The 54,055-nt window shown below is 63.5% G+C and carries 47 protein-coding genes, 2 tRNA genes and 1 pseudogene; 19 read left to right on the top strand and 31 right to left on the bottom strand.

Features of this window, described 5'->3' with window-relative positions; all coding sequences use genetic code 11:
- The coding region (locus AACP59_RS09235; RefSeq protein WP_370466011.1) for an RCC1 domain-containing protein at positions 1 to 836 on the top strand (836 nt) is incomplete at its 5' end.
- Positions 837 to 1,447: 611 nt separating this feature from the next.
- Here the strand turns inward: AACP59_RS09235 and AACP59_RS09230 are convergent.
- Positions 1,448 to 2,848, bottom strand: coding sequence for an NCS2 family permease (locus tag AACP59_RS09230; protein WP_297316627.1), 1,401 nt, complete (start codon positions 2,846 to 2,848; stop codon positions 1,448 to 1,450).
- A 204-nt stretch (positions 2,849 to 3,052) separates the two neighbouring features.
- Here AACP59_RS09230 and AACP59_RS09225 point away from each other — a divergent pair, with 204 nt between their 5' ends.
- Entirely contained in the window at positions 3,053 to 3,235 is a 183-nt protein-coding gene (locus tag AACP59_RS09225) for a hypothetical protein (RefSeq protein ID WP_297316626.1), read from the top strand.
- Positions 3,236 to 3,242: 7 nt separating this feature from the next.
- On the opposite strand, the gene AACP59_RS09220 is transcribed toward AACP59_RS09225, so the two are convergent.
- The 6 genes from AACP59_RS09220 to AACP59_RS09195 form a co-directional block, all read right to left on the bottom strand.
- Positions 3,243 to 4,268 (bottom strand): AEC family transporter, encoded by a 1,026-nt coding sequence (locus tag AACP59_RS09220; RefSeq protein WP_297316625.1) that lies wholly within the window; start codon positions 4,266 to 4,268, stop codon positions 3,243 to 3,245.
- Positions 4,269 to 4,456: 188 nt separating this feature from the next.
- On the bottom strand, positions 4,457 to 5,236 hold the full coding sequence (pstB, locus tag AACP59_RS09215) for a phosphate ABC transporter ATP-binding protein PstB (RefSeq protein WP_297316624.1): 780 nt from the start codon (positions 5,234 to 5,236) through the stop codon (positions 4,457 to 4,459).
- Positions 5,221 to 5,343: a hypothetical protein gene (locus AACP59_RS09210; protein WP_339350641.1), complete on the bottom strand. Its 123-nt coding sequence runs from the start codon at positions 5,341 to 5,343 to the stop codon at positions 5,221 to 5,223. Before AACP59_RS09210 ends, pstB begins: the two co-directional genes overlap by 16 nt.
- Entirely contained in the window at positions 5,340 to 6,545 is a 1,206-nt protein-coding gene (gene pstA / locus AACP59_RS09205) for a phosphate ABC transporter permease PstA (protein WP_339351241.1), read from the bottom strand. Before pstA ends, AACP59_RS09210 begins: the two co-directional genes overlap by 4 nt.
- Positions 6,542 to 7,534, bottom strand: a complete 993-nt coding sequence (gene pstC, locus AACP59_RS09200; RefSeq protein WP_339350637.1) for a phosphate ABC transporter permease subunit PstC — start codon at positions 7,532 to 7,534, stop codon at positions 6,542 to 6,544. Before pstC ends, pstA begins: the two co-directional genes overlap by 4 nt.
- Positions 7,535 to 7,569: 35 nt before the next feature.
- Positions 7,570 to 8,703, bottom strand: coding sequence for a phosphate ABC transporter substrate-binding protein PstS (locus AACP59_RS09195; RefSeq protein WP_339350635.1), 1,134 nt, complete (start codon positions 8,701 to 8,703; stop codon positions 7,570 to 7,572).
- A 386-nt stretch (positions 8,704 to 9,089) separates the two neighbouring features.
- On the opposite strand from AACP59_RS09195, the gene AACP59_RS09190 reads away from it, so the two are divergent.
- Positions 9,090 to 10,694 (top strand): MDR family MFS transporter, encoded by a 1,605-nt coding sequence (locus AACP59_RS09190; protein ID WP_339350633.1) that lies wholly within the window; start codon positions 9,090 to 9,092, stop codon positions 10,692 to 10,694.
- Positions 10,695 to 10,748: 54 nt separating this feature from the next.
- Here the strand turns inward: AACP59_RS09190 and AACP59_RS09185 are convergent, their stop codons facing one another.
- The 15 genes from AACP59_RS09185 to AACP59_RS09115 form a co-directional block, all read right to left on the bottom strand.
- Complete coding sequence (locus AACP59_RS09185; protein ID WP_297316618.1) at positions 10,749 to 11,522, bottom strand: HNH endonuclease family protein; 774 nt, start codon at positions 11,520 to 11,522, stop codon at positions 10,749 to 10,751.
- 39 nt (positions 11,523 to 11,561) lie between these two features.
- Positions 11,562 to 12,410: an aldo/keto reductase gene (locus tag AACP59_RS09180; RefSeq protein WP_339350631.1), complete on the bottom strand. Its 849-nt coding sequence runs from the start codon at positions 12,408 to 12,410 to the stop codon at positions 11,562 to 11,564.
- A gap of 145 nt (positions 12,411 to 12,555) precedes the next feature.
- Positions 12,556 to 12,834, bottom strand: coding sequence for a hypothetical protein (locus AACP59_RS09175; protein ID WP_339350629.1), 279 nt, complete (start codon positions 12,832 to 12,834; stop codon positions 12,556 to 12,558).
- On the bottom strand, positions 12,827 to 14,014 hold the full coding sequence (locus AACP59_RS09170; protein ID WP_339350627.1) for a class C sortase: 1,188 nt from the start codon (positions 14,012 to 14,014) through the stop codon (positions 12,827 to 12,829). The genes AACP59_RS09175 and AACP59_RS09170 overlap by 8 nt, the downstream gene beginning before the upstream one ends.
- A 77-nt stretch (positions 14,015 to 14,091) precedes the next feature.
- Positions 14,092 to 14,976: a sortase gene (locus AACP59_RS09165; RefSeq protein ID WP_339350626.1), complete on the bottom strand. Its 885-nt coding sequence runs from the start codon at positions 14,974 to 14,976 to the stop codon at positions 14,092 to 14,094.
- A gap of 161 nt (positions 14,977 to 15,137) precedes the next feature.
- Positions 15,138 to 15,965, bottom strand: a complete 828-nt coding sequence (locus tag AACP59_RS09160; protein WP_339350624.1) for a hypothetical protein — start codon at positions 15,963 to 15,965, stop codon at positions 15,138 to 15,140.
- 230 nt (positions 15,966 to 16,195) lie between these two features.
- Entirely contained in the window at positions 16,196 to 18,118 is a 1,923-nt protein-coding gene (locus AACP59_RS09155) for a SpaH/EbpB family LPXTG-anchored major pilin (RefSeq protein ID WP_339350622.1), read from the bottom strand.
- A 311-nt stretch (positions 18,119 to 18,429) separates the two neighbouring features.
- Complete coding sequence (araA, locus tag AACP59_RS09150; protein ID WP_339350621.1) at positions 18,430 to 19,944, bottom strand: L-arabinose isomerase; 1,515 nt, start codon at positions 19,942 to 19,944, stop codon at positions 18,430 to 18,432.
- Positions 19,945 to 20,008: 64 nt separating this feature from the next.
- Positions 20,009 to 21,622 carry a xylulokinase gene (locus AACP59_RS09145; RefSeq protein WP_339350619.1) on the bottom strand — a complete coding sequence of 538 codons (1,614 nt, stop codon included), beginning with the start codon at positions 21,620 to 21,622 and terminating at the stop codon, positions 20,009 to 20,011.
- A 140-nt stretch (positions 21,623 to 21,762) separates the two neighbouring features.
- Positions 21,763 to 22,839, bottom strand: a complete 1,077-nt coding sequence (locus AACP59_RS09140; RefSeq protein WP_339350716.1) for a LacI family DNA-binding transcriptional regulator — start codon at positions 22,837 to 22,839, stop codon at positions 21,763 to 21,765.
- 125 nt (positions 22,840 to 22,964) lie between these two features.
- A complete protein-coding gene (gene rnhB, locus AACP59_RS09135) occupies positions 22,965 to 23,651 on the bottom strand; it encodes a ribonuclease HII (protein WP_339350618.1) in 687 nt (228 codons plus the stop codon).
- A gap of 9 nt (positions 23,652 to 23,660) precedes the next feature.
- Positions 23,661 to 24,428 carry a signal peptidase I gene (gene lepB / locus AACP59_RS09130; RefSeq protein ID WP_339350616.1) on the bottom strand — a complete coding sequence of 256 codons (768 nt, stop codon included), beginning with the start codon at positions 24,426 to 24,428 and terminating at the stop codon, positions 23,661 to 23,663.
- A gap of 163 nt (positions 24,429 to 24,591) precedes the next feature.
- On the bottom strand, positions 24,592 to 24,960 hold the full coding sequence (gene rplS, locus AACP59_RS09125; protein ID WP_297316607.1) for a 50S ribosomal protein L19: 369 nt from the start codon (positions 24,958 to 24,960) through the stop codon (positions 24,592 to 24,594).
- A 222-nt stretch (positions 24,961 to 25,182) separates the two neighbouring features.
- Positions 25,183 to 26,877 carry a glucose-6-phosphate isomerase gene (gene pgi / locus AACP59_RS09120; RefSeq protein WP_297316606.1) on the bottom strand — a complete coding sequence of 565 codons (1,695 nt, stop codon included), beginning with the start codon at positions 26,875 to 26,877 and terminating at the stop codon, positions 25,183 to 25,185.
- 251 nt (positions 26,878 to 27,128) lie between these two features.
- Positions 27,129 to 28,253, bottom strand: coding sequence for a mannose-1-phosphate guanylyltransferase (locus tag AACP59_RS09115; RefSeq protein WP_339350615.1), 1,125 nt, complete (start codon positions 28,251 to 28,253; stop codon positions 27,129 to 27,131).
- A gap of 165 nt (positions 28,254 to 28,418) precedes the next feature.
- Between AACP59_RS09115 and AACP59_RS09110 the strand changes: the two genes are divergently transcribed.
- Together AACP59_RS09110 and AACP59_RS09105 are read left to right on the top strand one after the other, a co-directional pair.
- A tRNA-Thr gene (locus AACP59_RS09110) sits at positions 28,419 to 28,491 on the top strand.
- A 75-nt stretch (positions 28,492 to 28,566) separates the two neighbouring features.
- Positions 28,567 to 28,647 (top strand) — tRNA-Leu (locus tag AACP59_RS09105).
- 180 nt (positions 28,648 to 28,827) lie between these two features.
- Here AACP59_RS09105 and rdgB read toward each other — a convergent pair.
- The 3 genes from rdgB to AACP59_RS09090 all read right to left on the bottom strand — a co-directional run bounded on the left by rdgB (position 28,828) and on the right by AACP59_RS09090 (position 31,115).
- The gene (rdgB, locus tag AACP59_RS09100; RefSeq protein ID WP_297316604.1) at positions 28,828 to 29,514 is read right to left on the bottom strand and encodes an RdgB/HAM1 family non-canonical purine NTP pyrophosphatase; all 687 of its coding nucleotides are present in this window, start codon (positions 29,512 to 29,514) and stop codon (positions 28,828 to 28,830) included.
- 140 nt (positions 29,515 to 29,654) lie between these two features.
- Positions 29,655 to 30,419, bottom strand: coding sequence for a ribonuclease PH (rph, locus tag AACP59_RS09095; protein WP_339350614.1), 765 nt, complete (start codon positions 30,417 to 30,419; stop codon positions 29,655 to 29,657).
- Positions 30,420 to 30,479: 60 nt separating this feature from the next.
- Positions 30,480 to 31,115, bottom strand: a complete 636-nt coding sequence (locus AACP59_RS09090) for a Pr6Pr family membrane protein (RefSeq protein WP_297316602.1) — start codon at positions 31,113 to 31,115, stop codon at positions 30,480 to 30,482.
- Between the two features lie 136 nt (positions 31,116 to 31,251).
- Here AACP59_RS09090 and AACP59_RS09085 point away from each other — a divergent pair, with 136 nt between their 5' ends.
- Together AACP59_RS09085 and AACP59_RS09080 are read left to right on the top strand one after the other, a co-directional pair.
- Entirely contained in the window at positions 31,252 to 32,583 is a 1,332-nt protein-coding gene (locus AACP59_RS09085) for a nicotinate phosphoribosyltransferase (RefSeq protein WP_297316601.1), read from the top strand.
- A 2-nt stretch (positions 32,584 to 32,585) separates the two neighbouring features.
- Positions 32,586 to 33,604, top strand: a pseudogene (locus AACP59_RS09080) (aldo/keto reductase).
- A gap of 26 nt (positions 33,605 to 33,630) precedes the next feature.
- Here the strand turns inward: AACP59_RS09080 and AACP59_RS09075 are convergent.
- Positions 33,631 to 33,984, bottom strand: a complete 354-nt coding sequence (locus tag AACP59_RS09075) for a DUF3039 domain-containing protein (protein WP_297316599.1) — start codon at positions 33,982 to 33,984, stop codon at positions 33,631 to 33,633.
- A 127-nt stretch (positions 33,985 to 34,111) separates the two neighbouring features.
- On the opposite strand from AACP59_RS09075, the gene coaD reads away from it, so the two are divergent.
- The 8 genes from coaD to AACP59_RS09035 all read left to right on the top strand — a co-directional run bounded on the left by coaD (position 34,112) and on the right by AACP59_RS09035 (position 42,198).
- A complete protein-coding gene (gene coaD / locus AACP59_RS09070; RefSeq protein ID WP_297316598.1) occupies positions 34,112 to 34,612 on the top strand; it encodes a pantetheine-phosphate adenylyltransferase in 501 nt (166 codons plus the stop codon).
- A 136-nt stretch (positions 34,613 to 34,748) separates the two neighbouring features.
- Positions 34,749 to 35,357 carry a cell division protein gene (locus AACP59_RS09065; RefSeq protein ID WP_339350714.1) on the top strand — a complete coding sequence of 203 codons (609 nt, stop codon included), beginning with the start codon at positions 34,749 to 34,751 and terminating at the stop codon, positions 35,355 to 35,357.
- 63 nt (positions 35,358 to 35,420) lie between these two features.
- The gene (locus AACP59_RS09060) at positions 35,421 to 36,017 is read left to right on the top strand and encodes a YceD family protein (protein WP_297316597.1); all 597 of its coding nucleotides are present in this window, start codon (positions 35,421 to 35,423) and stop codon (positions 36,015 to 36,017) included.
- A 103-nt stretch (positions 36,018 to 36,120) separates the two neighbouring features.
- Positions 36,121 to 36,315: a 50S ribosomal protein L32 gene (gene rpmF, locus AACP59_RS09055; protein WP_297316596.1), complete on the top strand. Its 195-nt coding sequence runs from the start codon at positions 36,121 to 36,123 to the stop codon at positions 36,313 to 36,315.
- A 231-nt stretch (positions 36,316 to 36,546) separates the two neighbouring features.
- Positions 36,547 to 37,269, top strand: coding sequence for a ribonuclease III (rnc, locus tag AACP59_RS09050; protein ID WP_297316628.1), 723 nt, complete (start codon positions 36,547 to 36,549; stop codon positions 37,267 to 37,269).
- 214 nt (positions 37,270 to 37,483) lie between these two features.
- Positions 37,484 to 39,424, top strand: coding sequence for an acetolactate synthase large subunit (locus AACP59_RS09045; RefSeq protein WP_297316595.1), 1,941 nt, complete (start codon positions 37,484 to 37,486; stop codon positions 39,422 to 39,424).
- A gap of 16 nt (positions 39,425 to 39,440) precedes the next feature.
- Positions 39,441 to 39,995, top strand: a complete 555-nt coding sequence (gene ilvN, locus AACP59_RS09040; protein ID WP_297316594.1) for an acetolactate synthase small subunit — start codon at positions 39,441 to 39,443, stop codon at positions 39,993 to 39,995.
- A gap of 112 nt (positions 39,996 to 40,107) precedes the next feature.
- A complete protein-coding gene (locus AACP59_RS09035) occupies positions 40,108 to 42,198 on the top strand; it encodes an ABC-F family ATP-binding cassette domain-containing protein (protein WP_339350611.1) in 2,091 nt (696 codons plus the stop codon).
- A gap of 124 nt (positions 42,199 to 42,322) precedes the next feature.
- Here AACP59_RS09035 and AACP59_RS09030 read toward each other — a convergent pair whose 3' ends face one another.
- Entirely contained in the window at positions 42,323 to 43,048 is a 726-nt protein-coding gene (locus AACP59_RS09030) for a type 1 glutamine amidotransferase (protein ID WP_297316592.1), read from the bottom strand.
- A 159-nt stretch (positions 43,049 to 43,207) separates the two neighbouring features.
- Between AACP59_RS09030 and cysS the strand changes: the two genes are divergently transcribed.
- Together cysS and AACP59_RS09020 are read left to right on the top strand one after the other, a co-directional pair.
- Positions 43,208 to 44,818: a cysteine--tRNA ligase gene (gene cysS / locus AACP59_RS09025; RefSeq protein ID WP_339350610.1), complete on the top strand. Its 1,611-nt coding sequence runs from the start codon at positions 43,208 to 43,210 to the stop codon at positions 44,816 to 44,818.
- Positions 44,819 to 44,822: 4 nt separating this feature from the next.
- On the top strand, positions 44,823 to 45,866 hold the full coding sequence (locus AACP59_RS09020; RefSeq protein ID WP_339350608.1) for a LacI family DNA-binding transcriptional regulator: 1,044 nt from the start codon (positions 44,823 to 44,825) through the stop codon (positions 45,864 to 45,866).
- A gap of 92 nt (positions 45,867 to 45,958) precedes the next feature.
- Here AACP59_RS09020 and AACP59_RS09015 read toward each other — a convergent pair whose 3' ends face one another.
- The 4 genes from AACP59_RS09015 to AACP59_RS09000 all read right to left on the bottom strand — a co-directional run bounded on the left by AACP59_RS09015 (position 45,959) and on the right by AACP59_RS09000 (position 50,394).
- Positions 45,959 to 47,089 (bottom strand): glycoside hydrolase family 172 protein, encoded by a 1,131-nt coding sequence (locus AACP59_RS09015; protein ID WP_339350606.1) that lies wholly within the window; start codon positions 47,087 to 47,089, stop codon positions 45,959 to 45,961.
- An 89-nt stretch (positions 47,090 to 47,178) separates the two neighbouring features.
- Positions 47,179 to 48,060 carry a carbohydrate ABC transporter permease gene (locus tag AACP59_RS09010; RefSeq protein WP_297316588.1) on the bottom strand — a complete coding sequence of 294 codons (882 nt, stop codon included), beginning with the start codon at positions 48,058 to 48,060 and terminating at the stop codon, positions 47,179 to 47,181.
- A gap of 20 nt (positions 48,061 to 48,080) precedes the next feature.
- Complete coding sequence (locus tag AACP59_RS09005) at positions 48,081 to 49,019, bottom strand: carbohydrate ABC transporter permease (RefSeq protein ID WP_297316587.1); 939 nt, start codon at positions 49,017 to 49,019, stop codon at positions 48,081 to 48,083.
- A 67-nt stretch (positions 49,020 to 49,086) separates the two neighbouring features.
- Positions 49,087 to 50,394 carry an ABC transporter substrate-binding protein gene (locus tag AACP59_RS09000; RefSeq protein ID WP_297316586.1) on the bottom strand — a complete coding sequence of 436 codons (1,308 nt, stop codon included), beginning with the start codon at positions 50,392 to 50,394 and terminating at the stop codon, positions 49,087 to 49,089.
- Between the two features lie 416 nt (positions 50,395 to 50,810).
- Between AACP59_RS09000 and ffh the strand changes: the two genes are divergently transcribed.
- Together ffh and AACP59_RS08990 are read left to right on the top strand one after the other, a co-directional pair.
- The gene (gene ffh, locus AACP59_RS08995; protein ID WP_339350603.1) at positions 50,811 to 52,424 is read left to right on the top strand and encodes a signal recognition particle protein; all 1,614 of its coding nucleotides are present in this window, start codon (positions 50,811 to 50,813) and stop codon (positions 52,422 to 52,424) included.
- Positions 52,425 to 52,447: 23 nt separating this feature from the next.
- Positions 52,448 to 53,476 (top strand): endonuclease/exonuclease/phosphatase family protein, encoded by a 1,029-nt coding sequence (locus AACP59_RS08990; protein WP_339350601.1) that lies wholly within the window; start codon positions 52,448 to 52,450, stop codon positions 53,474 to 53,476.
- The last annotated feature ends 579 nt before the right edge of the window (positions 53,477 to 54,055 follow it).

Here is a 54,055-nt window from a genome sequence, read left to right as displayed (position 1 = left end):
CCGGATTCACCTGGACACAGGCCACCGCAGGATACATCCATTCCATGGCCATCGGATCCGACGGCAACCTCTACACATGGGGAAGCAACAGCAACGGGCAACTGGGACGCACCACCAACAACAACACCGCCGATCCCACGCCGGGCATGGTGGCCAAGCCCGCGGGCGCACCCACCGGATTCACCTGGACCCAGGCCACCGCAGGATACATCCATTCCATGGCCATCGGATCCGACGGCAACCTCTACACCTGGGGCAACAACCGCTACGGCCAACTGGGACGCGACACCAACAGCGGTACCACCAACCCCAACCCCACGCCGGGCCTGCCGGACAAACCCGCGGGCGCACCCACCGGATTCACCTGGACACAGGCCACCGCAGGATGGGGCCATTCCCTGGCGGTCGGCTCGGACGGCAACCTCTACACATGGGGATACAACCAGTACGGCCAACTGGGACGCACCACCACCAACACCACCAACAATCCCACGCCGGGCCCGGTGGCCTTCCCGGGGCCGGCCATACCCACCGGCGTCAGGTTCGGCACCACGCCGGGCACCGCGCCGGCCGCGAACACGGACGGCACCTGGAGGACGACCACCCCGGCCCACACGCCCGGCACGGTCACCGTCACCATCGACTGGACCCGCGACGGCGCCGTGCAGACCCCGGACACCGGCAACCGGTACGAGTTCCGCACCCTCGCCGTCCTGCCCCTGGCCGGCGGCGAAGGCATCCTGCCCCTCCTCCTCATGGGCCTGCTCGCCATGGCAGCCACCCTGGCGGGCCGACGCCACCGGCAGGACACCGCCACACAGACTTCACCCGAGTAAGCGGACCGGGGGCGCGGCACAATCCCCAACAGCCACACCCCGCCGACCGGACGGCCCCCCGGAGAGATCATCCCCGACCCGGGGGACCGCCCACCACACCCGTACACAGTACACGGACACCACGGATGGATACATGTCACCACCGGTCCGACAGCCGGTCAGCCACCTCCCGACCCCCGTATACGACACCACGACACCCTCAACCAGCCATCACATAAGACAAGGACCGCCTGAACACTGAAACAGCAATCAGCCCATGACGACGTTGACCGACCGGCCCGCCTGGACTCCTCGCCCACCCGAGGACACCCCTCGCCAGAGGCCGAGAAGGCCCCTCTTCGATCCCATAGCCACAAGCTACGACTAGACAAACTCAAAGGCACCATAGGGGGGGGGGGGCAGATCCCTGTACGGTTCCCGGCCCGGGTAGGTCAGCCGCGCATCTCCCGGGCACTGCCCGGAGTTGCCCGGAACACCGGTTCCACAGTCCTTGCCGTCCCGTGACGCTACGGAACCTGCCACCATCTCGGTGAAGGTCAAGCCACTCGGGGCCTTCACCCGTCAGCGACCGAGCTTTGCTCCGACCCCAGACCGCAGGATCTCGTACCCGACTAGAGTACGGCCTGGAGGACGAAGTCCAGGATGAAGAGGGCTGCCACTGCCCAGATGATGGGATGCACCTCCCTGGCCTTGCGTTTGCAGGTCATGGTCAGGCAGTAGGTGATGAAACCGGCCGCCACACCGTAGGAGATGGAGTAGGCGAACCCCATGAAGATGGCCGTGAAGAAGGCCGGAATGGCCTCGGAGAGGTCGCTCCACTCGATGTCGGCGAAGGAGCTCATCATCATGCAGCCCACAATCACCAGGACCGGGGCCGTGGCGGCCGAGGGCACGGCCGAGATCAGCGGGGCGAAAACTGCGCTCAGCGCGAAGCAGCCGGCGATGACCACCGAGGTCAGGCCGGTGCGCCCACCGGCCGCGATCCCTGCTGCGGACTCCACGTAGGTGGTCGTGTTGGAGGTGCCGAAGAGGGCACCGATCGAGGTGGCGGTGGCATCCGCGAAGAGGGCCTTGTCCATCTTGGAGCTGAAGCCCCTGCCCTCCTCCAGGGAGCGCTCATCATCGGCCGAGAAGATGCCGGAGCGGCGGCCGGTGCCCACGAAGGTCCCGATCGTGTCGAAGGTGTCGGACAGGGAGAAGGCGAAGATGGTCACCAGGACGATGGGAAGCTTGGCCGGGTCGGAGAAGAGGGCCGGGAAGCCCTGGGGGCCGAAGATGGCCAGGAAGGTCTCGGGCAGCTGGGAGCAGGCCTGGCCCAGGTTGACGGGGTTGGAGGTGGACGTGACCCCCATGGGGATGCCCAGCAGGGTGACCATGATGATGGCTATGACGAAGGACCCCTTGTTGATGAAGGAGAGCCTCCCCTTGAACTTGAAGACCATCAGGAAGATCGTCAGCAGAAGCCCGATGACGAAAAGGATGACCGAGGGCTCATTGAAGGTGGTCAGGCCCGGGTTGGCCTGGGCGGCCGAGGACTTGTCGGGTGTGAACTTGATGATGCCGACGTTGAGCAGACCCACGTAGGCGATGAAGACGCCGATCCCGCCGCCGATGGCGTGCTGGAGGAGGGGCGGAATGGCCCGGATGATCATCTTGCGCAGCTTGGTGGCCGTGACCAGGATGTTCAGGAGCCCGCAGATGAAGACCATGCTCAGGGTCTCCTGCCAGGTGAAGCCCAGCCCCTTGACCACCGTGAAGGTGAAGAAGGCGTTGAGTCCCACCCCGGGGGCCACCCCGTAGGGCACGTTCGCCACCAGGCCCATGATCAGGGTGCCGATGACCGCTGCGATCAGGGTGGCGATGAACACGGCCCCCCAGGGCATGCCGGCCGTCGACAGCACCGAGGGGTTGACCACGATGATGTAGGCCATGGCGAAGAAGGTGGTGATGCCAGCTACCACTTCAGTTGGCACTGTGGTATTATTGTCCGAAAGCCGGAATAGCTTGTGCATATTCTTCCTTATATGTCTTATTTGGCGATGAGACAATTGGAAGAATATCATGTGCGCTCGGCTTTTTTTGTTTCCTGTATTCCCCTCCCCCATGCAGCGTCTGCAAGAACCCGAGGAACCGCCTTGACCAACCTATAATCGGCACTACCCGGGCCGGCCGGACAAGGGGTCCTCAGCCTGGCTGACGGGCACCAAGGAGGAGCCATGGTCAGGGACAACCACTGGAGCAAGGACGATCAGAAGCAGTACCAGCACATTCTCGACACGGAACTCGAACGCGGCCAAGACCGGAAGACCGCAGAGCGGATCGCGGCCGCCACCGTCAACAAGCAGCGCACCCGGGAGGGACGCACCCTGGAGCAGGAGCACCCCACCGAACAGCACTGAGCCCCGCTCAGACAGGCCCCATGACAAGGTGGGCCAGGATCATCAGGATGGTCGAACAGAAAGCGGTCAGGGCCAGGGTGAAACCCGCCAGTCTGGCATTGCCCAGGACCTTGTCGGTGAACATGGTGGCGAAGATCGCCGTGGGTGCCAGGCAGCACAGGGCCACGGCCTGACGGACCAGGGGGCCGAAGGGAAGCAGGAACCAGGCCGTCAGGGCGAAGATGATGCCGAAGGGGATGCGCCAGGCCAGGACCTGGGCCACCTCCTTGACATCCCGCCCCGATGCGGGCAGGTCCATCAGCATCCCCACCATGAACATGGAGCAGAAGGCGTTGGCCGAGGCGAAGGGCTGGCTCACCTGGGCCACCCAATCGGGCAGGGCCACCTTGGCCAGCATCAGGACCAGCATGACCATGTAGGTGTCGAAGGAGACGGAGCCGAAGAACCCCTTGGCGATGTTGGTCAGGATGGCCCTGTACCGGAGGTTGCGGGCATCGTGGTCATCCACCCTGACCGGGGGCACGGACCGGACCCGGCCGTCCGTCCCCTCCTGGCCCGGTGCCTCATCCCGCTCCAGGGTCTCCCCCCGCTTGATGTGCAGGAGACCCTGGGTCATGACGTTGGTTCCGGCGGCCACCATGATGTTGTTGCCGATGTCGAACATGGCCGCGGGGACCAGGGCCGCAGGCCCCAGCAGGGACTGCAGCATGGGGAAGCAGAAGCAACCGATGTTGAAGCCGGACCCGTTCAGCATCAGGAAGGCCCGGTGCCCCACCGATCTGCCCCTGCTGGTCAGGTAGATCGCCAGGGGCGGCACCAGGGAGGCGACCAGGGCGAACCCGGAGACCAGGAGGAGACCGGGGTCGTGCGGGTTGGTCGCGAAGGAGAAGATGATGGCCCCTGGCAGGATCAGGTTGAACTCGGCCGTCTGCAGAACCCGGTAGTCCAGGGGTTTGAAAAGCCCGAACCGCTTGAACAGGTACCCCAGGAGGATGATGGCCAGGAGGGTGGCCGGTTCGAGAACAACCGCCATGCCGTCTCTCCTCTCGCCACTGGTCTTCCGCCCCGCGGACTTCCTATCATGGTACCCGGCTGCCCGGGATATGACACAGATGATGTCAGATCTTGCACAGTCGGGGAATCAACCGGAATGGCGGCACGGAGCCGGGTGGCCCATGAGGGAGTGGCCGGACGTGCCAGGCGGCCATCAGGAAGGATGACTCAGCCGAACCGTCCGGATATGTACCGCTCGGTATCCTCCTCCTGGGGGTTGGAGAAGATCGTGGTCGTATCGTTCATCTCGACCAGGTGGCCCGGCTGGCCCACGGCCTTGAGGTTGAAGAAGGCGGTGTAGTCGGAGACCCTGGCGGCCTGCTGCATGTTGTGGGTGACGATGACGATCGTGTAATCCTGCTTCAGCTCGTTGATCAGGTCCTCCACGGCCAGGGTGGAGATGGGGTCCAGGGCAGAGCAGGGCTCGTCCATGAGGAGGACCTGGGGATGGACCGCCACGGCCCGGGCGATGCAGAGCCGCTGTTGCTGCCCTCCCGAAAGACCGATACCCGGCTTGTCCAGACGGTCCTTGACCTCCTTCCAGAGGTTGGCACCGCGCAGGGCCCACTCCACCAGGTCGTCGGCGTCGGACTTGGGGATGTGCTTCTTGTTCAGCCGTATCCCGGCCAGGACGTTCTCCCTGATGGACATGGTCGGGAAGGGGTTGGCCCGTTGGAAGACCATGCCCACATCGCGCCTCACCTCGACCGGGTCCACGTCAGGCCCGTAGAGGTCACGGCCCTCAAGGAGGACCTGCCCCTCCACATGGGCGCCGGGGGTGATCTCGTGCATCCGGTCCAGGGTGCGCAGGACCGTGGACTTGCCGCAACCCGAAGGCCCGATGAAGGCCGTGACCTTGTTGGCCTGAATCTTCATGTTGATGTCCTGGACGGCCAGGAAATCGCCATAGTAGACGTTCAGGTGGTTGATGTCTATGCGCTGGCCCATACGGCCTCCTCCACACTCATCATGCTTGTCGCCGCGGTTCCGGCCTTGGGGGAACCCGCCTGCCCGTAGGCCAGGCCGGAGCCACACGGCCATGCCCTCTGTTTCATTTGGCCTCCTGGACCGAGAAGATACGCGAAATCAGACGCCCCAGCAGGTTGAGCAGGAGGACGATGAGGATCAGGACCAGGGCCGCCGCCCAGGCACGCTGCATGCGGATATCGGTCAGGCAGCCGCTCGCCGACCCCGGTCCGCAGACCGCCAGCCCCTCGGAGTACTCGTTGTAGACGTAGACCGGCAGGGTGGTCATCCTCCCCGAGAAGAGGTTGGGGTTGGTGGTGGCGATGAAGCCGGAGGCGATCAACAGGGGCGCCGTTTCCCCGATCACCCTGGCGATGGCCAGGATGGTTCCCGAGACGATGCCAGGCAGGGCCGTACGCAGGACGATCCTGGTGATGGTCCGCTGCTGGGTGACCCCCAGGGCGTAGGCGGCCTCCCGCAGGTCGTTGGGGACCACGGCCAGCATGTCCTCGGAGGTCTTGACCACGGTCGGGATCATCAGGAGGGAGAGGGCCACGGAGCCGGAGAACCCGTTGACCGTGCCCGGGCCCACCAGGGTGGCGAACATGGAGAAGGCGAAGAGGCCGGCCACGATGGAGGGGATGCCGCTCATCACATCGACCAGGAGGGAGATGGCCCTGGCCAGCCTGCCCCCGTGGGAGTATTCGACCAGGTAGACCGCACACATGACCCCGATGGGGATGGAGATGACCATGGCCCCCAGGGTCACCTCCAGGGTGCCGATGATGGCGTGGAGGATGCCGCCGTATCCACCGGTGGCCGTGGGGTTGCCCCCCACCACTCCGCTCATGTTGTGGGTCAGGAAGTCCAGGTTGAGCCGTTCGACCCCGTTGACCAGGCTGACCCAGAGGACCGAGACCAGGGGGATCAGGGCCACCAGGAAAGAGAGGACGATCAGGGCCGTCATGATCAGGTTCTTGCGCTTGCGGGCCCTGAGCGACGACCGGGTGGGCTTGAACTTGCCGAAGTCGATGACGGGGAGCGGGCCCCCGTCCGCCCCCTTGCCGGCGCCGCCCCCGTCCGCCGCGGTGGCTGGTGATTCAGATCCCGGTGTTTCAGGGCCTGCCGGTACCGGGCCTGGTGACACGGAATCAGGCGATACGGAGGTCGATGATGCGGAACCACCGGCTGAGGATACCGGGGAAAGCGACGCCCGGGATCGCATATCCTTCATGGGCGTCTCACCGTCCTTGTCCGATCCTGGCCATGTCTCGTCCGCCCTGCCCATCATGCACCCGCCTTGGTCGTGATCCGGCGCGCCATATAGTTCACCAGGAAGGTGATGATGAAGAGGACCAGACCGGTGGCCACCAGGAGGGCCACACCGGTCGAGTCGGCCTCGGGGAACTGGGAGGCGATGTTGGCGGCGATGGTCTGGCTGGTCGAGGGACGGAGCAGACGCAGGGCGTAGCTGAACCCGGGAGAGAGGATCATCAGGACGGCCATGGTCTCCCCCAGGGCCCGGCCCAGACCCAGCATGGAGGCGGAGATGATTCCCGAGCGTCCGAAGGGGAGGACGGCCAGCCGTATCATCTCCCATTTGGTGGCCCCCAGAGCCAGGGCGGCCTCCTGCTGGAGGCGTGGCGCCTGGAGGAAGATGTCTCGGGTGACCGAAGTGATGATGGGCAGGATCATGACCGCCAGGACCAGGGCCACCGTGGCGACGGACCGGGCCGGGGCGGCCGCGGGCCCGGCGAAAAGGGGGATCCAGCCCAGGTGACGGGCCACCCACCCCCAGAACCCCGTGATGTGGGGAACCAGGACCAGGGCACCCCAGAGTCCGTAGACCACCGAGGGTATGGCCGCCAGGAGGTCGACCACATAGCTCAGGGCCGTGGAGAGCCTGGCCGGGGCGTAGTGGGAGATGAAGAGGGCGATGCCGACGGCCACCGGGAAGGCCATGAGGAGGGCCAGGCCGGCGATCAGAACCGTACCGAAGACCAGAGGGCCAACATACTGCCAGAAGCCGGATGCCCGCCCCCCGCTCAGGGATTCGATGGCCTTGGAGCGTTGCCCCCCGTCCCCGATGAAGGCAGGGAAGGCCTTGAGAATCAGGAAGAGGGTCACAGCAGCCAGGGCCAGGAGGATGAGGATTCCGGCCCCCCGGGCGCAGAATCGGAAGATCCTGTCTGCCCTCGCGCCCGAATGGGTGCCACCCTGCGCCTGTCCGACCGGGTCCCGGTCCGGGGTCCGGCGGCCGGCCCCTGCCTCCTTCGCCATCGCCGCTTCTTTCATTGCCTGGTCCACGTCCGCCATCAGTCCACCTCGATCGTCTCGACCGATGCCATGACCATGGCCCGGACGGCCTCGCTCAGTTCTGCGCTTCCGGCATTGGCCGCCGCCTGCCGTTGTCCTTCGGCACTGACCACGTATGTCAGCCATGCCTTGGCGAACCTGGCCCTGGACCGGTCCTGGTCATGCCTATAGACCGAGCAGGCCACGTCGTAGGAGACCAGCATGACCGGGTAGGCGCCCGGCTGGCCCGTGGTGTGGTCGATGTCCAGAACCACCCTCCTGGGTTCCCTGGCCTCAGGGTCAAGCCTGGCGGACTCCAGAACCCGGGCTGCCGCCTTGGCGGAGGGAGGGGTCCACTTCGTGCCCACCCTGACCGCCACCGATCCCAGGCTGGTGGTCTGGGCCGCATCGGCGTACCCGATGGTTCCCTGGGCCTGGGTCATGGTCATGACCACCCCGGCCGTTCCCTTGGCGCTCTGCCCCAGATCGTTCGGCCAGTTCTCCCCCACCGGATAGGGCCAGGCCGATCCTGCCGCATCGTGCAGGTAGGAGACGAAGCTCTTGGTGGTGCCGGACTTGTCGGACCTGTGGACCACGGTGATGTGGAGGTCGGGCAGGGTCACACCGGGATTGAGCCTGGCCAGCTCCGGGTCGTTCCAATTGGTGATTCGCCCGCTGAAGATCCTGGCGATGGTCGACGGTTCCATCTTCAGGTGATGGTCCGGGCCGTTCAGACCGGCATCACCCAGGTTGTAGGCCACGGCTATGGGGGTGGCGTAGACCGGGAGGTCGAAAGCCGTTCCACCCTGGCAGATGGCCTCGGATTGCTTGATCTGGCTCTTGCTCAGGGGGGCGTCCGACCCGGCCCAGATGGTCGATCCGTTCAGGAAGGCGTTGACCCCGGCACCGGAACCGGAGGGATCGTAGGAGATTCGGGTCTGGGGATGGTCCTGCCGGAAACCGGCTATCCAGGCCTCGTTGGCGCTCTGCTGGGATGAGGCCCCGGAACCGGCGAATTCACCGCTCAGGCTCTGGTCCCCGCCACCGACGCCCCCCTTGGAGGGTAGGGTGTTGTCGCCGCAGGCCGCTGGTCCGACCACCAGACCCATGCTCAGGAAAAGGGCCAGGGACCGACCGAACACATGTGAATGCATGCTGCCTTCCTCAACCACCGAATCGTACTTCACGGGAAACATCCGAATCAAGACTACCGGCGCCCGCCACAATCAGCATACTGGAAACGCTGGTCCTGGCGAAACTGCCCTTTGACCCTGCACATCCCCGTTCACGCTTAGGATACGGACCGCCGCCCATCCACGGGGCGGTGTATCATAGTGTTCCTGTTGGACGCTCTATCCCAAGTCCCTAGTCGGTTTCCCCGACCCGGTTTGTCTTTTTGATCTGTCGGTTTTCTGCGTGTCCCTTCACGGTACCGCTCCGACGCCCTGCAGCCGCATGAGGGGGTGGGATTCGTTCCATACCCGGGTCCCGTTCGTGGGGATCGATGAAGATGGACAAACCGAAAAGGAAGTGGTTGTGCATGAGGAAGAAGGAGCTCGCCCGGCAAGGACGAACCCTCAGCAAGGACGGAGCATACGTCAACGGCAGACTCACCCGCGAGGCCTTCATCTCGCTGGCCATCCTCACCGCCATCACCTTCCTGGGCAACTTCACCCAGCTCCAGCTTGCCTCGGCCCTGCCCACCATTGTCCATGAGTTCGGTATCTCCCTGACCACCGGACAGTGGCTGACCTCGGTCTTCCAGCTGGTCATGGGAGTCATGGTCCCCTTGACCGGGTACCTGACCAAGCGCTTCTCCACCCGCCAGATCGTCATCACCTCCATGACCGTCTTCACCCTCGGCTCCCTCCTCAGCTGGCAATCCCAGACCTTCGGACTGGTCCTGCTGGGCCGTATCCTGGAGGCCGTCGGAACGGGCACCATGTGGCCGGTCCTCCAGATCACAGTCTTCTCCATCTACCCCCTTGCCAAGCGTGGAATGGCCATGGGCACCGTGGGCCTGGCCATGAGCGTGGCCCCGGCCATCGGCCCCACCCTGGGCGGCTGGCAGACCGATGCCAACGGTTGGCGTTCCATCTTCCTCACGCTGAGCATCTGCGGGGCCGTGGCCCTGCTCATCTCCATCGTCGGCCTGCACAATTTCGGGCAGCGCGACACTGGCGTCAAGGCGGACTTCTTCTCGGTGGCACTCTCGATCTTCGGCTTCGGCGGACTCATGTTCGGGTTCACCAACATCGAGAACTACCCGATTACCTCCCCGATGACCTGGCCCTTCATGATCATCGGCCTGGCGGGCATCATCTGGTTCGTTCTGCGCCAGCTCCACCACACCGACCCCCTCCTCAATCTCAGGGTCCTGAAGATCAAGAACTTCACGATGGGCACCATCGTCGCCTCCATGTCCTTCTTCGCCTTCAGCTCGGTCACGGTCATCCTGCCCATGTACATCCAGACCGACCGCGGCTATTCGGCCACCATGAGCGGCCTGGTCATGCTGCCGGGCGCCATAGGCACGGCCATCGCCCAGTTCTTCGGCGGCCGGCTCCTGGACCGGTGGGGGGCGCGCCCGGTGGCCCTCACGGGATGTTCGATACTCTTCCTGGGAACCGTGGCCCTCAGCATGATCGACAGCGGGACCTGGATAGGCCTTGTCTCCATCTGCCAGTTCATCCGTCAGATCGGCATGGGCTTCACCCTCATGCCCCTGACCACCTGGTCATTGAACAACCTGGCACCCAAGGACGTGTCCGCGGGCTCGGCCGTGACCAACACGGCACGTCAGATAGCCGGCGCGGTCGGAGCCCCCATCCTGGTCATCATCATGGAGTCCATCACCACCCTGCGCCACTCGGCCCTGGGCGACGGCCCCTCCACCCAGATCGCCTCCAACATCTTCGGCGTACAGTGGGCACTGCGGATTTCAGCCCTCATCTGCCTGGGCATGGTCCTGCTGGTCTATTTCGGTGTCCGGGGAAACGGTGCCGGATCCGGCCGGCAGATGACCAGGATGCTCCTACGCTATATCCACGTCATCCACACCCCCGCCACGGAGGCATCGGCACCGGCGGGCCAGTTGGAGTCCTCCCAGCTGGAACCCACCGACAGGCAGGCGGAAGGCAGATAGCCCCGACCTTCAAGGAGCCATGCGGAATGCCGGGAAGATGCATGGCAATGGGAATCAGCCGTCCTTCGGCAGAGGCTGCCCCGGACAACCATGCAGGACCCGCATCATGGCGCGCTTTTCGGATGTAGTGACGGTCAAGTCGTATTTGTCCTTGACACCGATCTGCCTGGCCACATAGGCGCATTGGTAGTCGGTCCGTGGCGGGAGCCAGTAGTCGGCCGAGGCGCTCCCCTTCTCCTGATTGGACTGACCATCAACGGCCAGGAGATTGTAGGGATCGTTCCCGAACCGGTAGCGTTGGGCCGTATCCCACCGGTAGGCTCCCGATTTCCATGCATTCTCCAATGCCACCACATGGTCGATCTGCACAGCGGCACTGGTTCTTTCCCCCCTGACGAAGGTGATGGTCCTGCCCGTATATGGATCGTCCAGGACGCCGGTGGCGACCTTGCAGCCACCCAGGGTGGTGGTGCGCACCTCTCGCAGGTCCCTGGTCAGGACATCCTCTCGGATGTTGCAGCCGTTACCGTCCACGTCGGTTTCCTTGAACCCGAAGGAGTCCCTGCGATACTGCCGCCCCGGCCTGGGGCGGTCTTCCACCTGAAGGTGCTCCAGGGTCTGTGCGGCATCGCCCCTTGCCTGGTAGCGGCCCGTCAGACCCCCTACCGTCCCGTTGACCCTGGGGAGGACCAGACCGATGGTGACACCGATGACCAGGGCGAGGACCAGCAGGATCAGGACGCGTTCCAGGGGCGAGGAGGTCCTGAATCCGGCACTCGTCCCGGTCCGTACCGAACCGCTCTGCCTTCTTTCGGGTCTGCGGGTCATCCTTCCTGCTGCCTCCCTGCAATCGCCTGGGTCACGCCCTCAGGCGTAGGAATAGGTTCGCGGATCGTGGCCCGCACGGACCGGACCGTCCAAAGCATCGATGGCGGCGTGTTCAGACTCGGTCAGTGAGAATCCGAACAGATCCAGGTTCTCCTGCTGTCGTTGGGTATGCACGGACTTGGGGATGATAATGGTCCCGTTCTCGATGTGCCAGCGGAGTACGATCTGCGCAGGCGATCGACCGTGATTGCGTGATATGCGGCCTATCACCCCCTGGCCTGCATCCAGATCCGCCCCCCGGGCCAGGGGTGAGTAGGCCTCCACGGCGATCTTCCTTGATTTGCAGAAAGCCGCCAGATGCCGTTGTTGCCAGGTGGGGTGAAGCTCGAACTGGTTGACGGCAGGATATTCACCCGTCTCCACGTGGAGGCGCTCCAGGTCATCCTCACGGAAGTTGCAGACCCCCAGGGTCCTGACCCTCCCCTCCTGGCGCAACCTCTGGAAGGCCCTCCAGGTTTCGGCGGACCGCCAATCGAAGGGGGTTGGCCAATGAATCATGTACATATCCACATAGTCCGTGCCCAGCAGTCCAAGCTGCCTGTCGAAGGCCCTCAGGGTGGAATCATATCCCTGCTCGGAATCGCGCAACTTGGTGGTCAGCCAGAGGGACGCCCGCCGACTCCCGGCATCATAGCCGGCGGCCTTCAGTCCCCTTCCTACACCGCCCTCGTTCTGATAGCCGGCAGCGGTATCGATGTGCCGGTACCCCACCGAGAGCGCCGATTCCACGACCTGTTCGGTCTGGTCATCCCCGATCCTGAGCACGCCCAGCCCTATCTGGGGAATACGGTGCCCGTCAGCAAGTTCGATATCGGGTACAGCAGTCATGCTCCACTCCTCCGTCCTGCCAAGTCCCTTCCGCCCGTTCGGGAGGAGGTCATCCTCATTGTAAGATTAGGTGGAACCGTGACCATGCAAGAGGAACGATGTGGTCGAACATACCCGCCCGCTGAGCGAACCGGAACCATGCCGATCAATGCGGAACGATGCCGAAGAAGGTACATACATGCGCATCGAACCAGGCGTATCCCAGATCAAAGACCGGCAGGAACCCGATTCGCATCATCATACCGAAGGAAGCCCAGGCGAAGAAGAGAGCCAGGAGGGCAAGGACCCACATCAGGAGGGAGTACATCCGCCTTTTACGAACCAAGGTACGCCGCTTCCTCGCGGAGGTAGGAGATCCCGCGCTGCGGTGGTCCTGAGCCTGGCCTTCGTTACCGGCCTGTTTCACATCCGCGTGCTCACCCATCGTACTCTCCTTCCGCCCCGGTAGCATGGCTCCGGTCCATCCAAGCCTGCCCTGGTGTCCTACGGTCCGTCGACCTTCCTGTCCGACCCCCCTCTTCCCCGAAGAAGGCGTCAGTCCCGGCCCGCACGATACCGGGTGGACCCTCAAACGAGAAATCCGTATCCGGGGAGACCGCCCCCCATTGGCCGCTCACTCCCGAGGGGGTACCCATCACTGCCAAGTCCCCGCCTGCCGCATCGGTTCCGTATGCACCTCCACCACCGGTTTCGGATACACCTCCGTCATCGCCGCCTGACCCGAAACCAAAGGGCTCGGCCTCACCATCATTCGGCTCGAACCTGTCCAGCGACGCGATGCGGTGCCGACACTTCTTACGGCGTATGGACAGGTAATACCAGGCGAGCAGGCAGAGAGCCATGAGCGCCAGGAGCACCCAGAGCATGTATACGGGAGCACCCTTGGGCTTGGTTGGTGGAACATCGTCACCGATGTACCTGCCACGGATGATCAACCGATGGGAATTGATACCATAGGGGGTGCAGGTCAGCAGGGTTACATAGTTGGAACCCTCCACTGGTTGCAGAGCATCGACATCTGTCGGCAGGATGACTTTGATCTGGTCCACCTGATAGCTCATTCGCTTCTTGAGAACGCGAATCTGGAAGACATCGCCCTTCTTCAACTGGGTCAGGTTGTCGAACAGGATATGGCCCACCTCACCCGTGTGACCGGTCACAACCGCATGGATGGTTTTGTTGTCCGTGGGGACGTGGGTGGTCGCTATGTGGCCCACGCTGTCCCTGAGCACTTCGTCGGTGGTTCCGTGACGGATGGGAAGCTTCACATTGATCTTGGGGATATCCACATAGGCCATCATCCCCTTCCCGTCGACGTTGAGAATCTTGGAATACCGGCCCAGAGGTTCCTTGACTTCCTTGTACTTGAAAGGATCACGCAGGGTCGGCTTGCCCAGGTCCTCATCGTATTGTTTGGCGTCCCGCCACATCTTCTGCCGCTGCTCAGGAGTGAGCCGGTTGACGATGTCCTCATACGTGTCAACAGCCTCGGTCGTTCCTGCGTAGTTCAGGTATGCAGCAACCAAAGGGTACAGGAAAATGCCGAGACCAATCAGAAAGGCCAGTATTTCGATAATACCGAAACGGCGCCGGGACCTGGCCATGTGCCTGGCCCCTCCCTTCACCGAAGATGCATGTCCGCTGAGTGGTTCCCCGTGGTCGCCATTCCTGCCGGTGCCGGTCATTCCCCCTCCTTCGCATCCATACCCATGATCATCTTCTCCAACCTTCCCATTCGTCTCCGAACGGCCACCAGACCAGCCAATGCGGCCAGGAGGGGCACACCGGTCACAAAGAGCAGCCAAGCAGATCCTTTGGTCTGCGTATCCGGCTCCTCACCGGTCACCGAGATCAGATCCCCTGTCACCATCAGGCGACTGCTGTTGATTCCTTTTGGCGTGCAGGTCATCAGTGTCACCTGGTTCTTCCCATATCCGGCTTCCAGAGCATCCAACCTGTCCGGAGCAATTATGCCGATATGACTGACCTTGTAGACATAGGTACTGTCCAGAATGCGCACGGAGAACTCATCCCCGTCGGACAGTCTATCCAGGTTGTCGAAAACCAGCTTGCCGTCCTGACCCGAATGACCGAAAAGAACGGTATGGATACCACTCAGATCGGAGGGAATGGCCGTGGATGCAAGATGCCCCACACCGCGTTCCAGAACCACATCGGGCGGACCATAATATATTGGTTGCGATAACCCCACAGCCGGAATGACCAGGTACCCCATGATCGATGGGTCCACCTCGCGCAGAAGATCGGCATAAGCCCGTGGTGCATCAAGCCCCATGGGGTGGAAGGGGTCACCAGGTGAATTGGATCTGAGCCCCTTGTCGTAGATCCGAATTCGCTTCCTGATCGAGTCCACCCTGCCCTTGCTCAAGCGCGAGACGATGAGACCATACTCGTCGACATTCTTCCGGGAAATACGGGCATTCCTGTTTTGCTCAACAATATCCATGCTTACCAGCAGCCAGCCAAGAAGGAAAACACCGACCGCCAGGGCACAGAACCAGGCAGGCCAGGGAGAGGGGCGCTCCTGTTCCGCCTTCCTGTTCATCGAAGACCTAGGAGCACCCACGCACATCACCTGTTCCGGTAGCAGGTTTCAGGACAGCGAACACGGACGTCTGTGAACATGACCCGAAAAGTCGATGGCACACAGTGCCATCGACTTTCGAAATGACCGACCACTTCATATCCGGTCAAACCAGGTGAAACTCAATCAAACGTCCTACGACCCTTCGCAACCAGTATCAGGCTGCTTCCTATCAGGAGGAAAAGAGTCAGCAAGACCATAGGCCCAATCATGGGTGATCCGGTACTTGCCAATGGCTTCGAACCTTGCTGCACCTTGTTGTTGCCCGGTACGACATTGCCCTGGTTCAGGTTCAGCTTGGGATATACATCGACTTGGAATGTCGCAGAACCTGCAGAAGAGTCCAGGTTGGGCAGCTGAATGACGCAGGGGTCAGTGCGGACTGTTATACCACGAGGTGCGGCAACCAATGAGACCAGCCAATAGCTTGGTGTCACAGCCGTACCGTCGAATTCAGCGGCGGTTCCGCCGGAAAGAGTGGCGGTGTTGACGTCCAGACTGGCACCATCCAGCCAAACTCCCTCAGTCTGTGCACTATAGGAAGTCGTGATGATCCCATTCGAATCCGAGGCACCGTAGAACTGAGTATTGGATGGATCCTTGAAAGATGCCTGATCGGCGACAACAGCGGAGGTCAACCGCTGTTGTACCGTTGAGGGAGATGAGGCCAATCCAGCTGTCACTCTCCTCACCTTGGTCCTATCGAGCTTCACGGCCTGATAGACATATCCGGAACCGGCCGGTGAATTACTGTTGCCCGGCAGGATGGAACCTGTTCCTCCCTGACCGGCCTGGGTCTTCAGAAGATGCAGAGTCAGGCTTGGAGCCCCTGGAGCAGCCATGGCCCGGGTTGCACCACCTACAAGCACAAGCCCACAGCAAACCACTAGCATTGTCAACCAACGCACCACACGCTTAGTCGTATCTGACGGCAAAGTGTTTCCCTTCATTCCAGCGTCCCTTCCGGATGAGGACTTCACAGCCAATCACCCAAGTCGGAGGTCACAACCAACTGCAACAGCATCCCCGAATCTCCGACACGTTGTACACGCACCAGTGCACTCGTTTCCACACAAGCACATCATAGCATGATACAAGTAAAAAGGCGGGCAATCCTTTTATAAGGACCACCCGCCTTCAGTGAACTCAGGTCTCCCTGAAAGTCAAACTTCAACTCATGTCATGCACGAGCCGCATTGCGCCGGCTACGAACGTAGAGGGCACCACCCATGATGATGACACCAGCCACAAGCAGCAGGATGATGCCACGACCACCGGTAAGCGGGAGGCCAGCAGGAGTATCGGAATCACCCGTCTTGAAGTTCATCATGTACTTAGCAACATTGCCATTCTGGAACTTGATCGGAGTGGCCGGTTCAGTTGTAGTACCGTAGGTTCCGAAATCCAGTTGTCCATAATCAGGCTGAACAGGGGCGTTGCCATAGTATGTGACGATATCGTTGGCGGACTTGCCAACAACATGGTTATCAAAGTGGACCTTCGCGAAGGGGTTGGGCGCGCGGTTGAAACCAGAAGGCGCCGAGTACTCGACCACATTCCAATCACCTGCGATACCGACACCACTGCCATCCAGAATCGGCAGGCCGGTAAACGCCACCAGACCCTGGGCATTGGAGGTGGCAGTGAAGAACTGCGCTCCAGCAGTGCCGTCAGCTTTGAAAGTACCATCAACATCCAGGAACTTCGCAGGGTCGGTCGGGTCAGCCAAACGGAACACGGCACCTTCAAGAGGTTCCACAGTGCCAGGGGTGCTGCCCTTCTTCACCTTACCGAAGGCAACGCTGCCGGACGCAGTGACGGTTCCGCCACCAGGAGGGGTGACAGGGTTGGTTCCGTCGGAATTATCCTTGATATCGGACTCGACGGCGTTTACAACACCACCAGTACCTGTTGAATCACCATTCGGGGTTACCTTGGCCTTATAGGTGATTACGACGGTCAGCTCCTGATCGGTCACCGTGTTCAGATACCCACGAATAACAGAGGCATCCCTGAAGAAATCGAATGCGGTGTATTTCGCGTTCGGGTCATTGTCGTTAGCGAACAACTTGGACCCGGTAGGAGCATTGTTGGCTATACGATCAAACTTGGTCGTCTGAGTCGTAACCTTGTAGTCCGGCGAAGAATTCGACGGCGCATTCAATGGGATGCTGCTGGTTGGCGTCTTGATGCTCGCCTCCACTGTAGAGGAATCAAGCTGCAGCGATGCACCCATCTTATCGACGACACGCAGATCCCCATAGTTGCCAGCCAGCTCACTTATATCGAGCTTCTGATCGTTTGCGGTTGCCGTGCCCGTATTGTAGATCTTCTGAGTCACCCTGTAAGTGATTGTGTCCCCGGCCTTGGCAATGTGCAGATTCGGGTCATTGTTGATTGCCGATACCGACTTGTCCACCGATGAGTTACTGACATTCTTGGGGTAGACATGCAGGTGGTAGATATAACCGCTCTGAGTCCCATCCGTGGTCTTGTAAGGCAGACCGAAGAAGGACTTTGCCGATACCGCATACTTGCTCGAATCAAGACGACCGGACTGGAATGCCGGAGAGGCAGTACGATTCTCTTCCAGGACGAAGTAGTGCAGACCTTGGGGGAGTGTTACGGGCTGACTGGTATCCGGCTGACCCTGTTGGGCCCCACTGGCAACGGCCTTGTACCAGGAGTCTATGACACCATCGCCGTTGGTCATACCCGTTGCCGTAATGGCACCTGGACGAGTGGAGGGCCTATAGGTGCTGGAAACGGCCGGGTTGATGTCAGCGACCGATCCCGTCGGCTCAATTTCAGTAAGATCGAACACGATGTCCTTGGCCGTGGTAACGCCGCTACCGGAAGCCGGCGCATCGGTGATGGAACCCGTAGGTGTGTTTCCCGTGGTACCGCTGAGGTACTTGGTGACCGTCAGCTTAGGCTCGACACTTGTGTCAATGGCACCTGGGCGGAAGTCATCTGCCGTATCAAGCGCCGAAGCCTGTGTGGCAGGGAGGGCGACCATCCCGGCCAGCAGAGTGGCACCAGCCACCGCCAGGCCGACGAGTTTGGAAAACCCTCGCCCCTCGTTTATTTTATCTGTATGCATGCATGCATCCCTTCTATTTTTTGAATCGGTACAGATCGATGTGCAACAACACACTTCGGCTTTACCTGACATCTTTCATTCCCCGGCCCGATAGACCCTTCGACATGAGCCGTTGCTATATCATCTCCCAATACCATTTCATGAGTTTAGCGAATGAAGTAAAACTACGCAAACGTGCGAGCGTCCGGTATGTCATATTTCGACCGGTTGCGGCGTGTTGCCCGGGGGCGGCAAGCCATCCGAACCGAAGAAGACGGAAAAGCCTCGGGACCAGGGCCCCGAGGCGATGGAGAAGGCAGGCTTAGGAGGTCTTATTGCCGGTTGTCGAGTCGGTGAACCATCTCCGCCAATTCGAGATCGCTGGTGAACCGGTCCGCGCTGGTGTTCTCGTCGATGGCGGCCAGCTCGACCCCGGCGATCCGGGCGAAGTCCTCCCAGGCCTCACGACCGACCGTGGTGGTCATGCAGGTGTGGTGGGCCGCACCGGCACGCAGCCAGCACTCGGCCGAGATCTCCAAGGAGGGACGCGGCTTCCAAATGGCGCGGGCCACGGGCAGCTTGGCCAAGGAGCCGCCGGGTTCCACCAGATCCACCACGTTCATGACCAGACGGAACCGTTCGCGCACATCGGCAAGAGAGACCACGACCGCATCCTTGCAGGGTGTGGCCGTGAAAACCAGCCTGACCGGATCCTCGCGATCACCGATCGAAAGTGGATGGATCTCCAGACGGGGCCTGCCTTCGGTCAGCAGGGTGGGCGAGACCTCCAGCATGTGGGCGCCCATGATCTCCTCATGCCCGGGGACGAAGTTGTATGAGTAGTCCTCCATGAGGGAACAGCCGCCCTTGAGCCCGTAACCCATGACGTTCCCGATCCGAATCAGGACCGAGGTCTTCCAGTCGCCTTCGGCCGAGAACCCGTACCCATCGGCCATCAGACGCTGGGCACCGACACCCGGCAACTGACGCAGACCGCCCAGGTCCTGGAAGTTGTCCACCGCGGCCGTGGCTCCGACCTCCTGGAGCATGTTGCGCATGCCGGCCTCCTCCCTGGCGGCAACCACCAGGGAGTTATAACGGGAATCCAGGAGTTCGGGAGCGACCTCGTAGCTGCGTTTGTAATCCTCGATCAGATCCATGACCTGGTCGTCCTTGACCGCATCCACATGGGCCACCAGCTCATTGACCGGCCAGGTATTCACGGAGACCCCGAAGACGCGCTCGGCTTCGGTCTTGTCGCCCTCGGTAACAGCGACATCGCGCATATTGTCGCCCCAACGGCAGACCTTCATCGAGTTGGCCGCATCCCAACCGGCACAAGCCCGGGCCCAGGTTCCGATTCTTTCCGCAACCTCCGGATCGGTGTAATGCCCCACGACGATCTTGCGGGGAATGCCCAGACGGGTCAGGATATACCCGAACTCCCGGTCACCATGGGCCGACTGGTTCAGATTCATGAAGTCCATGTCGATGGTCTCCCAGGGAATCTCGACATGGTGCTGGGTGTTCAACTGGAGAAGGGGCTTGCGTAATTGCTCCAGACCGCGAATCCACATCTTGGCGGGGCTGAAGGTGTGCATCCAGGCCACGATTCCGATGCAGGCCGGGTCGGATGAGGCCTGGACCATGAAATTCCTGATGGAGTCCGAATCCTTCAAAATGGGCTTGAGCACAAGCCCGACCGGGATACGGCCCGAATCATTCAGGGTCTTTGCTATGTCGGCGGCCTGAATGGCCACCTGCTGCAGGGTTTCCTCCCCGTAGAGGTCCTGCGAGCCTACGGCGAACCAGAGCTCTTTGCCCTGGAAGGGATCCGTCATTGCCATGATTGCTCCTTATTGATTGATATTGATGGAATTATGGTCCTGTGGGCTCCAAGGGTCAGGCGCTTCAACCCTCCAAGGGTATGGTCCTGACGGCCTCCTGCTCGATGGGCAGGGACCGGGAGAAGCGTTCGAAGAATGCGCGGAACCCCTTGACATCTTCTGGATCGGGTTCCTCCACACTTGATTCGACCCCCGCGAAGACCTTGGAATCCAGATAATCCGCCAGGGTCTGGTCGGTATGATTCAGATAGTCGGCTAGAACGGCCATGCCCCAGGCGCCGCCCTCGGCCGCCGTCGACATGACCCGGATGGGTGTGTCGAAAGCGGCGGCCAGGATCTTCTGAGCCACCTTCGGGGTGGCGAAGATGCCGCCGTGTCCGACTAGGGAATCCACGCGAACACTCTCCTGCCGGGTCATCGCATCCATGCCGATCGTCACCGGGGCGAAGGCCGAGAAGAGCTGGGCCCGCATGAAGTTGGCCAGGTTCATACGGCTCTCCGGCCCCCTGGCGAAGACCGGACGGCCCTCCTCCAGGCCGGCCAGGAATTCTCCGGAATAGAAGCAGTAGTTGATCAGGCCGCCTGCGTCCTTGTCGCTTTGAAGGGCCAGGTTGAAGAGGGTGGCATAGAGTTCGTCGTCATCCATCCTGAGCCCTGCCGCCTCGGTGAAGTCACGGAAAAGACCGACCCAGGCGTTCAGGTCGGAGGTGAAGTTGTTGGCATGGCTCATACCTGCCGGGTCGCCTGCCGGGGTGGCCACCGGGTCCACCTCGGGGTGGAGGCGCTCCATCCGGTCCTCCAGGACCACCATGGCGAAGATGGACGTGCCCGCCGACACATTACCCGTCCTGGGCCGCACGGAGTTGGTGGCCACCATGCCGGTTCCGGCATCGCCTTCGGGCGGAGCCATGGCCGCGCCGGGTTCCAGGGTACCGGTGGGATCCAGCAGCCGTGCCCCCTCCTCGGTCAGGGATCCCGCATCCTCCCCGGCCACCAGGAGCTTGGGGAGTATGTCTCGGATGGCCCAGGGCCGGGACTTGACCTCAGGCAGATGGTCGAAGGTGTCCAGCATGGCCTGGTCGAAGCAATGGCGGCGGGAATCAACCGGGAACATGCCCGATCCGTCTCCGATGCCCAGGACCTTGCGCCCTGTGAGCCGCCAGTGCACATACCCGGACAGGGTGGTGATGAAGTCCACCCTGTCCACGTGTTCCTCCCCGCCGAGAATGGCCTGGTAGAGGTGGGCTATGGACCAGCGCTCGGGGATGTTGACCCGGAAGATCCGCGAGAGCCGTTCGTGGGCCTGGCTGGTGTTGGTGTTGCGCCACGTGCGGAAGGGAACCAGGAGCCGGTCGTCCTTGTCGAAGGCCAGATAGCCATGCATCATGGCCGAGAATCCAATGGCGCCCATCCGGGTCAGTGCCACCCCGTAGCGTTCCTTGACCTGGGCGGCCAGGGCGGCATAGGCACCCTGCACCCCCTGCCACACCTGGTCCAGGGAGTAGGTCCACAGTCCTTCCTTGAGCTGGTTCTCCCATGCGAAATCCCCATCGGCCAGCGTCTGGTACTCCCTGTCGATCAGGATGGCCTTGATTCTCGTCGAGCCCAGCTCGATGCCCAGGGAGGTCCTGCCTGCCTGAATCTCCTGGGCGAGGTCCTTACCGGTGTCAGCTTCCATGATCCGCTCCTTTGCCTGGCCGTCCTCGTGGCCGGGAGGCACGTCTTGACCTCCGCCAACAAGGACTGTTAACGCTCACATAATCCAGTGACAAGTCTAGTCGTGACAAGCGGATCAGGCAAACGGGGGTCGGGTGAATCTCAGGACCGCCGAACGGCCCTGCCCAGAGACCGCCGGGGTACCACGTCGGCCTGGATGAGCCCCACCCCATGTCTGGTTGTCGGGAACTCCACGGGTTGACCTTGGTGGAGTATGGCCAGGAGCTGCCGCATGGTGGCGGTGCCCAACTCCTCGAATCTGGGACGGACCGTCGACAGGGGCGGGTTCAGGTTGTCGACCGTGGGGATGTCGTCGAATCCCACCAGGCTGACATCCTGCGGTATCCGAAGTCCATGCTCCTGGAGGGAGCGGGCCACCCCCACGGCCTGGTTGTCATTGGCGGTGACCACGGCCGTGGGCATGGAAGTGCCGTTCATGCCCCGCTGATCGATCAGGTGGTTCATCAAGGTGTACGATTCGGCCGACTCCCAGCTGCGGGCATGGACCACGGCGGTCTTGACATGGTACCGTGCGCAGGCCTTCCACCAGGAGGCCAGGCGGGTCGAGGCATCGCGCCATTCTGGCGGGCCTGCCATATACAGGACCCTGCGGTGCCCCAACTGCACCAGCTGCCTGGCCACCTGCTGGATGGCCCCCCACTGGTCGATTCCCGTCAGGGCCACCCGGTCGGAGCCCGGATTGTGGCTCAGTGCCTCCTCGATGCTCATCGACCCGTGGGTGGAGGTGACGACGATCCGCGGCTGGGTCACATTCACCTGGCAGGCCGCCTGGAACATCGTATCGGTGGGGGTGATGAAGATGAAGGCGTCGACGTTCTGCTCCAGGAAGGTGCCACACAGTTCCTGGAAGCCATGGAGGGTACAAGCGGCCTCGTTGACCATCATGACCGACATGAATAAACCGTGCGAGCGCGCCACCGTCTCGATGGCCGTGATGGTGGATACCGGTCCGAACAGGCTGACCCCTCCGGCAACCAGTCCGATGGTCCTGCTGTGGCTGGAGGCCAGGGCCCTGGCAGAGTTACTGGGCCGATACCCCAACTGCCGTATGGCCTCTTCCACTTTTCGGCGGGTGGGTTCCGAAACGTCCTTGGACTTGTTGATGACCCGTGAGACGGTCTGGTGGGACACCCCCGCCAACCGGGCCACTTCGAACATGGAAGGGCGATTGGAACGGTGGCGTTCCCTACTGCCTGGAGGCATGTGATCCTTCTTCCCGAAACCCGTCTCGACTGCTCCGATCATAGCCCGGCGCGGGGAGGACACCGGTGACCTGCATCGGGTCAGCCGGTCAGATGCCAGCTGACCCGATGCAGGTCACTGGGCCCGTATCGCCTGATGGCCGCCATATGTGCAGGCGAGCCGTATCCCTTGTTCCGCTCCCATTGGTAGGGGGCCAGGTCGTCACGTTGCCCGGCCAGGTCGACCATGAACTGGTCCCTGGTCACCTTGGCTATGACCGCGGCACTGGCGACCGTGGCGCAGGATGCATCCCCCCTGACCTTGGTGGTGATTGCCGGCAGGATGGCCAGGTCGGGGGCGTCGAAGCTGTCTGCGGCCTTGGTGATGTAGTCGCTGGGGCCGTCCAGGATGGCCGACGTGTTGGATTCGGCCCCCATGCCCAGCCGGGTCTCGACGTCGGCCAGGGCGCGCAGGGCGGCTATGCCCAGGGCGTGGGTGATCCCCCACTGGTCGATTTCACGGTTGGAGGCGGCACCCACGGCCCAGGCTGCAGCCCAGTCCTCAAGGCCCAGGTATATGGCCGTGCGGCGGACAGGGGTCAGCATCTTGGAATCGGCCACCCCCTCGGGAACCTTCAGCCCGGGAAGATCGCATGATCTGAGTGCCACCACGCCCACCATGACGGGCCCGGCCAGGGCTCCGCGCCCCACCTCGTCCAGACCGAACACATAATCCGACCCCCCGGCGGCCAGTTCCGTCTCCAGGGTCAGGGTGGGTATGGGGTGCATCCCTGCCGCCTACCTGGGCTGCCTGTCCGGAACGGCATCGAAGACCGGGTGCCGGTTGTTCAGCAGCTTCCAGCTGCTGATGGGATAGTAGGTCACCATGGCCGTGCCCTTGATGTTCCCCATGGGTACCTGACCCTCATTCCCATCATTGAGATGATAACGGGAATCCGCCGAATTGGAGCGGTTGTCTCCCATGACGAAGACGTAGCCGGCCTTGACGGTGGCCGTGAAGGGAAAATCACTGGGCTGGGCGCCGGGCCTCAGGTAGGAGCTTTCGTCCAGGGCGACCCCGTTGACCGTGACCGGATGCCCCTTCCCCTTGCAGGCCACCGTGTCGCCGGGCATGCCGATCAGCCGCTTGACCAGGTAGTTGCTGTTATGCCCGTCCGGTGACGCATCCGCCAGCCAATTGGCCGGGTCGGTGAAGACCACCACGTCCCCCCTGCGGGGTTTGGCCAGGAACCTGGTCAGACCGTTGGTGGTGAAGATTCGGTCGTTGATGCCCAGGGTTTCCTCCATGGAGCCCGAAGGAATGACGAAAGGGGCCAGAATGAACAGACGACAGAAGACCACGACCACCACCAGAACCACCAGGTCGACAAGGAACTGGATCAGGGATCCGGACCCGTTGTCCGGGGTGGGTCCTTCGTTCGATGCAGGATCGGTGCCGCCCCCGTCGTAGGGGGCGATGGGGTCGCCTTCGACCCTGAGCGAGGCCCTGGAACGGTGCCTGGGGGCAAAACCCGTCCGTATATCACCTGACTGGGGAACCGACATGCCTGCTCCTTCTGCTTGCACCGTCCGAAATCCCTTCCAGGTCCGGGTCGGATCCGACCCTCGACCGCCATTCACCTGCAACGGCCCCTCATTCATATACCCTACCCGGCGGGATAACAAAAACCCGGGGACCTGAACGGCCTCCGGGTCGACAAGGACGGTCCTACCTGGTCTCGGCCTTGTTGTCGCGACGCTCGACGATACGTGCGGCCTTGCCGTGCAGGTTGCGCAGGTAATAGAGCTTGGCGCGACGCACGCGACCATGCCGCAGGACCTTGATGGAATCGATCTGCGGGGAGTGCAGGGGGAAGCGACGCTCCACACCCACACCGAAGCTGACCTTGCGTACGAGGATGGTCTCACGCACACCGGCACCATGACGGGCGATCACCACGCCGGTGAAAGCCTGGATACGGGTGTTGTTGCCTTCCTTGATGTTCACATTGACCTCGACGGTATCGCCGGGGCGGAAGTCCGGAATCTCCTCCGCGGGCTTCATGTGGCTGGCATCGAATTCCTGAATGGCGTTCATGCTGTTCCTCCACGGCCGCCGCATACCGACCCATGTTCCAGGCCCATCCCGTCTTCGACAGAAGGGCCGTACCCGAGCCCGACGGTCTGCCGTCGGGATACGCCGATCCGCCGGCCATGAACCGGCTGGACCACAAGGAGGGGAACCTATGCGGCAGCTCCCACTCCGGCATTGCAACTGTTCAATGATACACCAGGCAGGGACCGGGGCCCAGGCCGGCGATCAGCGACGATGATCCCGATAATACTGAATCAGGGAGCGCGTGGACTGGTCCTGGGCGGCCAGGGCCTGGTCGTCACGGGAGATGGCCGGAGTGATCTCCTTGGCCAGCTTCTTGCCCAGCTCGACACCCCACTGGTCGAATGAGTCGACCCCCCAGACGGTGCCCTCGGTCAGGGTGATGTGCTCGTAGAGGGCGATCAGTTCTCCCAGGGACCTGGGGGTCAGGGCATCGCCGAAGATGGAGGTGGTGGGTCGGTTGCCGGTGAAGACACGGGCCGGGACGATGGACTCATCGGTCCCCTCGGCGCGCACCTCGTCGGCCGTCTTGCCGAAGGCCAGTGCCTTGGTCTGGGCGAAGTAGTTGGCCAGGAAGAGCTCGTGGACGTCCTGGTCCCCATCCCTGGCGGGGTTGGGGGTGTTGGCGAAGGCGATGAAATCGGAGGGAATCAGCCTGGTCCCCTGGTGGATCAGCTGGTAGAAGGCATGCTGTCCGTTGGTGCCGGGCTCTCCCCAGAAGATCTCGCCGGTCAGGGAGGTCACGGGGGTGCCGTCCCAGCGCACCGACTTGCCGTTGGACTCCATGGTCAGCTGCTGCAGGTAAGCCGGGAAGCGGTGCAGGTACTGGTCATAGGGCAGGACGGCATGGGAATGGGCACCGAAGAAGTTGACATACCAGACGTTCAGCAGACCCATCAGGGCCACGACGTTCTTCTCCAGGGGGGTGTCGCGGAAGTAGCGGTCGATGGCATGGAACCCGGCCAGGAACTCCTCGAACCCGTCGGGGCCTATGGTGATGGCCAGGGAAGTGCCGACGGCCGAATCCACCGAATAGCGGCCACCGACCCAGTTCCAGAAACCGAACACGTTGGCGGGGTCGATGCCGAAGTCCTGGACCTTGTCGAGAGCCGTGGATACGGCGATGAAGTGACGACGGATGGCCTCGGCCGACTTGGCCTCGGAACCATCCACGGCGCCCTGGGCCTGGAGCCTGTCCAGGAGCCAGGCCCGTGCCTGACGGGCATTGGTCAGGGTCTCCAGGGTGGTGAAGGTCTTGGAGACGATGATGAAGAGGGTGGTCTCCGGATCGAGTCCACGGGTCTTCTCGGCCAAGTCGTTGGGATCGATGTTCGAGACGTACCGTGCGGTGATGCCCGCATCCGCATAGGGCTTCAGGGCCTCATAGGCCATGACCGGACCAAGGTCAGACCCGCCGATTCCTATGTTGACCACGGTTTCGATCTTCTTGCCGCTGACACCGGTCCACTGTCCGGAACGGACCTGGTCGGCGAAGGTGTAGATCCGCTTGAGGGTGTCGCGCACATCCCCCACCACATCCTGACCGTCGACGATCAGTGTGCCGCGCTCCTCCTCGGGCCGACGCAGTGCGGTGTGCAGAACGGCACGGTCCTCGGTGTTGTTGATGTGCTCGCCCTGGAACATGGCTTCGATGCGCTGGTCGAGGCCGACCTCCCTGCCGAGCTGGGCAAGGAGGGTCAGGGTCTCGGGCTTGATCAGGTTCTTGGACAGGTCGAAGTGGAGGTCGGCGGCATCGAAGCTCAACCGCTCTGTGCGCCGGGGGTCTTCGGCGAACCACGACCGCAGGTCGATGCCGTTCTTCTGCAAATCCGAGAAGTGCGTCTGCAGGGCCGCCCAGGCCTTGGTCTGCGTCGCGTCTACTGGAGGATTGATGGCCATATGCATAGGTCCTTTCGTGACTTCATGCCCGGACTTGGAACAGGTCTTCAGAGATGATCCGCCCAGGTTTGGGTCTTCTACCAAAGTACTCACAAAAGCGGACACAATACGACAAAAACAGCAACTATGGTTCATCGCGTCGGATGTGCAAAGGACCCTCCGCGCATGGGGTCCGTCAGGACCAGGCCGTGGTCACCCCCGGCTCAGCCACGCCTCCCCGGCCTAAGCCGGGGGCGAACAGGAAGGTCTGCTCAGAGAATGTCGTCCCTTCCGTATTGGGAGAGTTTGCCGACCATGTCCTTGACCTCCTGGCTGCGTGCCCTGGGTGCCACCAGAAGGGCATCGGGCGTGTCGACCACAATCATGTCGTCCACCCCGAGCAGGGCTATGGTCCGCCCCGTCTCCGGCACGACCATGTCGCCGCCCGAATCCAGATACACCACACGATCGGAATCGCCAAGGATCTTGATGTTGCGACGGTTGGACGACGGCAGGAGGCCGGCGATCGAATTAAAGTCGCCTATGTCGTCCCAATCGAAGCCGCCCGGGACCATGGCCACACCGCCCGCCGCGGACAGGGGTTCCGCCACGGCGTAGTCGAATGCGATCTTCTCGATGCCCGGCCAGTACTCGTCCAGGGCCTGATTGCGCTGGTCCGCCCCCTCATCCCAGACCCGGGCGATGGCCATGATGCTGGCATACAGGTCGGGCACGAAACGCTCCAGGCAGGACAGGACGACATCGGCCCGCATGACGAACATGCCGGCGTTCCATCGATACTCACCGGTCGACAGATAGGCCTGGGCCGTGGAGGCATCGGGCTTTTCCACGAATTCGCTGACCAGGCGCGCATCGGGGGCATCGGGAATCTCGGCGGCCAGGGATGGACCCTGGTGAATGTAGCCGAAAGCCGTGGAAGGCCTGGAGGCGGCCATCCCGATGGTGGTGACATAACCGGCGCGGGCGGCGGCGACCGCCTGGCGGACCGACTGCCCGAAGGCCTTGTCATCGCGGATCACATGGTCGGCCGCGAAGGAGCCCACAACGATCCGATCGCCGTGCCGCCGGGCCAGAACGGCCGTGGCCAAGGCGATGGCCGCCGTGGAATCACGCGGAACGGGCTCGGGGAAGACCGCATCCTCACCGAGTCCAGGCAGCTGGGCACGGACCTGTGCCACATGCCGCCGCCCCGTGGATACCACCACATGGTCCTGCCCGCAGATTCCGGCCAGACGGTCGAAGGTGCCCTGGATCATGGTCCTGCCCGACCCGAGCAGGTCGTAGAGGAACTTGGGATGGTCCTGGCGGCTGAGGGGCCAGAGCCTGGTTCCCACTCCCCCGGCGGGGATTATGGCATAGAAATCGCGAAGATCCATACTCCCCATTCTGCCAAGGTGCTTGTACACCAAGGCCCCTTCCTCGAATCCGGGCCGGTGAAACAGGCGTGCCACACCGAAACGGATACGACTCCCGCGCCCGGCGGTTTTATCCCGGACATCCTGTAGTATCGAAAACGCCGTCCGGAACCTCGAGGGCGGCAGGCCACTTTAGCTCAGTTGGCAGAGCGTCTCACTCGTAATGAGAAGGTCGACAGTTCGATTCTGTCAAGTGGCTCCCTTTCGTATGGGCCATCTCACCTTTGTGGTATTCATTGATGGCATGGATATGCACTTATCCGTATTCCACTGGGCGCGAGTGGCGTAATGGTAGCCGCGCAGGATTTAGGTTCCTGTGTCTTCGGACGTGTGGGTTCGAGTCCCATCTCGCGCACGGATGGACCCTGCCTTCGGAACAGCAGGCCCAGGGTTCGAATCTTCTCCATCTCGCACATGGATCCACCCTGCACCTGCGGAATCTACCGCAGACACCGATACGGATCAGCAGACCCGGATCCACCTCTTCCAGTGTCCACAGGCGGGTGTCCCCCTCGCCGATGCCCTCGTATCGGGATCAGGATACGTCATGGCCATCGTCCAGCACCCACCGGATGAGGACGGGCATGATGGCGGCCAGGGCCTTCCCCCTGTGGGAGATGGCGTTCTTCTGGTCTGGGCTCATCTCGGCGGAGGTCAGACGGTGGTCCGTCCCGGCCCGGGCGGGCTGGTCATCGGGCTCAAAAATGGGGTCGTAGCCGAACCCGTCCCCGCCCCTGGGCGTCCGGATGATCCTGCCCGGCATCTCACCCTGGCGCACGGTGTGGCGGTTCCTGACGGGATACCCCGGTTCGTCGGGAACCACCAGGGCGGCGGCGCAGACGAACCGGGCCGTCCTGGACTCGTCGGGAATGTCCCTCAGTTGGCTGAGCAGGAGGTCGATATTGGCCTGGTCATCCCCGTGGCGACCGCTCCAGCGGGCCGACAGAATGCCGGGGGCCGCTCCCATGATGTCGACGATCAGGCCTGAATCGTCGGCCAGGGCGGGCAGGCCGGAGAGCTCCGCCGTCTGCTTGGCCTTGAGGAGGGCGTTGGCCTCGAAGGTGGTCCCGGTCTCCACGGGATCCGGCAGGTTCAGGTCCGAAGCGGATACGAGCTCGATGCCGAACCGGTCATCCCCCAGGAGGGAATCGAGGATGCGACGCATCTCGACCAGCTTGCCCTGGTTGTGGGTGGCCACGACGACCTGTCCGCCTCTCTCCATATCTCATTCCTCCTTGCAGGGCCCCGGTACGTCCGGCACGGGTTGCCCGTCCCCCGCTGCCGCGGATTTCAGCCGACGGCTACGGAGAGACAATCAACGGGCCATCTCCATCGTAAGTCCGGCATCAACCGCTCCGGGCATCAATCCGTGGCGAGCGCCGCAGACTGGGCCGCCTGGAGCTCCCGGTTGCCCTTGGTGGCCAGTTCCAGGAGCGTGTCGAGCTCGGACCGGTTGAAGGGGCGATGCTCCGCGGTTCCCTGAATCTCGATGAAGTCGCCGGAACCGGTCATGGAGACGTTCATGTCGGTCATGGCCTGGCTGTCTTCGATGTAGGGCAGGTCGAGCATGGGATGCCCGTCGATGATTCCCACCGACACGGCGGACACCTGGTCCTTGATGACCTTCTCGACGCTGCGGATGTGGTGGTGGCCCTGGGCCCAACGCAGGGCATCCACCAGGGCCACATAGGCTCCGGTGACCGAGGCGGTGCGGGTACCCCCGTCGGCCTGGAGAACATCGCAGTCCAGCTGCACCTGGTTCTCCCCCAGTGCTTCCATGTCGACGACACCACGCAGACAGCGCCCGATCAGGCGGGATATCTCCTGGGTACGGCCGCCGACCTTGCCCCGGACGGATTCACGGGCGGTGCGTTCGGATGTGGCCCTGGGCAGCATGGCGTACTCGGCCGTGACCCATCCCAGGCCCGAGTCCCTCCGCCACCGGGGCAGGGTGGGCGTGAAGGAGGCCGTGCACATGACCCTGGTGTTCCCGCACTCGATCAGGACCGACCCCTCGGGGGCATCCGTCCAGTGCCGGGTGATTCTGACCGGGCGCAGCTCGTCCACCGCCCTGCCGTCCGGTCTGACCACGGCCCCATCGGCCAACATGTCCTTGATTGCCACCATGGATGCACATCCTTTCCTTGCATACTGCACTTGATTATCCCGGGAGCCCTATACCTGCACTCAGGAGGCCGTCAGGACCGTCCTGGCGGGGAGGATCCTGTCGATCAGGAAGAGCACCAGCCCCAGGACGAAGAAGACCACCAGGTACTCGGCGATGTTGACGGTCATCTGCCCCCATCCCAGCCTGCTCAGATCGATGAATGCGTAGGGGTAGGGGTTCCCGCCGGGCTCGGGGCCGGAGTGGGGCCAGATGGCCGCCCGCACCAGGACGAAGGCCAGGTAGAGGGGGAAGTAGATCAGCCAGGTCAGGACATAGTGCCACTTGAACCGGCGGTGGGGGTCGAAGAGGAGGAAGTCGACCAGGGCCATGACCGGGGCGATGGCATGGATCATGTAGGTGGTCCGGATGCCCATCACCAACAGATAGGGCGAGGAGTTGATGCCCAGGACCACCATGGCCACCAGGCCGGTGATGAGAATGTACAGGGTCAGGCACCCCTTGAGCCAGGCCGGGGGTTGGATTCCCTTCAGAAGGGTGGCCGCCCCCGCCCAGAGCATGACCAGACCCAGGGCCATGTTGGTCTGGAAGGTGAAGTAGACCCACTTGTTCCCGATGCCCAGAAGCCAGGCTTCATGGGTGCCCGCCAGGCAGAAGAAGGCTATAAGGAACCGATAGATGGCCACCAGGTATCTCATGGGGACCAGCATATCCCGCAGGTCATACTGCCTGGACGTGTGGATGGTCGGGGCGGCCTTCCTGCACATATCGGGTGCGGATTGGACTAGACTGTGGGGAAACACGGCAAGCACAGGAACTGCAAGCGAGGTTGACATGAACGAAACCGACCGGACTTCCACCGCCCTGATGACCGACATGTACGAGTACACGATGCTGGACGCCGCCCTCCAGGACGGCACTGCCGGGCGCCGGTCCGTCTTCGAGGTCTATACCCGTCACCTCCCCGCGGGGCGGCGCTACGGGGTGGTGGCCGGGACCGGCAGGATCCTGGATGCCATCGAGCGCTTCCACCCCACCGAGGATGAGCTGCGTTTCCTTTCGGACAGGAAGATCGTCAGCCCGGCGACCATACAGTGGCTGGAGCACTTCCAATTCACCGGCACCATTCGGGGCTACAGGGAGGGTGAGGTCTTCTTCCCCAACTCCCCCGTCCTCCAGGTGGAGGGCGGATTCGGCGAGTGCACCCTCCTGGAGACCGTCATCCTTTCCATCCTCAACTACGACTCTGCCGTGGCCTCGGCCGCCTCGCGCATGGTTTCGGCGGCCAAGGGAAGGCCCTGCATGGACATGGGCGCCCGGAGGGCCAACGAGTACGCTGCCGTGGCCGCCGCCAGGGCCGCCATGGTGGGCGGATTCCAGGGCACGTCCAACCTCCTGGCCGCCCAGCGCTACGGGTTCAAGGCCATCGGCACCGCAGCCCACTCCTTCACCCTCCTGCACGACACGGAACGCGATGCCTTTGTGGCCCAGATCAATGCCCTGGGCAGGAACACCACCCTCCTGACCGACACCTACTCCATCGACGAGGCGGTCAAGACGGCCGTGGAGGTGGCCGGGCCCGACCTGGGCGGGGTCAGGATCGACTCGGGCGACCTGGGCTCCCTGGCACAGCGTGTCAGGCACCAGTTGGATGCCCTAGGGGCCACCAAGGCCACGATCACCGTCACCAACGACCTGGACGAATACGCCATCGCCTCCCTCCAGACGGCCCCCGTCGACTCCTACGGGGTGGGCACCATGCTGGTCACCGGGTCGGGGGCGCCGACCTGCGCCATGGTCTACAAGCTGACCGAACGGGAGAATTCGGCCGGGACCATGCAGGCCGTGGCCAAGAAGTCCGTCGGCAAGGCATCGGTGCCGGGGCGGAAGCTCGCCTACCGGTCCTACGAGTACAACCTGGCCAGTGCCGAGCACGTCATATCCGGGGCGGAGCAGTCCCTGGACGGATTCAGGCCCGAACAGGACTGGCGGGACCTCCTGGTCACCTATGTGGACCACGGCTGCATCAACCGGGAATACCAGGGAGGGCAGGCCGTGCTGGAGGCCAGGGACCACCGTGCCAGGACCCTGGACGAACTGCCCATCGGGGCGCTCAGCCTGATGCGGGGCGAACCGATCATCCCCACCATCGTAGAAACGATATAAAAGTGAGCACCGTACCCCACCAGAACGGCTCATACACCCCTGCGCCCGACCGCTACGAGACCACGACCTACCGGCACTGCGGATCCAGCGGCCTCATGCTGCCTCCCATATCGCTGGGGTTCTGGCACAACTTCGGGGACCAGACCCCCTTCGAGCGGATGCGGGAACTCTGCTTCACGGCCTTCGACCACGGTATCACCCACTTCGACCTGGCCAACAACTACGGGCCCGAGCCCGGAGCCGCCGAGCGCAACGCCGGCAGGATCCTGTCCAGGTACTTCGCCCACCACCGCCAGGAACTGGTCATCTCGACCAAGGCGGGCTACACCATGTGTCCGGACCTTATGGGGACCTCGGGTCACGCAAGTACCTCCTGTCCAGCCTGGACCAGAGCCTGGAGCGCCTGGGGCTGGACTACGTGGACATCTTCTACCATCACCGTCCGGACCCGGACACCCCCCTGGACGAGACCATGGGGGCCCTGGCACAGGCCGTATCCAGCGGCAAGGCCCTCTACGTGGGACTATCGAACTACGACGGCCCCACCCTGAGGAAGGCGAGCGAAATCCTGGACGAACTCCACGTTCCCTTCATCATCAACCAGAACCGGTATTCCATATTCGACCGGACCATCGAATCCAACGGACTCAAGCAGGCCTCCCGGAAGCTGGGCAAGGGCATCATCACCTTCAGCCCCCTGGCCCAGGGGCTCCTGACCGACCGCTACCTGCACGGCATTCCCGAAGACAGCAGGATCAGGGCCGACGGGCGCTTCCTCAAGGAGTCGGCCCTGACCCCAAGGCGTCTGGGTCAGATCAAGGAGCTGAACGACCTGGCCGGTCAACGCGGGCAGACCCTGGCCGAGATGGCCCTGGCCTGGCTCCTGCGGGACCCGGACGTGACCACCGTCCTGATCGGAGCCTCCAAGCCGGGGCAGATCCTGGACAACCTCAAGGCGAGCGCCAATACGGACTTCAGCCAGGAGGAGCTGGACCGGATCGACCTGATCTCCAAGGGCTGACCGTCCCGGCGGACGGGCGGGAAGGGCTACTTCTTGCCGCCCATCATTTCCTCGTAGATACGTCGGCAGTCCGGGCAGACGGGGTACTGGGAGGGGTCGTGCTTGGGCACCCAGACCTTGCCGCAGAGGGCCACGACCGGCCTGCCGGTCAACTTGGACTCGGCGATGCGCTCCTTGGACACGTAATGGGCGAACCTGTCGGCATCCCCCTGGTCGCTGCGCCGGGTCTCCTCCCGGGTCTCGGTCTCGGGCCTGTCCAGGACGGCCGTACCGGCACCCTGGTCCGGATCGGAGAGGGGCGAGACCGGGTCCTGGTCCAGGACGGGTTCCGGACCATGCAGGGGCGAAGCGGGGCGCAAGGGAGTCTCAAAAGCAGTCATACCACCATGATAACCGCTCCCGGGGCCCTGACGATACGGTCCATCCCCGGGCTGAGAGCAATCGAACCCGTCCGCAGGGGGCACCGTGGATCCCGCTGGTTCCAGCCAAGGGGCTAATCTGGTTGACATGACAATAGCTGTATGCCCCGGATCATACGATCCAGTGACTTCAGGGCACCTGGATGTGATTGAACGTTGCGCATCCTTCTTCGACACCGTCCACGTAGTCGTGGCCGTCAATTCCGTCAAGACCCCCCTGTTCGGCGAACAGGAACGGGTGGAGATGATCCGTCAGGCCCTGGACGAGGACGGGTACCCGCAGATCACGGTGTCCTCGACCACGGGCCTGATCACGGACTACTGCCTTCAGGTCGGCGCCTCGGTCATCGTCAAGGGCCTGCGACAGAACGGGGATTACGAGGCCGAGCTGGGCATGGCCCTGGTCAACCGCAAGCTGGCCGATGTGGAGACCCTCTTTTTGCCCGCTGATCCGCTGCGTGAACACATATCCAGCACCATCGTCAAGGATGTTGCCAGGCATGGCGGCAACATCACGGGCATGGTACCCAACAGTGTAGTGAAGAAACTGACCACCATACTACAGACGGAAAGAGCCGACAATGGTTGAGGAGACAGACAGGCGGGGAAGCGACGGGGACATCTCCGACCAGACGAACAAGGCATTCCGCTTCGGGGGAGGGGACCCGGACGGACCAGGAGAACAGACCGAACCGAGCACCCCGGCCATCGACGATTCCACCCGGATGAGCCAGCCCAGACAGGGCCTGAACATGGATGACCTGCCCGATCTGCGCGAGGCGACCTCCAATGAGCCCCGGGCGGAATTCACCACCGTCTACGACATCATCGACCGGGTCCAGACCATGCTGGACGAGGCCAAGGCCCCCCTGCTCAGCCCGGGCATGGTCAAGGTGGACAGGGAGAAGCTCGACGGTGACCTTGACGAACTCAAAAAGATGCTCCCCGTCCAGCTGGAACGCGCCTCCGCCCTGATGCGGGAGGCCGAACGCCGGCTGGACTCCGCCCAGACCGAGGCCAACGCCACCATATCGGCGGCCCAGAGCCGTTCTGCCGAAATCGTCAAGGAGGCAGGCGAGCAGGCCCGATTCCTGGCCGGTCAGGAGAACGTGGTGGCCATGGCCCAGCAGAAGGCCCAGGCCATCATCGACCAGGCCCAGGCCCAGGCCGACAAGCTGACCCAGGGGGCCAACGGGTACGCCGCCCAGGTCATGCAGGAGCTGGGCACCCAGCTGGACAGGGTCGGCCAGGATGTACGGGCCGGGATGGAGGTTCTCCATGAGCGTGAGCAGGAGGCTGCGCGTACCATGAGCGGGAACTCCAACCAGCAATAGGGCATACGGGCCCGGACCGGAGGTGGCACCGGGCAGGACCGCATCGTGCGAAAGGAAGCAGGGATGAGCAGACCGGAGGATTCGTCCTGGGCCGTTTCCGTGGCCCAGGTGGCGGCCAGGGCCGGGCGCAGCAAGCATGTCGACCAGGACTTCCCCGCCCCGAGCGGCATCGGTGACCAGGTGGTCGGCATCAGGGAGGGCGACCCGGTGCAGGTCACCGGGTCCTTCGAGTCCATGGTTGACGGACTGATCTTCACCGCCCACATCAGCGCCCCCCTTCGGGCCGAGTGCACCAGGTGCCTCAAGCCCATCGAGCGGGACATCGGGGTGGACCCCGTGGTCTTCTTCCCCTACGAGACCCCCGAGCCTGAACAGACCACCGGCAAGGCCGAAATCATCGCCGGTGAGGAGGAGGGCGGCGACACCTATCCTCTGGCCGAGGGCGGGGCCTTCGCCGACCTGGAGGCCCTCCTGCGCGACAACCTGGCCGAGGCCCTCCCCCTCCAGCCCCTGTGCAGGCCCGATTGCCGGGGACTCTGCCCCCAGTGCGGAATCGACCTGAACGAGCACCCTGACCACCATCATGTGGTGCTGGACGACCGTTGGGATGCCCTGAAAGGCCTCAAGGCCAAGCTGGAGGGCCAGGAAAAGGGAGAATGATCCCCGGCAGCCACCTCAGGATCGGCCCGGTGTGACAAAGACCTGGGGTTGCGGTAAACTGCTCTACGCTTAAGCCCGAGACTCGATCGAAACAGAGGATAACATGGCACTGCCAAAGTACAAGACCTCGCGCGCCAACACGCATTCGCGCCGCGCCAACTGGAAGACCAAGGCCGCCACCACGGTGGCCTGCCCCAACTGCGGGGCCCCCACGCTGCCCCACATGGCATGCCCGAGCTGCGGCATGTACCGCGGCCGCATGTACCGAGACGCCATCCGACCGCAGTTCAGCAAGTGAGCGTGCGTTCGCAAGATCGTTGAGGGAACCCCTGCCATCGACGGGTGGCAGGGGTTCCCTGCATAATGGGAGCCATCAGAGAGGTCGGGATCGGAATCGCATGACCGGAAAGGCAGTGTCGTGAGCAGGGATACGGGCAGGGAGACGAAGACGGGCACGGACGCGGAGGCGGAGTACACCCGGAACCACACGGTCGGGGCGCCCGATCAGGAGAACGACCAGGAGAGCGACCTGCCCGCCAGGGAACTCTTCAGGGCCCTGCGGGCGGAGCTCACCCCCGAACTGCTCGTCCACGCCCTGACCCATCGTTCCTTCGCCCACGAGCACCCCGGCATACCCAACAACGAACGTCTGGAGTTCCTGGGCGATGCCGTCCTGGAACTGGTGGCCACCGAGACCCTCTACAGGGCCCACCCCGACCAGAGCGAAGGCCAGCTGGCCAAGATGCGGGCCAAGGCAGTCTCCGAGGAATCCCTCTCGGCCATAGCCCGAACCAAACTCCACCTGGGCCCCTACATCCTCCTGGGGCGCGGCGAGGCCGAGAACGGCGGGGCCGACAAGGACTCCATCCTCTGCGACACGGTCGAATCCCTGATCGGGTCCGTCTTCGTGGAGCACGGGATCGACGGGGCCCGTGTCACCGTCCACGCCCTCCTCGACGACACCCTGGAGGAGGTGGCCACCGAGGGTCCCGCCCTGGACTGGAAGACCTCCATCACCGTCAAGGCCCACGGGCTGGGCCTGGGCGAACCCCACTACGCCATGGCCGTCTCCGGGCCCGAGTACGCCCAGGTCTTCACTGCCAGGCTGAGCCTGGACGGCAGCGACACCGTCATCGGCACCGCCGAGGCCAGCAGCAAGCGCAAGGCCCAGCTGGCCGCTGCCGCCCAGGGGTGGAAGGCCCTGGACGACCCGGCGGTCCTGGCCTCCCTGAAGGGCGGGGAAGCCAGGTAGGGACCGGCATTCCGCCATTCGGTACCTGATTGGGACCGGGCCACACCTCTGCATAGACTGTGAGGAACAACCGGGCCTGCGCCACGAGCAGCAGGGACCCCCGGTCCTGATCGGGACTCGTTTTGGCCGAACCTGAGCCCCTGACCCGATAGGTACCACGTTAGGGACGCACGACCGGCATGTCGTCGCGCAGTCGAGAGGTTGAGAGGAAAACATGAGTCTGCCGACACCTCTGCAAGCGTTCAGCTCAGTCCCCAAGGATGAGGGCCCGGACCAGGCGGGAACCACCCCCGAGGGGGAGGCGATGACCGGGGCGCAGGCCCTGATCCGTTCACTTGAGGATCTGGGGGTCAGGGATGTCTTCGGGGTTCCGGGAGGCGCCATCCTCCCCACCTATGATGCCATCGATGATTCGGTCAGGTTCAGGTTCACCCTGGTCCGCCATGAGCAGGCGGCCGGCCACGCGGCCGAGGGGTATGCGGTCTCCACCGGCCGGGTGGGGGTCTGCCTGGTCACCTCCGGCCCCGGGGCCACCAATATGGTCACCCCCATCGCCGATGCCATGATGGACTCCGTGCCCATGGTCGTGGTCACCGGCCAGGTGGGCGTGGCCGCCATCGGCACCGACGCCTTCCAGGAGGCCGACATCGTCGGCATCACCTACCCGGTGGCCAAGCACTCCTACCTGGTCACCAAAGCCCAGGACATCCCCCGGGTCATGACCGAGGCCTATCACATAGCCCAGTCCGGCAGGCCCGGCCCGGTCGTGGTCGACCTGACCAAGACCGCCCAGAACGAGCGGATGGTCTATTCCTGGCCCCAGGAGATGATCCTGCCCGGATACAACCCCGTCACCAGGGCACATGGGCATGTGCTCACCGATGCGGCCCGGCTCTTCGCCCAGTCGCACAGGCCCGTACTCTACCTCGGCGGTGGGGCCATGCGCTCCAACGCCCGGCAGCAGGTGGAAAGGCTGATCCAGGTCACCGGCGCCCCGGTGGTCACCACCCTGCCCGCCAGGGGGATCATCCCCGACTCCGACCGGGCCGTGCTGGGCATGCCCGGCATGCACGGGACCGTGGCCGCCAACGGGGCCATCCAGCACTCCGACCTCCTGGTCGCCATCGGGGCCCGGTTCGACGACCGGGTGACCGGCAGTCTGGATGACTTCGCCCCAGTGGCCAGGGTGATCCACATCGACATCGACCCGGCCGAGATCGGGAAGAACCGCCAGGCGGACGTCCCGATCGTGGGCGACGTAAGCCAGGTCCTGGACGACCTGGTCCCCGCCATCGAGGAGGCCCAGAGGACCTGGGGCCGACCCGACCTGAAGCCCTGGTGGAACCTGGTGGAATCCTGGCGGCAGGACTACCCCACCACCTGGGAGGAGACCCCCGACGGGTCCCTGGCCCCCCAGTGGGTGGTCAGGACCCTGAGCAACAAGGCCGACCCGGCAACGATCTGGGTGTCGGGCGTAGGCCAGCACCAGATGTGGGCAAGCCAGTTCATCGACTTCGAACGGACCAGGTCCTGGGTGTCCTCATCCGGCCTGGGCACCATGGGCTACGGCCTGCCCGCCGCCATCGGTGCCTCCATCGGCACCCAGGACGATGAGGCGCCCCGCCCCGTCTGGCTGATCGACGGGGACGGGTCCTTCCAGATGACCTCGGAGGAACTGGCCACGGCAGGCCAGATGGGGCTGCCCATCAGGATCGCCATCCTCAACAACTCCGTCTATGGCATGGTCCGCCAGTGGCAGACCCTCTTCTACGGGAGCCACTATTCCCAGACCAACCTCCACGACGGGGACGCCAGAGAGCCCGGCAGGACCGAGATTCCCGACTTCGTCAAGCTTGCCGAGGCCTACGGGTGCCTGGGTCTGCGCGCCTTCACCAAGGAGGAGGCCCAGGAGGCCATCGACAGGGCCAATCAGGTCAACGACCGACCGGTCCTGATCGACTTCCGCGTCTGGAAGGATGCCATGGTCTGGCCCATGGTGCCGGCCGGGGCCTCCAATGACACGATCATCTACAAGCCGGGAGTCCAACCCCTGGCCGGCATCAGGCCGGAGCAGGAGGAGCAGGAGCCCCAGGAGCGGACCGGGGCCGACCGGGCCGCCATGGCCAACGATGCCGCCGGCCACATGAAGAAGTAGGGAAAGGGGACAAATCATGGCTAATTATCCAGCATCCAAGCCCGGTTCCGAGCGTCACACCCTTTCCGTCCTGGTCGAGAACCGGCCCGGCGTCCTGGCCAGGGTGGCGGGCCTCTTCGCCCGGCGCGCCTTCAACATCAACTCCCTCTCGGTCTCCTCGACCGAGCGGGACGACATTTCGCGCATCACGGTCACGGCCGACGTGGAGGCCGTTCCCCTGGAACAGATCATCAAGCAGCTCAACAAGCTCCTTCACGTGCTGAAGATCGTCGAGCTGAGCGACGAGGAGGCCGTGGAGCGCGAGCTGGTCCTGATCAAGGTCAAGGCCAACGAGCACAACCGGTCCGACGTCCTGGAGATCGTCAACCTCTTCCGGGTGAGGGTGGTCGACGTCCACCCCGAGTCCCTGACCATCGAGGCCACCGGGGCCGAGGGCAAGCTCGAGGCCCTGCTGCGCCTCCTCAAGCCCTTCGGCATCATCGAACTGGTCCGGTCGGGTGCCGTGGCCGTGACCCGTGGACCCAAGGCCCTGAGCGAAAAGGTCCTGGGCTCCCGGATCACCGGCCGGTGACAGGACCGGCTGCCCGGAACGGATCCGACAACGGGCCGGGAGACCGACCAGGGCCGAGCCACCGGGAAACCCCTGAGCCATCCATCCAAGGCTGGCGGTAGATTGGGGCATCATGCCCATCTATGATCTCGGTCTGGAACACGTCGCCCTATCCTTCGCCACCAAAACCATCTTCACGGATGTGACCCAGGGCATCTTCGAAGGTGACCGGATCGGCATCGTGGGGCGGAACGGTGACGGGAAGTCCACCCTCCTCCACCTGTTGAACGGCACCCAGGAACCAGACCGGGGACGGGTGACCATGCGCAACGGCCTGACCCTCGGCCTGCTGGACCAGCGCGACCCACTGGGAGACGAGGACACGGTCCGCAAGGCGGCCCTGGAGGACCGCCAGGACTACGAGTGGGCCGCCGACCCCAAGTCACGCGAAATCGTCGAATCACTTCTGGGCGGCATGGAGCTGGAGGCCAGGGTGGGCACCCTCTCCGGCGGCCAGCGCCGCAGGGTGGACCTGGCACGGCTCCTCCTCAGGGACTGGGACATCCTGGCCCTGGACGAGCCCACCAACCACCTGGACATGGTCACCATCCACTGGCTGGCCGAGCACCTGAAGAACCGGTGGGCCAGGAACTCCGGCGCCCTCCTCCTGGTCACCCACGACCGATGGTTCCTTGACGAGGTCTGCTCCTCCATGTGGGAGGTCCACGACGGGACCATCGATCCCTTCGAGGGCGGATACAGCGCCTACATGCTCCAGAGGGTGGAACGCGAGCGCCAGGCCGACCTGGCCGAGACCAAGCGCCACAACCTGGCCCGGAAGGAGCTGGCCTGGCTGACCCGCGGGGCCCGGGCCCGGGCCACCAAGCAGAAGTTCCACGTCAAGGCCGCCCGTGAGCTGATCGCCGACGTGCCCCCCATGCGCAACAGCCTGGAGCTGAAGCGGATGGCCACCTCCCGCCTGGGCAAGCAGGTGGTCGACCTGATCGACGTGACCAAGATCTACCCGGCCGGGGACCCCTCCCAAGCGACCGATGGACTGACGGACACGGGTGCCTCCACCGGCGGCGACGGGGATGGGCGGCCCGGCGACCCCGCCGACCAGCCTGATGTGACCAGGCAGGCCCATGGCAGGGGCGGCCAGATCGACACCGTCCCCTCCCCCTTCGCTGAGAGGCCCCTTATGGGCTCGGTCACCATCGCCGAGGATCCTGACGATTCCGACCCGGATGAAACGGTTGCGGCCCGGACCAGGACGGTCAGCGGCCATATGGTCCTGGATGACGTGACCTGGCTTATCGGACCTGGCGACCGGTTCGGCATCGTCGGCGCCAACGGGGCCGGCAAGTCGACCCTCCTGGGGCTGATCGACGGGCGGATCGACCCCACGGCCGGCCATGTCAAGGTCGGCAAGACGGTCAAGTTCGCTGTTCTGACCCAGCGCCTGGATGAGCTGGAGAAGCTGGGCAAGTACCGGATCAAGGAGGTGCTGAGCCGCTACAGGCCCTCCTACGTCGTCGACGGGAAGGAGGTCACCCCAGGTCAGCTCATGGAGCGCCTGGGCTTCGAAAGCGCCCAGCTGATGACGCGTATCCAGGACCTCTCCGGGGGCCAGAAGCGACGCATGCAGCTCCTCCTGATCCTCCTGGACGAGCCCAACGTCCTGATCATGGACGAGCCGGGCAACGACCTGGACACCGACATGCTGGCCGTCATGGAGGACCTGCTGGACTCCTGGCCGGGGACCCTGATCGTGGTCTCCCACGACCGCTACCTCCTCGAACGGGTGACCGACCAGCAGTTCGCCCTGACGGGCGGCAAGGTGGTCCACCTGCCCGGCGGGGTCCAGGACTACCTGGACATGGTCGAGACGGGCAAGCTCCGGACGGAGGACGACAACCAGGCCGGTCAGGGCGACCGACCCCGGAAGGGGGCCGGCGGAAACGAACCGGGTGGCCGCCCCGACCCCGCCCAGGCCAAGGCCGACCGGATAGCCAAGCGGAACCTGGCCAAGCAGGCGGCCGCCATCGAACGCAGGCTGGCCAAGCTGGCGGATCAGCGCAAGCGGATCGAGGCGGAGATGGCCGGACACGACCCCAGCGACTATGAAGGGCTGAACGACCTGAACGCCAAGCTCAAGGACCTGACCGGCCAATCCGACGAGTTGGAGGAGGAGTGGCTGACCATCGGGGAGGAACTGGAGTAGCCACCCAGGCCCCCGATCGGGCAGGATCCCAAGCGGGCCATACCCGAAATGGCCGATCCTCGAAGGCCCATAGCCGGCACATCCAACCCCGAACGGACAGGGACCGCCCTGACGACGACTGATCTCAGACGGTCTCCAGGGCGGCCGCATTGGTCTGGCACCTGGCGGCGAAGGCCGAGAAGATCGAATCGGCCAGGGGCTGCATCTGCGGCAGTCCACGCTGGAAGTCCTCCCGCATCTGGTCTATCTGCGACTTCTTGAACCCCTTGGTCATCTGGGGGACCTGCATCCACTCGTCAAAGAGCGGCGCCGTCACCTCCAGGTGGAACTGCAGTCCCAGCCCGGACCCGAACCTGAAGGCCTGTACCTTGGTGTACCGGGAGCGGGCCAGGAGCGTGGCCTTCGGCGGCAGGGTGACCTGATCACCATGCCAGTGAAGCACGTCGGTGCGCTTGTTCCACATGGATATGTCATCGTCATCCCCCACCCAGCGGATGGGGGCCATGCCATACTCCGGCTGTTCGGTTTTGACCAGGCTGCCCCCCAGGGCCCTGGCCATGATCTGATGCCCCAGACAGATGCCCAGAACGGGCTTGTCGGCACCGACCGCGGCCTTGACCAGTTTGGTCTCCGCCTTGAGTCCGGGATGGTGGTTGAAGTCGTCGGCCGACATGGGCCCGCCCATGATGACCACACCTGCAAGCTCCTTGAAGTGGGGCAGTTCGGGTTGCTTCTCATCCACGATGTTGAGAATCCTGGTCTCCAGTCCGCAATCCTGCAGATTTTCCAGGATGCGACCCGGCCGTTCCCATTCCACATGCTGCAGTACAAGCACACTTGGTTTAGCCATGGTCCCATTCTTGCACATCCACATGTCGGGCGGTCGCAGCCGTGCGACCACCAGGGTGACGGGAGGTCGCGGGCCGACCGGAACCGCAGCTTCGGCGGGGCGTGCCGAGGGTGATTCAGCAGGCGAAGCCGGTCAACAAGACTTGGTAGGCTCGGGCGTATGGACAAGAGCTCTCATCCGCAAAACGACAAGCATTCCGTCAGCCTTGCGGCCGCCGATCTGCGTCTCTACGACACGGCCACCCACCGGGTGACCCCCTTCCGCCCGATCGAGGAGGGCAGGGTCGGCATCTACGTCTGTGGGGCCACGGTCCAGTCGTCACCCCACATCGGTCATATCCGCACCACCCTGGCCTTCGACCTGATCCGGCGCTGGCTGATGCGCCTGGGCTACCGGGTGACCCTGGTGCGCAACGTGACCGATATCGACGACAAGATCCTTGACAAGGCGGCGGCCGCAGGTCAGCGCTGGTGGGAGCGGGCGTACATCTACGAGCGCGAGTTCAGCAAGGCCTACGATGCCCTTGGTGCCCTTCCCCCCACCTACGAACCCCGGGCCACGGGCCACATCACCGACATGATCGACCTGATCCAGCGCATCATCGACCGGGGCCACGCCTACGTGGTACCCGACACCCAGGGGAACCCCTCGGGCAATGTCTACTTCGACGTTCCCTCCTGGCCCGACTACGGGGAGCTGACCCACCAGCAGACCGGCACCCAGGCGGCCGATGAGCAGGCCGCCATCGCCGACCGGATGGGTCCCAGCGTGGATGCCCAGGCCAGCGGACGGAACGACCCATACAACCCCGCCGACCCGACCGAGGCGGGCAAGCGCGACCCTCGCGACTTCGCCCTCTGGAAGGCCCCCAAACCTACGGACCCACCCACAGCCAGGTGGAAGACCCCCTTCGGCACGGGTAGGCCGGGCTGGCACCTGGAGTGCTCGGCCATGAGCCACCGCTACCTGGGTGCCGATTTCGACATTCACGGGGGCGGTCTGGACCTGCGTTTCCCCCACCATGAAAACGAGATGGCCCAGTCCCATGCCGCCGGCTGGGGTTTCGCCCACCGTTGGATGCACACCGCCTGGGTGACCCAGAAGGGCGAGAAGATGAGCAAGTCCCTGGGCAATGGACTTCTGGTGGATCAGGTTCTGTCACGGTACCCGGCCTGGGTGGTCCGCTACGCCCTGATCACGGTCCAGTACCGCTCCATGCTGGAGTGGTCGGACCAGACCCTCCACGAGGCGCAGGGAGCCTACGAGCGGATCACCAACTTCATCCAGCGCGCCGGTCAGGTCTGCGGCGGCCAGCCGGAACGGGACATGGTCGTCCACCTGGACGCCGACCACCTGCCCGTCGGATTCGTCCAGGCCATGAACGACGACGTGAACGTCTCCGGCGGGTTGGCCGCCATTTTCGCCACCATCCGGGAAACCAACGCCGTACTGGACTCTCTCGAGTCCGCAGCCGAGGGTTCCTCCCCCGAGTCCCGGGCCATGGCCCGGGACTCGCTCCTCCACGTCAGAGCCATGTTGGATGTGCTCGGGCTGGATCCACTGGACCCGCAATGGACCATGCCATCGGGGCAGGATGACCGTGCTGCCGAAACCCTTGAGACCCTGGTCGAGGCCCAGCTCAGGGACAGGGAGGAAGCCCGCCGAGCCAAGGACTTCGTCCGGGCCGACGGCATCAGGGCGAATCTGGAACAGGCCGGAGTGACCATAGCCGATACGGCGACCGGCAGCACCTGGACGATCAACAGGTAGACACATGTCGGATATCCGGGACGTAGCCAGGAAGGCCGGGGTATCGGTCAGCACGGTCTCCTATGCCTTCTCCGGCAAGCGTCCCATCTCCTCCAAGACCTACCGGAGGATCATGGAGGCCGTCGAGGAGCTGGACTATGCACCCGATGCCGGTGCACGGATGCTGAGAGCCAAAAGGAAGAACATCGTGGCCCTGAGCGCCCCTCTGCGCCAGCGGCAGGACCGGACCTCCTACTCGGACTACTTCATCGAAATGGCCAGCAGCGAGCACGCCCGAGGCTACGATTCGCTGCTCTTGACCGCGGAAAACGGGGTGGAGGATATCCGTAGGGTCACGCGGAGCAACCTGGCCGACGGGGTCATTCTGATGGATATCGTCCACGACGACATACGGGCCGACCAGGCCGCCACCTACGGTCGGCCCTGCGTGGCCCTGGGGCTGCCGATTCACCACGAGACCCTGGCCTGTGTGGACCTGGACTTCGAACTGATGGGACGGATGGCCGTCGAAGCCATGTATCGGGCCGGTAGGAGACATGTGCTTTTTCTTCAGGATCTGAAGAGCGAGTACCGGCGTGGATCCGGTTTCCGTCTGATTCTCTCCCGTTCGCTCAGAGCCTGGTGCCACCGGTACGGCATGGACCTGCGCGAGGAACCGGGCCCGACAGGCGGGGATCTCCAATACACCCTGGGAGTTCTGCAGATCATGACTCGGAACCATGTGGACGCAGTGATCGGCGAGATTCCTCCCTCCCTCCTGGATACGGTGGTCACCCGGATGCGCGACAAGGGCCTTTCCATACCGGAGGATGTCTCCATCCTCTCCTGCGCGGCCGGCAAGGCCAGCACGGCCCTGGACAGACAGGGCATATCCGAGATGCCCCTGACTCCCGATACCCTCTGCACCACGGCAAGTGACCTTCTGACCCATGCCATAGAGGGAGGCGACTCGATTGCGGGCAGAGTCATACTCCAGAAGCCCAAGCTCATTGACAGGGGTTCGGTCATGCCCCGGCCGACCCGAACCCTTTCCTTCGGGGCCGCCTGAACCGTCGGACAGACACGGAAGGCCCCGACCCTCCCGCCGGGTGCGGGACCGGGCCGAAGCCTGGCTGCCCTGAGCCACCGGAACGATGCCCGTCAGCGAGGGCGCCGATCGCGTTCCGTGGTCTTCAACACCTCCGCCGGGAAGGACAGGTGGGGTTCGATCTGGTACCAATAGGCCACGCTCGCCAGGTCGTCCTGCCGCTCGAAGAGCCCCTGCTCATCCACTCCGATCTGTTGAAGGGTCACCTTGATGGACTCCTGGAAAACGATCGGATCGGGGATGTGCCACCGGTAAAAGCCCCGTGTGACGGGGGTGTCCGTGTCCCAGTATTCGGATTCCCTATCGTGCAACGAGCGGGAGCGGAAGGGGAAGCCCATGAAGGTCCCGGTGTAGGTCTGCTCGACGGTGGCGCCATCGGGGTCATGCCCGGCAAAGCTCCAGGCCCCGCCGAAGTAGTCCTCGCTGCCTGTGGAGCACCAGGTCGGATAATCCTGGTCACCGTCGATGTACATCTTGACCTCGCCCTCTCCCCACCACCGGCTTTCGAGGGCCGTCAGGGCCAGGTAGGTCCCCGCATAGGTGCCCGCCCCCCTGACCCCGTCCAGGATCACATAGTCCCGGGCCAGGTCGGTGACCCGCTGCCGGCGCCACTGGGCGTGGAAGGTCATCACGTCATCAGGCAGATCATCCTTTTCGGCGTAGTCGATCTGATAGAAGAAGGCCTCGACAGGTTCATGGTGCTCGTTGCGCAGGACGATACGGGCGCCTGAGTGGAAGGGCATGGGGAAGTAGCAGTTGAATCCCCGCCTGGGGTAGACGGCCATGGGCAGTGATTCGATCCTGCAGGCCTGGGCGTGCCCGCAGCAGAAGAAGTCCCCCAGGGGAGCACAGACCGAGGGGGACTCCTCCCCGTCCCAGTAGCACTCCAGAATCAGATTGCGCAAAAGGTTGGGGCCCGTGGGTGAGGTGGATTCGGCCACGGTCATCCAGATGTGGCGAATCACTCCGGCCCCTTGCAGATCGGCCAGGACGACCTCCTGACCGGGCTGGATGTCCCTGAGACAGGGCGTTCCCTTTCGGGAGGGACCCAGGTGACTGGCCGACATGGCCGCTTTGCCCTTCCCTCCCCTCGGGTTCTCGGCGTTGACACACCGGGTTCGGTCCGGGGACCGCATGGTGAGTGCATCCAGTCCGTAAGCCTGCTGTACCGTGGTCACGCCCATGATGATAGGTGCCTTTCCTGCTGTTGTACGCTTCTTTGTCGATTTATTCGCCACCCGCGTCCCGGTTCGGGTCGCGGGTGATCCATGGTTCACTTTACCGAGCCCGCCACGATGCCTTGGGAGAGCTTCCTCTGGAAGAAGATGAAGAAGATGATCGTCGGGATGATGCTGAGCAGGGAAGCCGAGGCCAGATCCGTCGCGGCCATGGTGTGCTGCCCCTGCATGGTGGCCAGGGCCAGGGGGATGGTCTGCGTCTTGTCGCTCATCAGGAAGGCCATGGGGATCATGTACTCGTTCCAGGTCCAGATGAAGAAGAAGACGAAGAGGACGCTGATCGTCGACCAGGACACGGGCAGAACGATCCTGCGCAGGATCTGCCAGCGCGTGGCGCCGTCCACGGTGGCCGCCTCGAGGATGGCCTGGGGGAAGGTCCCGTAGACCGCGGAGAGCAGATAGGTGCCGTAGGCGCTCTGAATGATCATGAAAATGATGATGATGGCCCATTGGGTGTTGTACAGCCCGACCCCCTTGAACATGACGTAAAGGGGGTAGAGCAGGGCCTCCTGGGGCACCATGTTGGCCAACATGATGAAGAGGAGAATGATGGTGTTGCCCTTGACCCTGCCGATACCCAGGGCGAAGGAGTTGAGCACGGAGAGGAAGACCCCCACCACCGACACGACCAGTGAAATGAACAGGGAATTGGCGAACTTCATCGGGAAGTCCGTCTTGTTCCAGAAGGAGACGACGCCATCCATGCTGAAGTGGGCGGGGATTGACAGGGGCCCGGTCATGTTGTAGTCGGCCGTGGTCTTGAAGGCATTCAGGGTGAGAATCAGGAGGGGGAAGAGCATGATCAGGGCTCCCAGTATGAGGGCCACCAGACCGGCCCAATCCCCCCAGGACCTGATGTGGCGCGGACGCCCGCCGATCGCTGCCCGTGGTTCGCTTGCGGATGCGTGATTATTCATGATGTGCTTCCTTGCGTTTCTCAGGCGATGTTTTTCTCGACACGCTTCTGCACGATGGTGAAGACGATGGAGAAGATGATGATGACCACCGTCAGCGCCGTGGATATGGCGGCGCCGTAACCGACTTGCTGAAGCTGGAAGAACTGGTTGTATGAGTAGTAGGAGGGCACCATGGTGCTGTTCTCGGGCCCGCCCTTGGTCAGAAGATAGACCGGTGCAAAGGTCTTCAATGCTCCGATGGTTGAGGTCAGTATGACCACCATCAGCTCGGGGATGATGGAAGGCAGGGTGACCACGCGGAATTTCTGCCACCAGCTGGCACCGTCAAGGCTGGCCGCCTCGTACAGTTCGGGATCGACCCGTTGCAGGCCGGACATGAAGATGACGATCGGGTATCCCAGCTGGATCCAGATCAGAATAACCATGAGGATGGGCAGGGCGGTGCCCGGCGAACCCAGCCAGTTGTGCTGGAGGGAGCCCAGTCCGATCTTGGTCAGAAGATCGTTGACCGCGCCATCCTCGGGACGGAAGATCCAGCCCATGATGATGGAGGCCACGGCCACGGGCAGGACCTGTGGCAGGTAGTAGAGGGCTCGCAGGGTTGATGAGGTGCGGGCTCCGAATCTCTTCTGGATCACATCGGTCAGGGCTGATGAAATCAGCAGACCCAGGATGGTGGGTATGATCACGATGGCCACGATGATCCACAGGGAATGGCTGAAGGATGCCCAGAAGGTGGAATCCCGAATCAGGTGGTTCCAGTTCTTCAGACCGACCCAACGGGTTGGTCCCACACCCCGCCAACGGGTGAAGCTCAGATAGAAGTTCCAGAGGATGGGGACGATGACGATGGCGATGATGCCGATCAGCCCCGGTATGAGATAGGGAACGAATCGCGAGGGTTTGCTCCCGGGTATGCGCGAGGCGGTCCGTCCACCTTTGGATTGCTTGTCAGACATGATCTACTCTCCTCGATGTCCGGCCGGCTCCTCCGATCGGATGGGGCCGGCCGCCGACGGTGATTGCTCAATCATTCAGTCCAAGCTGCGACACGCCGTCGTCGTAGTTCTTGTGAATGGTCTTGAGGACCTGAGCCGGGTCTTTGGTGCCGTTGACCAGACCCTGAAGTGCTGCGGGCATGGCATCGGTCAGGTTGGGGGCCGGGTAGTCGGGGTAGTAGCTCATCCTGTTGGCGGCTGCCGCCTTGGTGTACTCGTCCACCAGATCCCGGCTCTTGGGATTGGTGATGGCCTTGGTGTCCGCGGCCACCGGGACGCCTCCCTCGTTGCCGATGTAGTTCTGGACCTCCTTCGACAGGACGACATCGATGTACTGCGCTGCCAGGTCCTTGCGCTTGGACTTCTCAGGGATGACCAGGAGGTTTCCTGCGCAGCCCTCGACCTTCCTGGCATCGGGGAAGATGGCGGCGGTCCAGTCGAAGCCCTTGATCTGGTCCATGAAGCGGGACTGGTTCCAGGTACCCGTCTGGTAGATCGGATAGTCGCCCTTGATGAAGGCCGTGGTGGTGTCCTCCGCCTTCATGCCGGTGGCGTTCCTGGAGATGTATCCCTTGTCGACCCAGTCCTTGATGGTGTTGGTCGCGAAGGTAAGGGGCTCGCTGTTCCAGTCGACCTTGTGCTTGTAGAGCTGCCAGTCATCGATGAACGCCGTATCGGCCTTGGTCATGGCCAGCTGCCACCAGAGCCAGAGGACGCCATACTCCTGGGCATCGGCAGCGATGGGGGTCACCCCGTTGTCCTTGAATTTTTGCAGCGCGGCGGTGAACTCGTCGAAACTGGTGGGGATGGCGATACCGTACTTGTCGAAGAGGTTCTTGTTGTAATAGACCCTCTGCATCTCAGCGTATGAGGAGATACCGTACCATGTATCGCCATCCATGACCCCGCGGTCATCGTACTTACCCACAGCGGCCGCCTGACCCTTGACCTTCCTGTCCCAGCCGTACTTCTCTACATAGGGCTTCAGGTCAGTCAGGAGCTTTTCGCTGGAAAGCACGCCGGCTGAGCCGTTGCCTCGGTTGGACTCCATCACGTCAGGAGCTTCGTCGGAATTCAGGAACTGGCTGCCGTTCTGGGCGATCTGGGTGAAGGACTTGACCTCGAAGTCCACCTTGACACCGGTCTTTTTGGTAAAGATGTCGGCGGCCTTGAGCCATCCCTTGGCCTGCCCGCTGCTGGGCTCCTCATAGTACCAGATCTTGATGCTGGAGGGATGTTCCTCCTGTGCCGTATTCGAATTCGATCCGCATGCCACCAGGGGAACGACCGACATGGCCAGGGCCAGGGCCGCACCGAGACTCTTTGTGATCTTCATGGTATGGTTCCTTTTCCTCGTTGAAACTACTGCTTCTGCAGTTCTGTTAATCGAAATGTTTCGACGATGGCGCTTCGCCACCGCTTGGTAAATACCCGACCGCATGCTGCCTTGCACCGGCTGGTAGAGCGCCCTCTCCTTTCCCCGTTATCGGATCACCGCCCGTGCGGACATCTGCAACCGATGCCCGCCCGGGCAATCCCTATCATCCTCATCGACACCATTCGATATCGCCGAACTCCTCAATCGAATCGTTTCGATTCAGTATATAAGCAAACCACGACCTTGTCAACCCTCCCCATACGCCGTACAGGAGGGCCGGGAGCGGATGACGGAATCCGCACCCGGACCGCTTATGACGAACCGTCGCACCCCCCTGTCCGAATCTCCCGGTCAGCAGCTAGACTGGGGTGATTATGGCAGCTTTTTCATCTTTGACCGACCGGCTCTCACAGGCCTTCACCCACCTTCGTTCCAAGGGCAGACTGACCGAGGCGGACATCGACGGGACCATCCGCGAGATCCGCCGTGCCCTGCTGGACGCCGACGTCTCCCTGGACGTAGTGCGTGCCTTCACGGCCCGCATCCGTGAACGGGCCCTGGGCGAGGAGGTCTCCAAGGCCCTGAACCCGGCCCAGCAGGTGGTCTCCATCGTCTATGAGGAGCTGACTGGGATCCTGGGCTCCGGGGTGGACCGCCCCCTCAACTTCGCCAAGAACCCACCCACGGTCATCATGCTTGCCGGCCTCCAGGGCGCCGGCAAGACCACCCTGGCCGGGAAGCTGGGCTACTGGCTCAAGGATGCCGGCCACACCCCCCTCCTGGTGGCGGCCGACCTGCAGCGCCCCAACGCGGTGACCCAGCTCCAGGTGGTGGGCGAGCGGGCCGGGGTGCCCGTCTACGCACCCGAACCGGGCGTGCAGACCGAGACCCCCGACCGGGTCTCCGCCGGACTGACCGGCGGAGACCCGGTCAAGGTGGCCCGCGATTCGGTCCGTCTGGCCCAGGACAAGCTCTACGATGTGGTCATCATCGACACGGCGGGCCGTCTGGGCGTGGACGAGGAGCTGATGGAGCAGGCCCGAAATATCCGCGACGCCGTCAACCCCGACGAGATCCTCTTCGTCATCGACGCCATGATCGGCCAGGATGCGGTCACCACGGCCGAGGCCTTCGACAAGGGCGTGGACTTCAGCGGCGTGGTCCTCTCCAAGCTGGATGGCGACGCCCGTGGCGGTGCCGCCCTCTCCGTGGCCTCGGTGACCGGCAAGCCCATCCTCTTCGCCTCCAACGGCGAGGGGCTGAAGGACTTCGAGGTCTTCCACCCCGACAGGATGGCATCGCGCATCCTCGACATGGGCGACATCCTGACCCTGATCGAGCAGGCCCAGCGCGAATTCGACGAGGAGGAGGCCCGTAAGGCCGCCGGGAAGATGTCGGAGGGCAGCTTCGGCCTGGACGACTTCCTGGAGCAGCTCCAGCAGGTGCGCAAGCTGGGCTCCTTCAAGAGCATCCTGGGCATGATTCCCGGCATGGCCCAGCACCGCAAGGAGCTGGAGCAGTTCGACGAGAAGGAGGTCGACCGCACCCAGGCCATCATCCAGTCCATGACACCGGAGGAGCGGCGCAACCCCAAGATCATCGACGGGTCGCGCAGGGCCCGCATCGCCTACGGCGCCGGCACCACGGTCTCGTCCGTCAACGGCCTCCTGCAACGATTCGAGCAGGCCGCCAAGATGATGAAGCGGATGACCAACGGCACACGCTCCATGCCCGGCATGGGCGGAGCAGGCATGGGAGGCAAGGGCAAGGCAGGCAAGAAGGGCAAGAAGAAGGGGTCACGGTCCGGCAACCCCATGAAGCGCGAGGCCGAGGAGAAGGCCCTGCGCGAGCGGCTGTCGGGCAAGGGCAAGTCCTCCGGCGGCTCAGCCTTCACCAAGCAACCCCAGGCCCCGCAGATGCCCGAGGGGATACCCGACCTGCCCCCCAACCTGGGCGGCGGACTGGGCGGTCTCTTCGGCGGCAACTGACCCTTCGGCAGGAGGCCCCATCCATGAACACCATGCTCTGGATCTTCCTGGGACTCACAGCCCTGTGGATGGCCCTGCGCTACCTTCCCGCCGGAGCCGACCGGCACCGCCCCCTGGTGGAGCTGATCGCCCTGATCGACTTCCTTTCGGCCCCCCTCCTGGCGCTTCTGGTCTGGGCCATACTGATCCAGGCATGGCCGCAGACCGCCCTGGCCCTGGTCGAATTGACCCTGGTCTGCGTATGGCGCCTGCAGTACCGCCTGCGCATCCCCTCCCCCGCCGACCCGGTCTCCGAACCGGGCGACAAGGCGGCCCCGGGTGCATCCCTGACGGTCATGACCCTGAACTGCCGTTATGGCAAGGCCGACCCGCAATCCATCATGGACCAGATCCGGGCCCATCAGGTTGACCTGCTGGCCCTGCAGGAGGTCAACTCCTCCTTGTTGGCGGGTCTGCGCAAGGTCGGCCTCAAGGCCACCCTGCCCTACCTGGTGGAAGGCCCCCGAACCGATACGGACAACGGGGGGCGCAACGCCCTCCTCTCACGCACCGAGCCCATGCAATCACAGCCCGCGGGCTTAAATCTGGAAGCCTCGGCCGTTCCCCTGATGGTGGTGAAGTCCGAGGCCGGAACGGTGCGCCTGGCCTCGGTCCACCCCCGGTCGCCCCAACGCGGAGCCCGGCAATGGGGACTGGGCATCGAACGACTGGCCCTGCTCAACAGGCCACGACGATTATCGCCCGCAGGGTCCCCACCGGAGGCCGGGGCGGGACAGGAACCATCCTTCACCATGGTCCTGGGCGACTGCAACGCCAACCTTCACCACCCCACCTTCCGCGCCATGCTGGCTGCCGGCGGTCTGCGAGACGCCTCCCTCTCCCTGGGCATGGGGCTCCATCCGACCTTCCCCTACCGCCAAGTGGGGCTCCCCCCCATGATCGAGATCGACCACATCCTGATCAGCCGGGGCATCAGGGTGGAGTCCATGCGCACCATAGGCGTTCCCGGCACCGACCACTGCGGACTGGTTGCCCGTCTGCACCTGGCCTGACTCTCTTCTCACGCAGGTGCTCCGGCCTTCTCCTGCTGGCCGGAGCACCTGCGTGGGTGGGGAATTTTTCTGCCTGGTGGGTGTGTGCTGTGGTTGTGTGGTATAGTAACTGCTGATGGGCTTGGGGTCCGTCGCGTGTACCGGGTGCCGGGGGAAGGCGCTGTGGCGCACGTCGGGTTGTTTTCCCGCCGGTTTGGGACGGTGGGATGAGTTTGGGGAAATGGGGTCCGCACCTTGCACCGCTTCGCACACTCGCCACGACTCGCTCTGGCCGTCATGCTCATGGCCGCCATGATCCTGCCCGCGGCAATCCACGCCCCGGCCGCCGCCGACGCGGCACCCACGGCCGCGGCCACACCCTCGAATGGCACAGGGGGGGGGGGGTCGATCCCCCCGCATAGCTGACAGGCAACAGACCCGGCCCGCCACACCAGCCGCCACACCCACACCCGCACCAACCACATCACCATCCGACGGGACACCGGCCGGACCGGCCGCCCCATCCCTGTCCGTCCCCTCACCGTTGGGCGGGGGACCAGACAGCCCCCTGGCATCCGTCTCCCCCCTGCATCCCGCCAC

It is taken from the genome of Bifidobacterium indicum, assembly GCF_036987015.1.
GTDB lineage: Bacteria > Actinomycetota > Actinomycetes > Actinomycetales > Bifidobacteriaceae > Bombiscardovia > Bombiscardovia indica.
The sequence above is the reverse complement of the archived record's forward strand: the minus strand, read 5'-3'. Positions and strand labels throughout refer to the sequence as shown.

Bases quoted from the DNA above. Each gene is read 5' to 3' on its own strand.
- AACP59_RS09175 (WP_339350629.1), bottom strand. From the start codon at position 12,834: ATGGGTGAGCACGCGGATGTGAAACAGGCCGGTAACGAAGGCCAGGCT.
- AACP59_RS09185 (WP_297316618.1), bottom strand. From the start codon at position 11,522: ATGACCCGCAGACCCGAAAGAAGGCAGAGCGGTTCGGTACGGACCGGG.
- pstB (WP_297316624.1), bottom strand. From the start codon at position 5,236: ATGGGCCAGCGCATAGACATCAACCACCTGAACGTCTACTATGGCGAT.
- AACP59_RS09155 (WP_339350622.1), bottom strand. From the start codon at position 18,118: ATGCATACAGATAAAATAAACGAGGGGCGAGGGTTTTCCAAACTCGTC.
- AACP59_RS09085 (WP_297316601.1), top strand. From the start codon at position 31,252: ATGAACGAAACCGACCGGACTTCCACCGCCCTGATGACCGACATGTAC.
- AACP59_RS09170 (WP_339350627.1), bottom strand. From the start codon at position 14,014: ATGGCCAGGTCCCGGCGCCGTTTCGGTATTATCGAAATACTGGCCTTT.
- AACP59_RS09225 (WP_297316626.1), top strand. From the start codon at position 3,053: ATGGTCAGGGACAACCACTGGAGCAAGGACGATCAGAAGCAGTACCAG.
- AACP59_RS09020 (WP_339350608.1), top strand. From the start codon at position 44,823: ATGTCGGATATCCGGGACGTAGCCAGGAAGGCCGGGGTATCGGTCAGC.
- AACP59_RS09160 (WP_339350624.1), bottom strand. From the start codon at position 15,965: ATGAAGGGAAACACTTTGCCGTCAGATACGACTAAGCGTGTGGTGCGT.
- AACP59_RS09180 (WP_339350631.1), bottom strand. From the start codon at position 12,410: ATGACTGCTGTACCCGATATCGAACTTGCTGACGGGCACCGTATTCCC.
- AACP59_RS09210 (WP_339350641.1), bottom strand. From the start codon at position 5,343: ATGAAACAGAGGGCATGGCCGTGTGGCTCCGGCCTGGCCTACGGGCAG.
- AACP59_RS09190 (WP_339350633.1), top strand. From the start codon at position 9,090: ATGAGGAAGAAGGAGCTCGCCCGGCAAGGACGAACCCTCAGCAAGGAC.
- AACP59_RS09005 (WP_297316587.1), bottom strand. From the start codon at position 49,019: ATGTCTGACAAGCAATCCAAAGGTGGACGGACCGCCTCGCGCATACCC.
- AACP59_RS09035 (WP_339350611.1), top strand. From the start codon at position 40,108: ATGCCCATCTATGATCTCGGTCTGGAACACGTCGCCCTATCCTTCGCC.
- AACP59_RS09060 (WP_297316597.1), top strand. From the start codon at position 35,421: ATGAGCAGACCGGAGGATTCGTCCTGGGCCGTTTCCGTGGCCCAGGTG.
- rph (WP_339350614.1), bottom strand. From the start codon at position 30,419: ATGGTGGCAATCAAGGACATGTTGGCCGATGGGGCCGTGGTCAGACCG.
- rplS (WP_297316607.1), bottom strand. From the start codon at position 24,960: ATGAACGCCATTCAGGAATTCGATGCCAGCCACATGAAGCCCGCGGAG.
- pstA (WP_339351241.1), bottom strand. From the start codon at position 6,545: ATGATGGGCAGGGCGGACGAGACATGGCCAGGATCGGACAAGGACGGT.
- AACP59_RS09075 (WP_297316599.1), bottom strand. From the start codon at position 33,984: ATGACTGCTTTTGAGACTCCCTTGCGCCCCGCTTCGCCCCTGCATGGT.
- rnhB (WP_339350618.1), bottom strand. From the start codon at position 23,651: ATGCACCCCATACCCACCCTGACCCTGGAGACGGAACTGGCCGCCGGG.
- AACP59_RS09090 (WP_297316602.1), bottom strand. From the start codon at position 31,115: ATGAGATACCTGGTGGCCATCTATCGGTTCCTTATAGCCTTCTTCTGC.
- araA (WP_339350621.1), bottom strand. From the start codon at position 19,944: ATGGCAATGACGGATCCCTTCCAGGGCAAAGAGCTCTGGTTCGCCGTA.
- AACP59_RS09220 (WP_297316625.1), bottom strand. From the start codon at position 4,268: ATGGCGGTTGTTCTCGAACCGGCCACCCTCCTGGCCATCATCCTCCTG.
- AACP59_RS09145 (WP_339350619.1), bottom strand. From the start codon at position 21,622: ATGGAAGCTGACACCGGTAAGGACCTCGCCCAGGAGATTCAGGCAGGC.
- rdgB (WP_297316604.1), bottom strand. From the start codon at position 29,514: ATGGAGAGAGGCGGACAGGTCGTCGTGGCCACCCACAACCAGGGCAAG.
- AACP59_RS09195 (WP_339350635.1), bottom strand. From the start codon at position 8,703: ATGCATTCACATGTGTTCGGTCGGTCCCTGGCCCTTTTCCTGAGCATG.
- lepB (WP_339350616.1), bottom strand. From the start codon at position 24,428: ATGTCGGTTCCCCAGTCAGGTGATATACGGACGGGTTTTGCCCCCAGG.
- rpmF (WP_297316596.1), top strand. From the start codon at position 36,121: ATGGCACTGCCAAAGTACAAGACCTCGCGCGCCAACACGCATTCGCGC.
- cysS (WP_339350610.1), top strand. From the start codon at position 43,208: ATGGACAAGAGCTCTCATCCGCAAAACGACAAGCATTCCGTCAGCCTT.
- AACP59_RS09165 (WP_339350626.1), bottom strand. From the start codon at position 14,976: ATGAACAGGAAGGCGGAACAGGAGCGCCCCTCTCCCTGGCCTGCCTGG.
- AACP59_RS09230 (WP_297316627.1), bottom strand. From the start codon at position 2,848: ATGCACAAGCTATTCCGGCTTTCGGACAATAATACCACAGTGCCAACT.
- AACP59_RS09010 (WP_297316588.1), bottom strand. From the start codon at position 48,060: ATGAATAATCACGCATCCGCAAGCGAACCACGGGCAGCGATCGGCGGG.
- pstC (WP_339350637.1), bottom strand. From the start codon at position 7,534: ATGGCGAAGGAGGCAGGGGCCGGCCGCCGGACCCCGGACCGGGACCCG.
- ilvN (WP_297316594.1), top strand. From the start codon at position 39,441: ATGGCTAATTATCCAGCATCCAAGCCCGGTTCCGAGCGTCACACCCTT.
- AACP59_RS09000 (WP_297316586.1), bottom strand. From the start codon at position 50,394: ATGAAGATCACAAAGAGTCTCGGTGCGGCCCTGGCCCTGGCCATGTCG.
- AACP59_RS09015 (WP_339350606.1), bottom strand. From the start codon at position 47,089: ATGGGCGTGACCACGGTACAGCAGGCTTACGGACTGGATGCACTCACC.
- AACP59_RS09140 (WP_339350716.1), bottom strand. From the start codon at position 22,839: ATGTTCGAAGTGGCCCGGTTGGCGGGGGTGTCCCACCAGACCGTCTCA.
- pgi (WP_297316606.1), bottom strand. From the start codon at position 26,877: ATGGCCATCAATCCTCCAGTAGACGCGACGCAGACCAAGGCCTGGGCG.
- ffh (WP_339350603.1), top strand. From the start codon at position 50,811: ATGGCAGCTTTTTCATCTTTGACCGACCGGCTCTCACAGGCCTTCACC.
- AACP59_RS09030 (WP_297316592.1), bottom strand. From the start codon at position 43,048: ATGGCTAAACCAAGTGTGCTTGTACTGCAGCATGTGGAATGGGAACGG.
- AACP59_RS09065 (WP_339350714.1), top strand. From the start codon at position 34,749: ATGAGCCAGCCCAGACAGGGCCTGAACATGGATGACCTGCCCGATCTG.
- AACP59_RS09045 (WP_297316595.1), top strand. From the start codon at position 37,484: ATGAGTCTGCCGACACCTCTGCAAGCGTTCAGCTCAGTCCCCAAGGAT.
- AACP59_RS09115 (WP_339350615.1), bottom strand. From the start codon at position 28,253: ATGGATCTTCGCGATTTCTATGCCATAATCCCCGCCGGGGGAGTGGGA.
- AACP59_RS08990 (WP_339350601.1), top strand. From the start codon at position 52,448: ATGAACACCATGCTCTGGATCTTCCTGGGACTCACAGCCCTGTGGATG.
- coaD (WP_297316598.1), top strand. From the start codon at position 34,112: ATGACAATAGCTGTATGCCCCGGATCATACGATCCAGTGACTTCAGGG.